The organism is Campylobacter sp. CFSAN093249 (assembly GCF_011067895.1).
GTDB classification, from domain to species: Bacteria; Campylobacterota; Campylobacteria; order Campylobacterales; family Campylobacteraceae; genus Campylobacter_D; species Campylobacter_D jejuni.
The window spans coordinates 57672-115342 of the sequence record NZ_JAAMWM010000007.1; the positions used below are offsets into that span (position 1 = coordinate 57672).

General features: G+C 29.5%; 58 protein-coding genes, 1 tRNA gene and 1 pseudogene (2 of these 60 cut by a window edge). 45 read left to right on the plus strand and 15 right to left on the minus strand.

The annotated features are described in order from the left end of the window. Positions 1–1018 carry the 5' portion of a selenium metabolism membrane protein YedE/FdhT gene (yedE, locus tag FBF10_RS07460; protein WP_002851361.1) on the minus strand. It extends 191 nt beyond the left edge of the window, so 1018 of the gene's 1209 nt are visible here — the first part of the coding sequence; the start codon lies at positions 1016–1018; the stop codon falls past the left edge of the window. A 139-nt stretch (positions 1019–1157) separates the two neighbouring features. Between yedE and FBF10_RS07465 the strand changes: the two genes are divergently transcribed. The 30 genes from FBF10_RS07465 to FBF10_RS07610 all read left to right on the plus strand — a co-directional run bounded on the left by FBF10_RS07465 (position 1158) and on the right by FBF10_RS07610 (position 29647). Beyond that, positions 1158–1255: transfer RNA gene (locus tag FBF10_RS07465), tRNA-Sec, on the plus strand. A gap of 27 nt (positions 1256–1282) precedes the next feature. Then, complete coding sequence (locus tag FBF10_RS07470; RefSeq protein ID WP_002855302.1) at positions 1283–2533, plus strand: adenylosuccinate synthase; 1251 nt, start codon at positions 1283–1285, stop codon at positions 2531–2533. Next, positions 2530–2958 carry a flagellar export protein FliJ gene (locus FBF10_RS07475; protein ID WP_002797496.1) on the plus strand — a complete coding sequence of 143 codons (429 nt, stop codon included), beginning with the start codon at positions 2530–2532 and terminating at the stop codon, positions 2956–2958. The genes FBF10_RS07470 and FBF10_RS07475 overlap by 4 nt, the downstream gene beginning before the upstream one ends. Further along, a complete protein-coding gene (locus FBF10_RS07480; protein WP_002851265.1) occupies positions 2951–3469 on the plus strand; it encodes a MotE family protein in 519 nt (172 codons plus the stop codon). Before FBF10_RS07475 ends, FBF10_RS07480 begins: the two co-directional genes overlap by 8 nt. Before the next feature lie 92 nt (positions 3470–3561). Continuing rightward, entirely contained in the window at positions 3562–4113 is a 552-nt protein-coding gene (locus tag FBF10_RS07485) for a DUF507 family protein (RefSeq protein ID WP_002851269.1), read from the plus strand. Next, positions 4113–5231 carry a glutamine-hydrolyzing carbamoyl-phosphate synthase small subunit gene (gene carA / locus FBF10_RS07490; protein ID WP_002851156.1) on the plus strand — a complete coding sequence of 373 codons (1119 nt, stop codon included), beginning with the start codon at positions 4113–4115 and terminating at the stop codon, positions 5229–5231. Before FBF10_RS07485 ends, carA begins: the two co-directional genes overlap by 1 nt. Then, the gene (locus FBF10_RS07495; protein ID WP_002867237.1) at positions 5228–5887 is read left to right on the plus strand and encodes a sulfite exporter TauE/SafE family protein; all 660 of its coding nucleotides are present in this window, start codon (positions 5228–5230) and stop codon (positions 5885–5887) included. Before carA ends, FBF10_RS07495 begins: the two co-directional genes overlap by 4 nt. Then, positions 5884–7095: a butyrate sensor histidiine kinase-like phosphatase BumS gene (gene bumS, locus FBF10_RS07500; RefSeq protein WP_002851243.1), complete on the plus strand. Its 1212-nt coding sequence runs from the start codon at positions 5884–5886 to the stop codon at positions 7093–7095. Before FBF10_RS07495 ends, bumS begins: the two co-directional genes overlap by 4 nt. 2 nt (positions 7096–7097) lie before the next feature. Then, a complete protein-coding gene (gene bumR / locus FBF10_RS07505; RefSeq protein WP_002858876.1) occupies positions 7098–7778 on the plus strand; it encodes a butyrate response regulator transcription factor BumR in 681 nt (226 codons plus the stop codon). A 124-nt stretch (positions 7779–7902) separates the two neighbouring features. Next, positions 7903–9369 (plus strand): cytochrome-c oxidase, cbb3-type subunit I, encoded by a 1467-nt coding sequence (gene ccoN / locus FBF10_RS07510; RefSeq protein WP_002860335.1) that lies wholly within the window; start codon positions 7903–7905, stop codon positions 9367–9369. Positions 9370–9381: 12 nt separating this feature from the next. Beyond that, positions 9382–10047 carry a cytochrome-c oxidase, cbb3-type subunit II gene (gene ccoO / locus FBF10_RS07515; RefSeq protein WP_002855439.1) on the plus strand — a complete coding sequence of 222 codons (666 nt, stop codon included), beginning with the start codon at positions 9382–9384 and terminating at the stop codon, positions 10045–10047. 4 nt (positions 10048–10051) lie between these two features. Further along, positions 10052–10315, plus strand: coding sequence for a cytochrome c oxidase, cbb3-type, CcoQ subunit (locus tag FBF10_RS07520; RefSeq protein ID WP_002851307.1), 264 nt, complete (start codon positions 10052–10054; stop codon positions 10313–10315). Beyond that, positions 10315–11178, plus strand: coding sequence for a cbb3-type cytochrome c oxidase N-terminal domain-containing protein (locus tag FBF10_RS07525; RefSeq protein WP_002851306.1), 864 nt, complete (start codon positions 10315–10317; stop codon positions 11176–11178). Before FBF10_RS07520 ends, FBF10_RS07525 begins: the two co-directional genes overlap by 1 nt. Then, on the plus strand, positions 11175–11396 hold the full coding sequence (locus tag FBF10_RS07530; protein ID WP_072224426.1) for a DUF4006 family protein: 222 nt from the start codon (positions 11175–11177) through the stop codon (positions 11394–11396). The genes FBF10_RS07525 and FBF10_RS07530 overlap by 4 nt, the downstream gene beginning before the upstream one ends. Continuing rightward, positions 11393–11494 (plus strand): hypothetical protein, encoded by a 102-nt coding sequence (locus FBF10_RS07535; RefSeq protein ID WP_002868225.1) that lies wholly within the window; start codon positions 11393–11395, stop codon positions 11492–11494. Before FBF10_RS07530 ends, FBF10_RS07535 begins: the two co-directional genes overlap by 4 nt. Further along, entirely contained in the window at positions 11491–12090 is a 600-nt protein-coding gene (locus FBF10_RS07540; protein WP_002887732.1) for a hypothetical protein, read from the plus strand. Before FBF10_RS07535 ends, FBF10_RS07540 begins: the two co-directional genes overlap by 4 nt. Then, a complete protein-coding gene (locus FBF10_RS07545) occupies positions 12077–12598 on the plus strand; it encodes a FixH family protein (protein ID WP_002877447.1) in 522 nt (173 codons plus the stop codon). Before FBF10_RS07540 ends, FBF10_RS07545 begins: the two co-directional genes overlap by 14 nt. Continuing rightward, a complete protein-coding gene (locus FBF10_RS07550) occupies positions 12595–14961 on the plus strand; it encodes a PD-(D/E)XK nuclease family protein (protein ID WP_002887736.1) in 2367 nt (788 codons plus the stop codon). The genes FBF10_RS07545 and FBF10_RS07550 overlap by 4 nt, the downstream gene beginning before the upstream one ends. Further along, positions 14958–17723: a RecB-like helicase gene (locus tag FBF10_RS07555; protein WP_002864468.1), complete on the plus strand. Its 2766-nt coding sequence runs from the start codon at positions 14958–14960 to the stop codon at positions 17721–17723. The genes FBF10_RS07550 and FBF10_RS07555 overlap by 4 nt, the downstream gene beginning before the upstream one ends. Before the next feature lie 84 nt (positions 17724–17807). Further along, on the plus strand, positions 17808–18233 hold the full coding sequence (gene rplM / locus FBF10_RS07560) for a 50S ribosomal protein L13 (RefSeq protein ID WP_002779321.1): 426 nt from the start codon (positions 17808–17810) through the stop codon (positions 18231–18233). 2 nt (positions 18234–18235) lie between these two features. Then, complete coding sequence (gene rpsI, locus FBF10_RS07565; RefSeq protein WP_002851459.1) at positions 18236–18625, plus strand: 30S ribosomal protein S9; 390 nt, start codon at positions 18236–18238, stop codon at positions 18623–18625. A gap of 124 nt (positions 18626–18749) precedes the next feature. Further along, positions 18750–19709, plus strand: a complete 960-nt coding sequence (gene cadF / locus FBF10_RS07570; RefSeq protein WP_002851185.1) for a fibronectin-binding outer membrane protein CadF — start codon at positions 18750–18752, stop codon at positions 19707–19709. Next, on the plus strand, positions 19709–20350 hold the full coding sequence (locus FBF10_RS07575; protein WP_002887739.1) for an HAD family hydrolase: 642 nt from the start codon (positions 19709–19711) through the stop codon (positions 20348–20350). Before cadF ends, FBF10_RS07575 begins: the two co-directional genes overlap by 1 nt. Positions 20351–20442: 92 nt before the next feature. Next, positions 20443–24003: a pyruvate:ferredoxin (flavodoxin) oxidoreductase gene (gene nifJ, locus FBF10_RS07580; protein WP_002887741.1), complete on the plus strand. Its 3561-nt coding sequence runs from the start codon at positions 20443–20445 to the stop codon at positions 24001–24003. A gap of 23 nt (positions 24004–24026) precedes the next feature. Further along, positions 24027–24338 (plus strand): hypothetical protein, encoded by a 312-nt coding sequence (locus tag FBF10_RS07585; RefSeq protein WP_002855438.1) that lies wholly within the window; start codon positions 24027–24029, stop codon positions 24336–24338. Then, positions 24316–25728: a pilus (MSHA type) biogenesis protein MshL gene (mshL, locus tag FBF10_RS07590; RefSeq protein WP_002855316.1), complete on the plus strand. Its 1413-nt coding sequence runs from the start codon at positions 24316–24318 to the stop codon at positions 25726–25728. Before FBF10_RS07585 ends, mshL begins: the two co-directional genes overlap by 23 nt. After that, positions 25721–26329 (plus strand): ATP-binding protein, encoded by a 609-nt coding sequence (locus FBF10_RS07595; RefSeq protein WP_002851464.1) that lies wholly within the window; start codon positions 25721–25723, stop codon positions 26327–26329. Before mshL ends, FBF10_RS07595 begins: the two co-directional genes overlap by 8 nt. Positions 26330–26332: 3 nt before the next feature. Next, the gene (locus FBF10_RS07600; RefSeq protein WP_002851370.1) at positions 26333–26920 is read left to right on the plus strand and encodes a membrane protein; all 588 of its coding nucleotides are present in this window, start codon (positions 26333–26335) and stop codon (positions 26918–26920) included. Beyond that, positions 26910–28469, plus strand: a complete 1560-nt coding sequence (locus FBF10_RS07605; protein WP_020247122.1) for a GspE/PulE family protein — start codon at positions 26910–26912, stop codon at positions 28467–28469. Before FBF10_RS07600 ends, FBF10_RS07605 begins: the two co-directional genes overlap by 11 nt. Next, on the plus strand, positions 28466–29647 hold the full coding sequence (locus tag FBF10_RS07610; protein WP_002868229.1) for a type II secretion system F family protein: 1182 nt from the start codon (positions 28466–28468) through the stop codon (positions 29645–29647). Before FBF10_RS07605 ends, FBF10_RS07610 begins: the two co-directional genes overlap by 4 nt. Here the strand turns inward: FBF10_RS07610 and FBF10_RS07615 are convergent. The 10 genes from FBF10_RS07615 to FBF10_RS07660 form a co-directional block, all read right to left on the minus strand. Then, positions 29640–30404, minus strand: a complete 765-nt coding sequence (locus tag FBF10_RS07615; RefSeq protein ID WP_002855821.1) for a TSUP family transporter — start codon at positions 30402–30404, stop codon at positions 29640–29642. The two genes, FBF10_RS07610 and FBF10_RS07615, sit on opposite strands and share 8 nt — an antisense overlap. Before the next feature lie 3 nt (positions 30405–30407). Further along, a complete protein-coding gene (locus tag FBF10_RS07620) occupies positions 30408–31172 on the minus strand; it encodes a TIGR02757 family protein (protein ID WP_002851318.1) in 765 nt (254 codons plus the stop codon). 16 nt (positions 31173–31188) lie between these two features. Then, positions 31189–33015, minus strand: coding sequence for a flagellar hook-associated protein FlgK (gene flgK, locus FBF10_RS07625; protein ID WP_002867248.1), 1827 nt, complete (start codon positions 33013–33015; stop codon positions 31189–31191). A 9-nt stretch (positions 33016–33024) separates the two neighbouring features. Then, positions 33025–33459 (minus strand): flagellar protein FlgN, encoded by a 435-nt coding sequence (locus tag FBF10_RS07630; protein ID WP_002779263.1) that lies wholly within the window; start codon positions 33457–33459, stop codon positions 33025–33027. A gap of 42 nt (positions 33460–33501) precedes the next feature. Beyond that, on the minus strand, positions 33502–33699 hold the full coding sequence (flgM, locus tag FBF10_RS07635; protein ID WP_002872343.1) for a flagellar biosynthesis anti-sigma factor FlgM: 198 nt from the start codon (positions 33697–33699) through the stop codon (positions 33502–33504). A gap of 62 nt (positions 33700–33761) precedes the next feature. After that, entirely contained in the window at positions 33762–34103 is a 342-nt protein-coding gene (locus FBF10_RS07640) for a hypothetical protein (protein ID WP_002784057.1), read from the minus strand. Beyond that, on the minus strand, positions 34103–35149 hold the full coding sequence (locus FBF10_RS07645; RefSeq protein WP_002826014.1) for a flagellar basal body P-ring protein FlgI: 1047 nt from the start codon (positions 35147–35149) through the stop codon (positions 34103–34105). Before FBF10_RS07645 ends, FBF10_RS07640 begins: the two co-directional genes overlap by 1 nt. A gap of 58 nt (positions 35150–35207) precedes the next feature. Further along, positions 35208–35891 carry a 16S rRNA (guanine(966)-N(2))-methyltransferase RsmD gene (gene rsmD, locus FBF10_RS07650; RefSeq protein WP_025998018.1) on the minus strand — a complete coding sequence of 228 codons (684 nt, stop codon included), beginning with the start codon at positions 35889–35891 and terminating at the stop codon, positions 35208–35210. Continuing rightward, on the minus strand, positions 35884–36267 hold the full coding sequence (locus tag FBF10_RS07655; RefSeq protein WP_002826012.1) for a hypothetical protein: 384 nt from the start codon (positions 36265–36267) through the stop codon (positions 35884–35886). The genes rsmD and FBF10_RS07655 overlap by 8 nt, the downstream gene beginning before the upstream one ends. Further along, positions 36264–37337 carry a DUF5644 domain-containing protein gene (locus tag FBF10_RS07660; protein ID WP_002872345.1) on the minus strand — a complete coding sequence of 358 codons (1074 nt, stop codon included), beginning with the start codon at positions 37335–37337 and terminating at the stop codon, positions 36264–36266. The genes FBF10_RS07655 and FBF10_RS07660 overlap by 4 nt, the downstream gene beginning before the upstream one ends. A gap of 86 nt (positions 37338–37423) precedes the next feature. Between FBF10_RS07660 and FBF10_RS07665 the strand changes: the two genes are divergently transcribed. The 3 genes and pseudogenes from FBF10_RS07665 (at position 37424) to FBF10_RS08635 (ending at position 39769) form a co-directional block, all read left to right on the plus strand. After that, the gene (locus FBF10_RS07665) at positions 37424–38245 is read left to right on the plus strand and encodes a thiamine-phosphate kinase (protein ID WP_002887751.1); all 822 of its coding nucleotides are present in this window, start codon (positions 37424–37426) and stop codon (positions 38243–38245) included. After that, complete coding sequence (gene truD, locus FBF10_RS07670) at positions 38214–39332, plus strand: tRNA pseudouridine(13) synthase TruD (RefSeq protein ID WP_002869777.1); 1119 nt, start codon at positions 38214–38216, stop codon at positions 39330–39332. The genes FBF10_RS07665 and truD overlap by 32 nt, the downstream gene beginning before the upstream one ends. Before the next feature lie 121 nt (positions 39333–39453). Further along, positions 39454–39769, plus strand: a pseudogene (locus FBF10_RS08635) (hypothetical protein). A 157-nt stretch (positions 39770–39926) separates the two neighbouring features. On the opposite strand, the gene prfB reads toward FBF10_RS08635, so the two are convergent. Further along, complete coding sequence (prfB, locus tag FBF10_RS07680) at positions 39927–41024, minus strand: peptide chain release factor 2 (RefSeq protein WP_002883032.1); 1098 nt, start codon at positions 41022–41024, stop codon at positions 39927–39929. Positions 41025–41097: 73 nt separating this feature from the next. Between prfB and rimO the strand changes: the two genes are divergently transcribed. Beyond that, entirely contained in the window at positions 41098–42417 is a 1320-nt protein-coding gene (gene rimO / locus FBF10_RS07685; RefSeq protein ID WP_002858853.1) for a 30S ribosomal protein S12 methylthiotransferase RimO, read from the plus strand. Continuing rightward, positions 42407–43372 (plus strand): tRNA lysidine(34) synthetase TilS, encoded by a 966-nt coding sequence (gene tilS, locus FBF10_RS07690; RefSeq protein WP_002858852.1) that lies wholly within the window; start codon positions 42407–42409, stop codon positions 43370–43372. The genes rimO and tilS overlap by 11 nt, the downstream gene beginning before the upstream one ends. On the opposite strand, the gene FBF10_RS07695 is transcribed toward tilS, so the two are convergent. From FBF10_RS07695 to ciaI, 3 genes are read right to left on the minus strand one after another with little or no spacing between them, the layout of a single operon-like run. Continuing rightward, the gene (locus FBF10_RS07695; protein ID WP_002819467.1) at positions 43355–44068 is read right to left on the minus strand and encodes an EI24 domain-containing protein; all 714 of its coding nucleotides are present in this window, start codon (positions 44066–44068) and stop codon (positions 43355–43357) included. The two genes, tilS and FBF10_RS07695, sit on opposite strands and share 18 nt — an antisense overlap. A 1-nt stretch (position 44069) precedes the next feature. Then, positions 44070–44759: a dUTPase gene (gene dut, locus FBF10_RS07700; RefSeq protein WP_002781134.1), complete on the minus strand. Its 690-nt coding sequence runs from the start codon at positions 44757–44759 to the stop codon at positions 44070–44072. Between the two features lie 36 nt (positions 44760–44795). Further along, on the minus strand, positions 44796–45359 hold the full coding sequence (gene ciaI / locus FBF10_RS07705; RefSeq protein WP_002826203.1) for an intracellular survival protein CiaI: 564 nt from the start codon (positions 45357–45359) through the stop codon (positions 44796–44798). Between the two features lie 74 nt (positions 45360–45433). On the opposite strand from ciaI, the gene FBF10_RS07710 reads away from it, so the two are divergent. The 10 genes from FBF10_RS07710 to FBF10_RS07755 form a co-directional block, all read left to right on the plus strand. After that, positions 45434–45841: a hypothetical protein gene (locus tag FBF10_RS07710; RefSeq protein ID WP_002781130.1), complete on the plus strand. Its 408-nt coding sequence runs from the start codon at positions 45434–45436 to the stop codon at positions 45839–45841. Between the two features lie 71 nt (positions 45842–45912). Further along, positions 45913–46695, plus strand: a complete 783-nt coding sequence (gene kpsM, locus FBF10_RS07715; protein ID WP_002887755.1) for a capsule polysaccharide transporter KpsM — start codon at positions 45913–45915, stop codon at positions 46693–46695. Continuing rightward, entirely contained in the window at positions 46692–47354 is a 663-nt protein-coding gene (locus tag FBF10_RS07720; RefSeq protein ID WP_002781126.1) for an ABC transporter ATP-binding protein, read from the plus strand. Before kpsM ends, FBF10_RS07720 begins: the two co-directional genes overlap by 4 nt. Then, positions 47354–48472, plus strand: coding sequence for a capsule polysaccharide transporter (locus tag FBF10_RS07725; protein ID WP_002858848.1), 1119 nt, complete (start codon positions 47354–47356; stop codon positions 48470–48472). The genes FBF10_RS07720 and FBF10_RS07725 overlap by 1 nt, the downstream gene beginning before the upstream one ends. 1 nt (position 48473) lies before the next feature. Then, positions 48474–50132 carry a polysaccharide biosynthesis/export family protein gene (locus FBF10_RS07730; RefSeq protein WP_002887756.1) on the plus strand — a complete coding sequence of 553 codons (1659 nt, stop codon included), beginning with the start codon at positions 48474–48476 and terminating at the stop codon, positions 50130–50132. A 9-nt stretch (positions 50133–50141) separates the two neighbouring features. After that, complete coding sequence (locus FBF10_RS07735) at positions 50142–51089, plus strand: KpsF/GutQ family sugar-phosphate isomerase (RefSeq protein ID WP_002867265.1); 948 nt, start codon at positions 50142–50144, stop codon at positions 51087–51089. A gap of 1 nt (position 51090) precedes the next feature. Then, positions 51091–52743 carry a glycosyltransferase gene (locus tag FBF10_RS07740; protein ID WP_002887757.1) on the plus strand — a complete coding sequence of 551 codons (1653 nt, stop codon included), beginning with the start codon at positions 51091–51093 and terminating at the stop codon, positions 52741–52743. Then, a complete protein-coding gene (locus FBF10_RS07745) occupies positions 52730–54124 on the plus strand; it encodes a glycosyltransferase family 2 protein (protein WP_002887758.1) in 1395 nt (464 codons plus the stop codon). Before FBF10_RS07740 ends, FBF10_RS07745 begins: the two co-directional genes overlap by 14 nt. Then, complete coding sequence (locus FBF10_RS07750) at positions 54112–56112, plus strand: glycosyltransferase family 2 protein (RefSeq protein ID WP_002887760.1); 2001 nt, start codon at positions 54112–54114, stop codon at positions 56110–56112. The genes FBF10_RS07745 and FBF10_RS07750 overlap by 13 nt, the downstream gene beginning before the upstream one ends. Further along, positions 56099–57671, plus strand: the 5' portion of a protein-coding gene (locus FBF10_RS07755; protein ID WP_002887761.1) for a glycosyltransferase. The gene runs 1304 nt beyond the window's last position; 1573 of the gene's 2877 nt are visible here — the first part of the coding sequence; its start codon is at positions 56099–56101; the stop codon falls past the right edge of the window. Before FBF10_RS07750 ends, FBF10_RS07755 begins: the two co-directional genes overlap by 14 nt.

The window sequence follows — 57671 nt, forward strand, 5'->3', positions numbered from 1 at the left end:
TTATATTTGCAATTCCTACTATTATAAAATGACTTTGTCCTTCAAAGGCACGATAAGTCCAACCACACTCGCAACCTCCGGCAAAAACTATACCAAAACCAAACAAAAATGCTCCCACAGCTACAGCAGGAGAAAGTTCTATGAGTTTGCTAGTATGACCTTGCAAGATAAAAGCAAAAGCGATTAAAGAGGCGATAATCATACCGATTAATGCGCCTTTTATAGCATTATCTCTACCAAATAAAAATAAATCTCTAAAGCAAGAAGTAAAACAAATTTGCCCTCTAGAAATAACAAAGCCAAAAACAAAACCAAAAATCAGTGCTAAAGCTAGAAGACTTTGTTTGTTTTGTGTGCTGATATTGCCATTTGTAAAAACAAGATAAAACACCCAAACTAAAAAGGCTATGAAAAGCAATATGCCTAAGTTAAAATATAATTTTGTACGCAAACTTTGCTTGTTTAACGGCAAGTTTTCTTTATTTACACGTTCTAATTTAGCTTTAGGTTTAAAAAAGGAAGTGTTGCAAATTTTCACTCCTAGATAAATTCCTAAAACCATAAAAACAGTAAAAAGCCAAGTGTGTAAAGAAAAATAAGGTAAACCTGTAAAAAAATTAGCTAAATTGCATCCAAATGCAAGTCTTGCTCCATATCCTGAAAGAATTCCACCTACTATTGCTTGAAAAATTCTTATATTGCTAGCAGGTAGACGAAATTTGACTTTGTTAGCTAAAAGTGCGGCTACTAAACAACCTATAAACATACCTATGAGCATAATACCATCAGTTCTTGTTAAAGGGGTTCCATTTAAATTTTGCTTTTGGTAATAAGAATATCCATCTAAATTCATACCTAAAAGCTCTAAAAACTCGCCACCCCAACGTGTCATTTCTCCAGTAACAGCCCAAACGCCACCAAAAATCCCAAAATACACTGCACTTAAAATTCCAAGTGCAATCATAGAACGGGAATTGTCCCAAAAATTGATTAAATATTTTTGTTTAAAAGAATTCAAAGAAAGATCCTAAAAATGTAATCATCAAAACTTGATGCTAAAAAAGAGTGAGATTATAGCTTAAATTTAATATGAAGTCAAAAAGAATATTGATAAATTTATTTTGTTTTTCATTAAAAATCGCTATAATTATCACTTTGGAAGATTAGCGTATCTGGTGATCGCCACTGACTTCAAATCAGATGAAAGGATAGTTGACTATTCTTTGGGGAGTTCGATTCTCTCATCTTCTCGCCAATATTAAGTAAAATCAAGGAAATTTTTATGAGCAAAGCAGATATTATTGTCGGCATTCAATGGGGCGATGAAGGAAAAGGTAAGGTAGTTGATAAATTATGTGAAAATTATGATTTTGTTTGCAGAAGTGCAGGTGGACACAATGCAGGACATACGATTTGGGTAAATGGTGTAAGATATGCGCTTCATCTTATGCCAAGTGGAGTTTTGCATCCAAGATGTATTAATATTATCGGAAATGGAGTTGTGGTTTCTCCTGAAGTATTGATTGCTGAAATGGCTCAATTTGAAAATTTAAAAGGTAGATTATATATCAGCGATAGAGCTCATTTAAATTTAAAACATCATTCTTTAATAGACATTGCAAAAGAAAAGCTCAAAGGCAAAAATGCCATAGGAACAACAGGTAAGGGTATAGGACCTTCTTATGCAGATAAGATTAATCGTACAGGACATAGAGTTGGAGAGCTTTTAGAACCACAAAGACTTTGCGAGGCTTTGATAAAAGATTTTGAAGCTAATAAAACTTTTTTTGAAATGCTTGAAATTGAAATTCCAAGTGCTGAAGAATTGCTTGCTGATTTAAAACGTTTTAATGAAATTTTAACTCCTTATATTACAGATACTACAAGAATGCTTTGGAAGGCTTTAGATGAAGATAAAAGAGTACTTTTAGAAGGAGCTCAGGGCTCTATGCTTGATATTGATCATGGAACTTATCCTTATGTTACAAGTTCAAGTACTATTTCAGCAGGCGCTTTAACAGGACTTGGGTTAAATCCTAAAGAAGCGGGAAATATTATAGGTATTGTAAAAGCTTATGCAACGCGTGTGGGAAATGGAGCTTTTCCTACTGAGGATAAGGGCGAAGATGGAGAAAAAATTGCGCAAATTGGAAAAGAGATTGGCGTAAGCACGGGACGCAAAAGACGCTGTGGATGGTTTGATGCGGTTGCTGTAAGATATACAGCAAGGCTTAATGGTCTTGATGCTTTATCTTTGATGAAGCTTGATGTTTTAGATGGTTTTGAAAAGATAAAAATTTGTCGTGCTTATGAATATAAGGGTATGGAAATCGACTATATACCAAGTGATTTAGAAAATGTTCAACCTATTTATGAAGAAATGGATGGTTGGGATAAAGTTTTTGGTATAAAAGATTATGATTTATTGCCAGAAAATGCTAAAAAATATATAGCAAGACTTGAAGAGCTTGCAGGGGTTAAGGTAAAGTATATTTCTACTAGCCCTGAAAGAGATGATACTATCATCTTATGAAAAGTAAATATAATTCTGTTGTAAAGGTAAGAAAACAACAACTTGATAAAGCAGAATCAAATCTTAATCAAGCCAAACAAAGACAGCTTGAACATGAAAAAGCTTATGAACTTTCACGCCAAGAGTGTGAAAGTTTAGGCGTATTGCCAAAATCAGGATCTATAGCAGAGTTAAGATCGAATTTAAGTATGGCACAAGTAGGACGCGAGGCTTTGGCAAGAGCTAAGGAGAAAGTAGAACTTTCTAAAAAAGAAATGAATCATTATCAGTTTTTATATCAAAAAGCACATTTAGATTATGAAAAAATGAAGGTTTTAGAAGCCGAGGAAATTAAACAAAAGCAAAAAGAACTTGCTAAGGCTGAAGAAAAATTTTTAGATGAAATTGCAATCAGTCGTTTTTTCAAAGGAGAAAAAGATGATTAAAAAATTTATATTGTTAGTTTTTATTTCAAGTGTAGTTTTTGGAGCTGAACAAGATTGTGAGCAGTATTTTGAAGCTAGAAAAGCTCAAATTGAATTGCAAACTAGAGAATTTGATGAAGCAAGACAATCTTTAGAAGCTTATAAAGCCTCTTTTGAAGCTTTGCAAAAAGAAAGGCTTGAAAATTTAGAAAAAAAAGAGGCTGAGGTTAATGCGACTTTGGCAAAAATTGAAGAATTAAAGCTTGAAAACGCAAGGCTTGTAGAAGAACAACAAAAGATTTTAAATTCAATCAATGATAAAACACAAGGTAGGGTTAAAGAAATTTATTCCCAAATGAAAGATGCAGCCATTGCAGATGTTTTAAGTCAAATGGATGCAGAGGATGCAAGCAAAATAATGCTTTCTTTGGAATCGCGTAAAATTTCAGGTGTTTTATCTAAAATGGATCCAAAAAAAGCTAGCGAGCTTACTTTGCTTTTGAAAAATTTAGATAATAATGCTAGTAATTAGGTGATTAAAATAATGAAAATTTTTCATTTTTAACATTCTTTTACCAAAAATAAGCTATTATTTCAAACATTATCAAATAAAAGGTTTTTAAGATGCGTATAAAATTACCACATATTCCTTATATCGCAAATAAAATGATGTTAGATATAGCTAATTCTTCTTTTGTAGAAATTAAAGATCAATTAGAAAAGCTTAAGGTATGTATAATAGAAGTTTTAGAGAAAGATATTCTAAATGAAAGAAAATTAGATGAAAGAGTAAAAGAGCTTTTAGAGCAACAAGAAGATGAAATGGAGCTTATGCAAGTAGATCGTAAAAATATGTTTTGGCTTGTGAAGAAAAAGTTAGCTCCTGAATTTAATGTGATTTTAGATTCTGAAGATAGACATAATCATCTAGCGCATCAAATTTTAGAAGAACTTGTAGAGAATGATTATATTAATTTTATAGTGAGTGAAAATAGAGTTAAAAATTTAATCTTTTCAAGCATAGAGTCTTATCTTAAAATTTATGAAAAACTTGAAGATGAGGTTTATGAGAAAATTAGCAATTATAAAACAAAACCTATTCCAGGTAGCGAAGAATACGATCTTATCTTTGAAAAACTCTATCAAGAAGAGCTCAGAAAAAAAGGTATGTTTTAATGAAGGCTTATATTTATTTAGAAAATGATATTTTTTTAAGTGCTAAGGCTTTTGGAAAGAGCGGTACTTTTTTTGGAGAGCTTGTATTTAATACTTCTTTAACAGGGTATCAAGAAATTATTTCAGATCCTTCTTATGCAGGGCAATTTATCGTATTTTCCATGCCAGAAATTGGTATAGTGGGAACCAATGAAAATGATAATGAAAGCAAGGAAATTTTTGCAAGTGGTGTTTTAATGCGTGAATTAAGTTCCAGTTTTTCAAATTTTCGCGCTAAAGAAAGTCTGCAAGATTATCTTGAAAAACATGGAAAAATAGGAATTTATGAACTTGATACGAGATATCTAGTAAAAATGATAAGAAATAATGGCAATTTAAGAGCTGTAATTTCAACTGAAATTTCAAATAAAGAAGATTTAAAAATCGCCTTAGAAAAATCAGCAAAAATTGATGAAGTAAATTTTGTAAAAGAAGTTAGCACTAAGAAAAATTATTCTCATAAACAAGGCGTTTGGAACGCTAGTTTTCAAAAATTTAATGATGCTAAAAGAAGTGAGAAAAAAGTTGCTGTTATAGATTATGGTGTTAAAACAAATATCTTAAATGAACTTGTAGAAGTAGGTTTTGAAGTAGAAGTTTATCCATATAATGTTAAAGCAGATGAGTTGATTACTCTGTATAAAAAAGGTGAAATTCAAGGCGTGTTTCTTTCTAATGGTCCAGGTGAGCCAAGGATTTTAAAACAAGAGATTGCAGAGATTAAAAAACTTGCAGAAGCTAAAATTCCTATGCTTGGAATTTGCTTAGGTCACCAGCTTTTAAGTAATGCTTTTGGATATGAAACTTATAAAATGAAATTTGGACAACATGGAGCAAATCATCCTGTGATCAATCTTGATACAAAAACGGTAGAAATTACCGCACAAAATCATAATTATAATGTTCCAGAAGAATTAGCTCAAGTGGCTCATATCACTCATAGAAATTTATTTGGCGATAATGTTGAAGGAGTAAGATATAAAGACTATCCTATTATTTCAGTACAACATCATCCAGAAAGTTCTTCAGGTCCTCATGAAAGTAAGTATATTTTTAAAGAATTTATGAATTTGATGTGAGTATAGATTTTTTAGCTATTATCAGCGTTGCTTTTTTATCTAGTTTTGGACATTGCTATTCTATGTGTGGTGGTTTTAATTTACTTTTTATAAATTTGAATTCAAAAAGCAATAATTTATTTTTATTAACTTTTATTTATCATTTGTTTAGAATTTTTGCTTATATTGTTTTAGGGATAATTTTTGGGACTTTTGGGAATATCTTGGCAATCAATGCTAAGGTTCAAAGTTTGTCATTTTTTATTCTTGGTATATTTATGATGATTTTGGGTTTTGCTCTTATTTTTAGAGGCAATATGTTATCTTTTATTGAAAATAATGTTTTTTTTGATAGTTTTGTAAAGAAAATTATTAAAAAATCTAAAAATTTTAAAGGATTAAAATCAGCCATATTTTTAGGATTTTCAAATGGTTTTGTTCCTTGTGGATTGGTGTATTTTTTTATAGCCAATGCAATGAGTAAGCAAAATATTTTTGAAGGTATTTTGGTAATGATGATTTTTGGAATATCAACTTTACCTGCGATGTTATTTTTTTCTAAAATTTCACAGTTTTTTAGTGATTTTTTGAAAAATTTATTTAATTATTTATCGTATGGCGTTATTGTTTGTTACGGTATAAATCTTGCCTATATAGGTTTTAAGGCTTTTCAATGAAAGATTTTTTTAAAGATCAGTTTTTTAAAGCTCTTGAAAAAAATACAATTTTTTCAAGAGCTGATGTTCAAGGAAATTTAATTTTTGTCAGTGATAAACTTTGTCAAATAAGTGGATATAGTAAAAAAGAGCTTATAGGAAAAAAACATTCAATATTTAAACATCCAGATGTTGAGGAATGTTATATTGAAGAACTTTTAAAAAAACTTTCATATAAAAAACCTTATCAAGTTATTTTTAAAAATATTGATAAATTAGGCAAAACTTTCTATCTTGAAACTTTATTAATCCCCATATTGGATAAAAATAATGAATTAATAGAAATAGTAGCATTCTCTCATGATGTTAGTAATTCTTTTAAGCTTAATGAAGAGCTTGCTCTAAATCACGCTAAATTAAGAGAATTAAGTATTAATCTTGAAAATACAGTTAAAAATCACCAACAAGAATTTATACAGTTAGGTAAAAAATTTGAGAAAAAAATGCAAATTGCCTTGGAAAAAAATGAAAAAGATATTAAAATAGCATATGAAGAGATTTTGAAATCTTCATTAGAACAAATGATTAGCGATATAGCACATCAATGGAGACAACCGTTAAATGAGCTCGGTATTGCCATGTTTCAAATGAAGCAAAATCTTAAAGATGAAAAAGGATTTGCTGAAATTTACTCACAATCAAAAGATATGATTAAAAATATGTCAGAAACAATTGATGTGTTTAGAACTTTGTTTAACAAAGGAGTAGAGCAGTGTGTATTTATAAAAGAGACTTTAAATAAAGCCTTGGAAATTGCTTTTGAAACTATAGAAAAAAATCATGTAAATATTAATATTGTTTCGAAAAGTGATTATGAAGTTTTGGCATATGAGAATGGTTTAATAAGAGTTTTTCTTAATTTGATTTTAAATTCAATAGAAGCATTTAAAAACAAAAAAAGGAAAATCATAACAATAAATTTTTCAAAATTTGGAAAAAATTATCTGAAAATTACAATAAAAGATAATGCTGGTGGGATTGATAAAGAAAATTTAGATAAAATTTTTCAACCTTATTTTACAACAAAACATCCTAGTCAAGGTATAGGAGTAGGACTTTATATAAGTAGACAAATTATCGAAAGTTTCCAAGGAAAAATAAAAGTTAAAAATGGAAAAGACGGGGCTTGTTTTGAGATATTTTTAAAACTAAAAGAGAGGGTAGAGTAGAAATGTCACAAGAATGTAAAGAATTGATAATATTAGTAGTTGAAGATGAGGTTAAGGCTAGAGAATCAATGATTAATATATTAAGCGAACGCTTTAGTAAAGTAATCGGAGCTCAAAATGGAGATGAGGGGCTTAAAAAATTTAAAAAATTTAAGCCAGATTTAGTTATCACAGATATTGCTATGCCTATTATGGATGGACTGGATATGGCAAGAGAGATTAAAGAAATTTCAGATGATGTTCCAATTGTTGTTCTTAGTGCGTATTCAGAGAAAGAGAGACTTTTGCGTTCTATTGATATTGGTATAGATAAATATTTGATTAAACCTGTTGATATAGAAGAGTTGTTTAAAGTTTTAGATTATCTGATAGGTGAAAAAATTGAAGCAAATATGCTTGTAAAAATTTCTGAAGAATATCAATTTAACAAAACTAAACGAACTTTAATTTACAGTGGTGAAGAAATTGTTTTAACTAAAAAAGAATTGGCTTTTATTTCTTTGCTTTTAAAGCAACCTGGGGCTTTGGTTTTGCATGAAGATATTAAGAAAAATGTTTGGATAGGTGAACATGTGAGCGATACTGCTGTTAGAACTTTTATAAAAAGAGTAAGAGATAAAGTGGGTGAAGATTTTATAAAAAATGTGCCAAGTTTAGGTTATAAGATAAATATCAATAAATAAGACTGATTTAACCTTAAAATATAAAGCATAACAAATGATTAACAAAATTGTTGTTTTTAAGAAAAAATGTATAATTAATATTCTATAATATTCTCTTGTTATCAAAATTTTAAGGAGAAAGTCGATGCATCCAGGTAATGTATTAAATTACGACTATACGGTTACAAGATATTTTATGTTTGCGACCATATTGTTCGGCATTGTTGGTATGGCTATAGGAACTCTTATAGCTTTTCAAATGGCATATCCTAATTTAAATTATTTAGCAGGAGAATATGCCACTTTTTCAAGACTTAGACCACTTCATACTTCAGGTGTGATTTTTGGTTTTATGCTTTCAGGGATTTGGGCAACTTGGTATTATATAGGTCAGCGTGTTCTTAAAGTGAGTATGGCTGAGTCAAGATTTTTAATGGCTGTTGGTAAGCTTCATTTTTGGCTTTATATGCTTACTATGGTTTTAGCTGTTATATCTTTGTTTATGGGTGTGACTACATCTAAAGAATATGCAGAGCTTGAGTGGCCTTTAGATATTCTTGTTGTTCTTGTTTGGGTTTTATGGGGTGTAAGTATTTTTGGACTTATTGGAATTCGCCGTGAAAAAACCCTTTATATTTCTCTATGGTATTATATAGCTACATTTTTAGGTATAGCTATGCTTTATCTTTTTAACAACATGGAAGTACCAACTTATTTTGTTACTGGAATGGGTAAATGGTGGCATAGTGTATCAATGTATGCAGGAACAAATGATGCTTTAGTACAATGGTGGTATGGACATAATGCTGTGGCATTTGTATTTACTGTGGGTATTATTGCTCAAATTTATTACTTCTTGCCAAAAGAAAGTGGTCAGCCGATTTTCTCTTATAAACTCTCTTTATTTGCATTTTGGGGCTTAATGTTTGTTTATCTTTGGGCAGGTGGTCACCATTTGATTTATTCAACTGTACCTGATTGGATGCAAACTATGGGTTCGGTTTTCTCTGTAGTATTGATTTTACCTTCTTGGGGTTCAGCGATTAATATCTTGCTTACTATGAAAGGTGAGTGGAGTCAGCTTCGCGAGAGTCCGTTGATTAAATTTATGATTTTGGCATCAACTTTCTATATGTTCTCAACACTTGAAGGGCCAATTCTTTCAATTAAATCTGTTAATGCTTTAGCACACTTTACAGATTGGATTCCAGGACATGTTCATGATGGAACATTAGGTTGGGTAGGATTTATGACTATGGCTGCGCTTTATCATATGACTCCTAGAGTTTTCAAAAGAGAGCTTTATAGCAAATCTTTAATGGAAGCTCAATTTTGGATCCAAACCACAGGTATAGTTCTTTATTTTGCTTCAATGTGGATTGCGGGTATTACTCAAGGTATGATGTGGAGAGCGACAGATGAGTATGGTAACTTGCTTTATAGCTTTATTGATACTGTTGTGGCTATTGTTCCTTATTATTGGATTAGAGCGATTGGTGGATTGTTGTATCTTATCGGTTTCTTTATGTTTACTTATAATATTTACAAAACAATTGCTTGTGGAAGAGTGCTTGATAAAGAACCAAAAAGCGCTTCGCCTATGGCAGCATAAAAAGGAGAAAATATGTTTAGTTGGTTAGAAAAAAATCCATTCTTTTTTGCTGTAGCTGTTTTTGTAGTGATTGCTTATGCAGGCATAGTTGAAGTTTTACCAAATTTTGCAGAAAATGCAAGACCAATTGAAGGTAAAAAACCTTATACGGTTTTACAACTTGCAGGGCGTGCAGTATATATTAAAGATAGTTGTAATGCTTGTCATTCACAGCTTATTCGTCCATTTAAATCAGAAACAGATCGTTATGGTATGTATTCTGTAAGTGGTGAATTTGCTTATGATAGACCTTTTCTTTGGGGCTCAAAAAGAACAGGACCTGATCTTGCTCGTGTAGGAAATTATAGAACAGCTGATTGGCATGAAAATCATATGTGGGATCCTACTTCTGTTGTTCCAGATTCTATTATGCCTTCATATAAGCATATGTTTAAAAATAATGCAGATATTGAAACTGCTTATGCTGAGGCTTTAACTGTGAAAAAAGTTTTCAATGTTCCTTATGATACAGAAAATGGAACAAAACTTGGTTCTTGGGAGGATGCGCAAGCTGAAGTAAAAGCTGAAGCTCAGGCTATAGTTGATCAAATGAAAAATCAAGAAGTAAAAGATGCTTTTGCTAAAGGTGAAATCAAAGAAATAGTTGCTTTGATCGCTTATTTAAATAGCTTAAAGTAAGATGATGGAACATTTATCAATAGTTTTTGATGTGATTAAAAATTTAATCACATTTGATTTAGCAACAGTTCAAAAACATGAGTGGGAGATTTTCCAAGGTTATGGTTTTTTTGCACTCGTGATGTTTTTGTCAATAGTATTATATGCGTATTGGTATCATTTATATAGAACAGAAAAAAAAGGTGAGAGAAATTATGAAAATTATGCAAACCTTGCCTTAAAAGATGATATTGATGATAGTGTATTAGAAAGTAAAAGGAGTGCTTAATGCAATGGTTAAATTTAGAAGATAATGTTAATCTCTTATCTTTAATTGGAGCTATTCTTATCATTTTAATCACACTAGTTATTGTGGGTAGAATGTTTAAGCAAATGAAAGAAAAAAAAGGCGAGTCAGAGCTTAGTGAACATAGTTGGGATGGAATAGGAGAGTATAAAAATGCTGTTCCTACTGGTTGGGCTGTGGTATTTTTCCTGACTATTGTTTGGGCTATTTGGTATTTTCTATGGGGATATCCTTTAAATTCTTTTTCAAGTATAGGTCAATACAATGAAGAAGTAGCAACTCATAATACAAAATTTGAAGAAAAATTTAAAAATTTATCTCCTGAAGATAAAATAGCAATGGGTCAAAATATCTTTTTAGTTCAGTGTTCAGCTTGTCATGGAATTACAGGCGATGGTATCAATGGTAAAGCTCAAAATTTAAATATTTGGGGTAGCGAAGAAGGTATAATCAATGTAATTAAACATGGTTCAAAAGGTATGAATTTTCCAGGTGGAGAAATGCTTGGTGCTGCTGATTTAGGTGTGGCAGAAGAAGATATCCCTGCTATTGCTGCTTATGTAGCAAAAGATCTTTCAGCTATTAAGAAAACTGCAAATGAAAATTTAGTAGCAAAAGGTAAAGAAGCTTATGCAACTTGTGCAGCATGCCATGGAGAAGATGGAAAAGGTCAAGATGGAATGTTCCCAGATCTTACAAAATACGGTTCTGCAGCTTTTGTAGTAGATGTTTTACATAGTGGTAAGGCTGGTTTTATAGGAACAATGCCGAGTTTTCCAACACTTAATGATATTCAAAAAGAAGCTGTTGGCGAGTATGTAATTTCTCTTTCAAGGGGTGAATGATGGAAAATAATAATAGATGCGTGTTTTCTCTTTCAGGTGTTACAGGTATGTTAATTGCTACGGTTTTGTTACTTGCTATCTTAGTAGTTTTAACTATTTGGGGTCTTAAAGCTCAGCAAGAAGTGATGCAAAAGCCATATAGTCTTAAAGATGTACAAAGTGTAAAGATGTTTGGTTCAAAAGAACAAGATCATAGAAGTATAAAGGAAGCACAATGAGTAAGGCTTTGGAATATTTAATTGTTATTGGTTTAGTTGCTGCTGCTGCAATCACCGCTTGGTCGGTTTTGACCGTAAATCATCTTCATATAGGATGAAAAAAATATTACAAGATGGCTTTTTAGCCATCTTCTTCTTTGTTTTATTGCCTTCTAGGGTTTTTGCTCTTGATGCTGTACTTTTTAATGAAAATATTTTAAGTCAAAAAGTAAGCAATGAGATTAATCTTATAGGAAAAGAGCTTTACCAAAAAAGTAATATTTTTATCGGTGTTATGGTTGGTGATAAAACTGAAATTGAAACTTTATTAAATAAACAAAAAGAACTTCCTCAATCTTATATATTGCTTCTTTTGTCAAAAAATTCTCACAAAGTTGATATAGTGGGCTCAAAAGGTGCTTTAGCTTTGATTGATAAAGAAGCTGTACTTAGTCCTTATCCTGGAACAGGATCTATTTTGCCGATATTAGCTACAAATAAAGGTGATATTTATAATGCTGCTATACTTAATGGTTATGCAGATATTGTAGATCGTGTGGCAAAATCCTTGGGATTACAATTAGAACATTCTATAGGCAATGCAAATCGTGATACTATCAATATCTTAAGAATACTTATCTATGGATTTATTTGCTTTGCATTGTTATACTATGCACAAAGAAGAATAAAGAGGAAAAAAAATGTTAGAAACTAAAAAAAGTTTTTGGCCTTATGGTATTTTGCTTTCACTTTTGGCTATAATTATTGCTTGTATTGTAACGATTTTTATAGCAAGTCACCATCCTGTGTATGAGGATGATTTTTATTTTGACTCTTATCAAAATGTTGAAAATAATTACAATCAAATACAAAAACAACAAGTAAATTTTGATAAATTTTTTAAAGTAAATTTTCAAAATGATAAAATCACTTTTATTGGTAAAAGAAAAATTCCTAGTTATGAAGTGGATCAAAATTCCTATGTTGCAAATTTTAAAATTTCTGCATTACAAAATATAAATTCTGATGATTTAAAAGTTCAAGCTCTTCTTACAAGACCATTCACTAAAAATTTTGATCAAAAGTTAGAAGGACAAGTTAAAAATGGAATTTTAAGTATCGCTTTACCTAAACTAGATAAAGGTAGATGGGAGCTTAAGCTAAAGTTTTATGCAAATCAAGAAACAGTGGGTTTTTTTAGCTACGAATTAAATGCTCAATGAAATTAAGAATTTTTAGTTCTTCAAGACAAATTAGAGAGTATTATAACCAAAAAAAACAGCAAAATGCTTTATTAGATAGTGCTATTCATATAGGTGAATTTTTAGATAAAGTTTGTTTGAGCAATTTTCATAAGGCAAGTTCTTATGAAAGTTTGCTTTTAATGCAAGAAGCTTGTCTAAAAAGTAAGGATTTAGAAAAAAAACTAGGAATTTCGGTAGAATTTTTTGCTTTTTTGAAAAATAACGAATATCTTTTTTCTTTTTTTAAAGAACTTAGTTTAGAAAAAAAAAGCATAGAAGATCTTAAAAACAATGATTATTATGCTACCTATAATGAACATTTGGAAATTTTAGATGAGGTATATAAGAATTATCTTGCTTTGCTTGAAAAGAATTCTTTTTATGATGATCTTTCTTTGCCTAAAAATTACACTCTTAATAAAGATTTTTTAGATGAGTATGAAGCTATAGTTTATGATTTGCAAGGTTTTTTGAGTAAATTTGAAGAAAATTTATTAAGTGAAATTTCTCAGATTAAAGAAGTGGTTTTAAGTTTTAAAACAAGTAAATTTAATCTTGAATATCTTTTAAAACTTGATTTTTTAAAAACATTTGATTTAAAAATAAACACTCATTATGAAATCAATCTTTCAAAACAAGAGATTTTAAAAGAAGAAATTTTTAAAACAAAAAATTCAAAAATTAAACTCAAATCTTTTGAATTAAGGGCTTTACAATGCGCCTTTGTTATGGATGAAATTTCACATTTTGTACGCAAAGGTTTAAAGCCTGAAAATATTGTAGTTATAACTCCAGATGAAAGTTTTTGTGAGTTTTTAAGACTTTTTGATAAAGACAATATGCTTAACTTTGCAAGTGGAATTAGTATTAAAGAGAGTTTGTTTTATCAAAAATTTCAAGCACTTTATGAAAGTGCTAGTAGTGCTTCTTTTATTTATAAAAATCAAGAGGATTATTTTGAAGACACGCAGATGATTTTTGATTATCACAATACGCTTTTACATTCTTTAAAACTTGATTTTATAGAGTTTAAAAAGTATTTTGATGAGAAATGTGATTTTGAATATTTTGAAAAATTACTTGCTTTGTTTTTAGAAAATGAAAAGCAAGAGCTTATTTATTTGATACGAAAAGAACTTTATTTTATTAAAGATTTATTGAAAAATCAGTCTTTAACTCTTAAAGAGTTGATCCATCTTTTTTTCATGCAAATTTCACAACTTTCCCTTAGTGATGTAGGTGGAGGTAAGGTTACGGTAATGGGACTTTTAGAAAGTCGTGGGCTTTGTTTTGATGGAGTGATTTTGGTTGATTTTAATGAAGAATTTATTCCTAAAAGAAGTGTTAATGAGCTTTTTTTAAACAATGAAGTGCGTAAAAAAGCAGGATTGATTAGCTATGATAGAAGAGAAAATTTACAAAGATTTTATTATGAAAGCTTGATGAAGAATGCTTTAGAAGTAAGTATTTGCTTTGTGGAAAATGAAGAAAAAAGCAAATCACGTTTTTTAGATGAACTTGATTTTGACTTTTTTTATGAAACTTATATCCACCAAAAAGCTTATCTTAATGCTTTAAAATTAGACTATGAAGGCATAAAACCTAATCTAACTCCTATAAAAGCTCCTATTTTAAAGCATAATCCTTTCGAGTTTCCGCTTTCTTTTAGTCGTTTTAATTTATTGGAAAATCAAAAAAGAACTTATTATTATCGTTATATTTTAAATTTAGCAGAACCTAGGGTTTTAAGCGAGGAAAGCAAAGCGAAAAATCAAGGAAATTTTATCCATAAAATGCTTGAAATTTATTATAAAAATTATGCAAATAATGATTTTGATATAAAAGTTTTTGCAAATTTGTTGGATAAAGAATATCAAAAATACAATATCAGTGAACTTGATCTTGAAGTATTTAAATTAAAATTTATACAATTTGCTAAAAATGAAAAAGAGCATTTTTCAAAAGGCTTTTATGTCGCACATACAGAGCTTGAGTTAAACAATATTTTAAAGCTCGGAACAGATAGTATAAAACTTAAGGGTACTATAGATCGTATCGATAGTTCAAAAGAAGGTAATTTGATTATTGATTATAAAAGTGGAAAAGTGCCAAGTAATTCTTATCAACTTGCTTTTTACCAAGCTTTATATGATGAAAATGCAAGCGCGGGTTTTTATGATTTAAATAGTATGCAAATATTGCATCAAAAAGCCAAAAGTTTAGATGAGCTAAGAGAAAGACTTAAAGATTTAGTTCTTATGAGTAAGGAAGAAATAGAGTTTGAAAATGAACAAGATGAGTATTGTCCTTATAAACTCATTTATAAAAAGGAATTAAAATGAGTCAATTTGAGCCTTTTTTGGCATTAGAAGCGAGTGCAGGAAGCGGAAAAACCTTTGCCCTGAGTGTGCGTTTTGTAGCACTTATTTTAAAAGGAGCTAGGATTAATGAAATTTTAGCTTTAACTTTTACCAAAAAAGCTGCTAATGAAATGCAAAAAAGAATTATTGAGACTTTTTTAAACTTAGAAAAAGAAAATAAAACCAGTGAATGCAATGAACTTTGCAAGCTTTTAGGTAAAGATAAAGAAGAGCTTATTTCTTTAAGAGATGCTAAAAAAGAAGAATTTTTAAGAACAGAGTTAAAAATCAGTACTTTTGATGCTTTTTTCGGAAAAATTTTGCGTGTTTTTGCTTTAAATTTGGGCTTAAGTAGTGATTTTACAATGAGTGAAGAGAGGCTTGATGTAAGAGAGATTTTTTTAAAACTTCTTAAAAAAGATGAATTAAAAGATTTGGCTTATTATATTAATTTAGTTGATGAGAAAGAAAATTTTTTTAACGAGCTTGAAAAATTTTATGAGAATGCTTATTTTCAAAATCGTCCTAAAATTCTAAATCCAACTAAAGCTTATATCAATAAAGCTTATAGTGAGTTAAGAAGTTATTGTTTGGGTCTTACTCATGTAAAAAATTATAAAAATTTGTGTGACAATTTCAAAAGTGAAGTTTTAGATTTATCCGTGTTTATGCAATCAAGTTTTATGACAAAATTTGAAAGTACAAAATATTTACAAGATTTAGAAAGTACTAACTTGCATTTTAGTGCAAAAAGAATGGAGTTTATAAATGCTTTAAATACCTATGCCATAGAGCTTGAAAATTATAAAATTGCTAATTTAATGAATCTTTTAAATCATTATAGTGAAGCTAAAAATATATTTCATAAAGATAAAAATACCTTAAATTTCCAAGATGTGAGTAAAAAAGTTTATGAGTTAATAACCAGTGAATTTAAGGATATGATTTATTTTCGTTTAGATGGTTTTATTTCGCATTTGCTTATTGATGAATTTCAAGATACAAGCGTGATCCAATATCAAATTTTACGCCCTTTGATCGCTGAGCTTGTTTCAGGAGAAGGGGTTAAGAAAAATCGCACTTTTTTTTATGTAGGAGATAAAAAACAAAGTATTTATCGCTTTCGTAAAGGAAAAAAAGAATTATTTGATTTGTTAAAACAAGAATTTAGTCAAATTAAAAGTGATAATTTAAATACTAATTATCGTTCTAAAGAGCTTTTGGTTGATTTTGTTAATGAAACTTTTAAAGAAAAAATCAAAGATTATAAAGAACAATTTGCCTTAGAAAGTAAAAAAGGCGGTTTTGTGCGTATTGTGGAGTCTAAGGAACAAAAGGTTAAAAACCAAGCCCAAGAAATTAAGGAAAAGACTTTAGAAACTTTATTTGAGCAAATTAATTTTTTAAGATCTAAAAATATTTCTTATGATGATATTTGTATTTTGTGTTGGAAAAATAGCGATGCAGATATGGTTTTGGATTTTTTAAGAGAGCAAAATATTCCTGCATTTACTCAAAGTAATGTTTTGCTTGAAAATAAAGCAAGTGTAAGACTTGTTTTAGAATATGCTAAATATTGTATTTTTGGTGATGAGTTTTACTTGGTATTTTTAAAGGAACTTTTAGGTTTTGAGCCCAGAAAAATTACCCTTGATTTTTCAAAAAATGCTATGGAAAATGTACTTTTTTTAATAAAAGAATTAAAACTTGATTTAAATGATATCGCTTTAATACAATTTATCGAATATGCTAAAACTAAGGAGAATTTTTTAAAGCTTTTATTTGAGCCTTGTGCTTTGAAAATAGTAAGCGAACAAAATATGGGAATTAGTATTATGAGTGTGCATAAATCTAAGGGTTTGGAATTTGATCATGTGATTTTACTTGATAGTTTATCTAAAAACAATTCAAACAATGAAGATATCATGCTTGAATATGATATCAATCAAGGTTGGCAACTCCATATTAAAGATAAAATTCGAGAGCTTACTAAAGAGCCTATTTATACTCTTTTTAAAGAAAATATTACAAGAGCAAATTATGAAGATGATATTAATAAACTTTATGTGGCTTTTACAAGAGCTAAGGAAAGTTTGATCATCATAAAAAGAAATGAAGAAAGTGTAAATGGAAATTATCCAAGTTATTTTAAGGGGGGATTTTTAAATATACATTCTCAAGAGAGAGGTTTTTTAGAAAGCAAAGAACAAATTTTAAGTGTTAAAAAAGAAAGCATTCAAACTTTGCAAAAATTTGAAAAAATTACCTTGCAAGAAATTCAAAGCGAAGAAAGGCTTGATAGTAAAGAACTATATTTTGGAAATGCTTTTCACTTTTTTATGCAAAATTTAAAACTTCCTAAGGGTGAAAATTTTCAAATACTTACTCAAAGATGCAAGAGTAAATTTAGACATTTTTTAGATGAGAGTGATTTTGAAAAGCTTTTTAAAAGAATTGAAATTTTACTTAAAAATATTCAATTTCAAAATTTGATTGGTGATGGAAAGCTTTTAAAAGAACAAGCTTTGAGTTTTAATGGAGAAATTAAACAATTAGACTTGCTTGCTTTAAAAGATGAAGAAGCTTTTATAATTGATTATAAAACAGGTCTTGCTATGCAAGATAAACATAAAGAGCAGGTAGGAACTTATAAGATCGCCATTAGTGAAATTTTGCAAAAAGATAAAGTGCGTGCTTTTATAGTTTATTGTTTGGAAAATGAAATTCAAATTTTGGAAATATAAACTTTATTTTTACTTAAATTAAGTAAAAATTAATATTATTTTTTATACAATCACATTTTAAATTTTTGGCAAAGGTAAAAAATTATGACAAAGATAACAAAGCCAAACGAAGTAAAACGAGAATGGATTGTTTTAGACGCAGAAGGCAAACGCTTTGGTCGTCTTTTAACTGAAGTAGCAACAATTTTGAGAGGTAAAAACAAACCTTGCTTTACTCCAAATGTTGATTGTGGTGATTATGTAATTATCATCAATGCTTCAAAAGCTGTATTTACAGGTGCTAATAAAGCAGAAGATAAGCTTTATCATAGACATTCAGGATATTTTGGAAGTGTAAAAAGCGAAAAATTTGGTGATTTACTTGAAAAAAATCCTGCAAAATTATATAAATTAGCAGTTAGAGGTATGCTTCCTAAAACAAATTTGGGCAGAGCTATGCTTAAAAAATTAAAAATCTATGCGGGTAGTGAGCACCCACACACTGCACAAATTGCTAAAGAAGGAAAATAATCATGGCAACAACATACGCAACAGGTAAGAGAAAAACTGCTATCGCAAAGGTATGGGTAAAACCAGGTAGTGGTAAAATTAGTGTTAATGGTGTTGATTTAAACACTTGGCTTGGTGGACACGAGGCGATTAAGCTTAAAGTGGTTCAACCTTTACTTGTGACTAAACAAGAAACTTCAATGGATATTAAAGCAACTACTTTAGGCGGGGGCTATAGTGCTCAAGCTGAAGCTTTAAGACATGGAATTTCAAGAGCTTTAGCAGCTATGGATGCTGATTTTAGAGCCTTATTAAAACCTAAAGGACTTCTTACTAGAGATAGTAGAACTGTTGAGCGTAAAAAATATGGACGCCGCAAAGCAAGAAGAAGCCCACAATTCTCTAAACGTTAATATTTTTGGTGGGATTTTCCCACCTTTCTACAATTTTTTATAAAACTCATCCTTTTTTCTATCATTTATGTTATAATTGCAAAATTTAAATTTTTATTTTATAACACAATGAAAGGTTTTTTCTATGAAAAAAATATTCTTATGTTTAGGTTTGGCAAGTGTTTTATTTGGTGCTGATAACAATGTAAAATTTGAAATCACTCCAACTTTAAACTATAATTACTTTGAAGGTAATTTAGATATGGATAATCGTTATGCACCAGGGATTAGACTTGGTTATCATTTTGACGATTTTTGGCTTGATCAATTAGAATTTGGGTTAGAGCATTATTCTGATGTTAAATATACAAATACAAATAAAACTACAGATATTACAAGAACTTATTTGAGTGCTATTAAAGGTATTGATGTAGGTGAGAAATTTTATTTCTATGGTTTAGCAGGTGGAGGATATGAGGATTTTTCAAATGCTGCTTATGATAATAAAAGCGGTGGATTTGGACATTATGGCGCGGGTGTAAAATTCCGTCTTAGTGATTCTTTGGCTTTAAGACTTGAAACTAGAGATCAAATTAATTTCAATCATGCAAACCATAATTGGGTTTCAACTTTAGGTATTAGTTTTGGTTTTGGTGGCAAAAAGGAAAAAGCTGTAGAAGAAGTTGCTGATACTCGTGCAACTCCACAAGCAAAATGTCCTGTTGAACCAAGAGAAGGTGCTTTGTTAGATGAAAATGGTTGCGAAAAAACTATTTCTTTGGAAGGTCATTTTGGTTTTGATAAAACTACTATAAATCCAACTTTTCAAGAAAAAATCAAAGAAATTGCAAAAGTTTTAGATGAAAATGAAAGATATGATACTATTCTTGAAGGACATACAGATAATATCGGTTCAAGAGCTTATAATCAAAAGCTTTCTGAAAGACGTGCTAAAAGTGTTGCTAATGAACTTGAAAAATATGGTGTAGAAAAAAGTCGCATCAAAACAGTAGGTTATGGTCAAGATAATCCTCGCTCAAGCAATGACACTAAAGAAGGTAGAGCGGATAATAGAAGAGTGGATGCTAAATTTATTTTAAGATAATGAATAAAACTATTTTATTTGATTTAGATGGCACTTTAATTGATTCTACTGATGCTATTTTAAATTCTTTCCAAGGAGCTTTTAAAGCCCTTGGATTAACTTCTAAAAATAATGAAGAAATCAAAAATCTCATAGGTTATCCTTTAGAGCAAATGTTTAGAATGCTTTATCCAGATAAAGTAAATTTAAGTAAAGAATTTGTATTAGCTTATCGTGAAATTTATGCGCAAATTTATTTAGAACAAACCACTCTTTTGCCTAAAGCAAAAGAAGCATTAGAACTTGGAAGCGAAATTGCAGATCTTGGTATAGTTACAACAAAAGGAGGTAAATTCACTCCGATTCTGCTTGATTATTTGGGAGTTAAAAAATTCTTTAAAACTTTAATTACTCTTGAAGATGTCATAAATCCAAAGCCAAGTTCCGAACCTATAATTTTAGCCTTAAAAAGACTCAATAAAACTCAAGAAAATGCCTATATGATAGGCGATACAATATTAGATATTCAAGCTGCAATTTCTGCTAATATCACTCCTTTGGCCTTAACTTGTGGCTATGGCAATGAAAATGAATTAAAAGCTCATTCTATGGTATTTTTAAATGCATATGAGGCTGTTAATTATATAGCTAGATTAAACTAATTTCAAGTTTTCGTTAAACGCCTTTTAAGAGAATTTATAGTAAATTGATAGCTAAAAAATTATAAAAATTATCAATATAAAGGAAGGTCTCAATGGGTAAAATTATGAAAACTATGGACGGAAATGAGGCTGCTGCATACGCTGCGTATGCTTTTACTGAAGTTGCTGGAATTTATCCTATTACACCTAGTTCTCCTATGGCTGATTATACCGATATGTGGGCAGCTGCAGGAAAAAAAAATCTTTTTGGAGTTCCTGTAAAAATCGTAGAAATGCAAAGTGAAGCAGGAGCTGCAGGTAGTGTGCATGGATCTTTACAAGCTGGAGCTTTGACTACAACTTATACGGCTTCTCAAGGATTACTCCTTAAAATTCCAAATATGTATAAAATAGCAGGTCAATTACTCCCCTGTGTAATCCATGTAGCAGCGCGTTCTTTGGCTGCTCAAGCTTTGTCTATCTTTGGTGATCATCAAGATATTTATGCAGCAAGACAAATTGGTTTTGCTATGCTTTGTTCGCATTCTGTGCAAGAAACCATGGACTTAGCTGGTGTAGCACATTTAGCTGCAATTAAGGGAAGAGTGCCATTTTTACATTTTTTTGATGGTTTTAGAACAAGCCATGAAATTCAAAAAGTTGAAGTAATGGATTATGCGCATTTTGATAGATTATTAGATAGAGAAGCTTTGCTTGAATTTAGAAATAATGCTTTAAATCCAGAAAATCCAAAAACACGCGGAACAGCACAAAATGATGATATTTATTTTCAAACTAGAGAAGTAAGCAATCGTTTTTACGATGCTTTACCTGATGTTGTTAATGAATATATGCAAGAAATTTCAAAAATTACAGGTAGAGAATACAAACCATTTACTTATTATGGTCACAAAGAGCCAGAGTGTGTGATTGTTGCTATGGGTTCTGTAACTCAAGCACTTGAAGAAGTGGTGGACTATCTTAATGCCAAGGGTGAAAAGGTAGGGATTTTAAAAGTTTATCTTTATCGCCCATTTAGTTTAAAATATTTCTTTGATGTTATGCCAAAATCAGTGAAAAAAATCGCGGTTTTAGATAGAACCAAAGAACCAGGAAGTCTCGGAGAACCACTTTATCTTGATGTAAAATCAGCTTTCTATGGAAGAGAAAATGCTCCTGTTATAGTGGGTGGAAGATACGGACTTTCTTCAAAGGATGTTGATCCTGCTCAAATGATAGCAGTATTTGAAAATCTTAAACTTGATAATCCAAAAGATAGCTTTACTGTAGGTATAATTGATGATGTAACTCATACTTCACTGAGTACTGGAGAGAAAATTTCACTTGGAGATGAAAGTACGATCGAATGTTTATTTTACGGACTTGGTGCTGATGGAACTGTGGGCGCAAATAAAAACTCGATTAAAATCATCGGAGATAAAACGGATTTTTACGCTCAAGCTTATTTTGCTTATGATTCTAAAAAATCAGGGGGTTATACAAGAAGCCATTTAAGATTTTCTAAAAAACCTATCCGTTCAACTTATCTTGTTTCAACTCCGCATTTTATCGCTTGTTCGGTAGCGGCTTATTTGGAAATTTATGATGTTTTAGCAGGAATTCGCAAAGGAGGAACTTTCCTTTTAAATAGTATTTGGAATGCTGAAGAAACCATAAGACAACTTCCAGATGCAGTAAAGAAAACTTTAGCTGAAAAAGAAGTAAATTTTTATATCATCAATGCAACCAAACTAGCTCGTGATATAGGTTTGGGAAATCGTACAAATACCATTATGCAATCAGCCTTTTTCAAACTTGCAAAAATCATTCCTTATGAAGACGCACAAAAATACATGAAAGAGCTTGCGTATAAATCTTATAGTAAAAAAGGCGATGCTATTGTAGAAATGAATTACAAGGCTATTGATGTGGGTGCTGATGGACTTGTAAAAGTTGAAGTGGATCCAAATTGGAAAAATTTAGAGCTTAAAGAAAAAGAACAAACCAATGCCTATAAAGGTACTGAATTTGTTGAAAAAATCGTAAAACCTATGAATGCGGCTAAGGGTGATGATTTACCTGTTTCAGCCTTTTTAGGTTATGAAGATGGAAGTTTTGAACACGGCACAACCGAATACGAAAAACGCGGTGTTGGGGTTATGGTACCAAGATGGATAGAGGCAAATTGTATCCAATGTAATCAATGTGCTTCAGTTTGTCCGCATGCTGTTATCAGGCCATTTTTGATTAATGATGAAGAAATGGCAAATGCACCTCGCGGTGTAAAAGATCATGCTTTAGAAGCTAAAGGAACCAAAGGAGAAAAATTAAGCTTTAAAATTCAAGTTTCTCCACTTGATTGTACAGGCTGTGAGCTTTGTGTTCATGAGTGTCCTACTAAAGAAAAATCTTTGGTTATGGTACCACTTCAAGAAGAGATGGATTTTGGTGAGCAAGAAAATGCGGATTATTTATTTAAAGAAATCACATACAAAGATGATATTTTAAATAAAGAAACTACAAAAGGAGCACAATTTGCCCAACCTTTATTTGAATTCCATGGAGCTTGTCCTGGATGTGGAGAAACTCCTTATATTACTTTAATTACAAGATTGTTCGGTGAAAGAATGATTGTGGCTAATGCGACAGGTTGTAGTTCTATTTATGGGGGTTCAGCTCCATCAACTCCTTATAGAAAAAGTGTGAAAAATGGACACGGTCCTGCTTGGGGAAATTCACTTTTTGAAGACAATGCTGAGTTTGGTTTGGGTATGAAAATTGCAACTGAAAATACAAGACACCGCATTGAGCATATCATGAATGAAAGTATGCAAGAAGTTCCAAATGCTTTATCAGCTCTTTTTAAAGATTGGATTGCAAATAAAGACAATGGTGCTATGTCTGTGGAAATTAAAGATAAAATGATCCCTATTTTAGAGCAAAATAAAAATATTAAAGCCGTACAAGATATATTAGAGCTTAAACAGTATTTAAGTAAAAAATCTCACTGGATTTTTGGTGGTGATGGTTGGGCTTATGATATAGGCTATGGCGGACTTGATCATGTTTTGGCAAGTGGAGAAAATGTAAATATTTTAGTGCTTGATACAGAAGTTTATTCTAATACAGGCGGTCAAAGTTCAAAATCTTCTAGAACAGGAGCTGTAGCACAGTTTGCAGCAGCAGGCAAACCTATACAGAAAAAAGATCTAGGTCAAATTGCTATGACTTATGGTTATATTTTTGTAGCACAAGTAAATTCAACGGCAAATTATACTCATCTTATCAAAGCTATCACTGCAGCTGAGGCCTATGATGGACCATCTTTGGTGATTTGTTATTCTCCTTGTATAGCTCATGGTATTAAAGGTGGGCTGGGTTACTCAGGAGAGCAAGGTGAGCTTGCTACAAAATGTGGTTATTGGCCACTTTATACCTTTGATCCTCGTTTAGAAGAGCAAGGAAAAAATCCTTTAACTCTAACAGGAAAAGAACCTGATTGGGATTTATATGAGCAATTTTTGATGAATGAAGTGCGTTATAATTCACTTAAAAAAGCAAATCCTGAACACGCTGCTGAGCTTTTTGAACGCAATAAAAAAGACGCTCAACGTCGCTATAGACAGCTTAAGCGTATCGCTATGGCTGATTATAGCAATGAGGTCGAAAGCTGATAAAATATATTTTTAGTGCTACATTGTGTTTTAGCACTTTGTTTGCACAAGATAATTTTGAAGAGTATTTTAAACTTATAGATAAAGAAAATCGTATAAATTTTAATACTCTTCAAAACCCATTTGTGAATCCTACTTTTGAAAAATTAAGACATATTAAAATTACTGCAATTATGCTTGATAAAGTAAAAATTTATGATCGATGGTATAAAAAAGGTGATATGATTGATGATGCTATAATATATGAAATAAATACTAAAGAGATTAAATTCCAATATGATAATTTAGAAATTGCAATCCAAATAAATAAAAATGATAAGATTAATATTAATTAACATTCTTTTTTGCCATTATCTTTATGCTTTAGATTGTCAAAAGCGTCTTTTTGATATCAGTATTAATGAAAAATTAAGCATACAAGAAAGTCTTGATGAGCTTGCAAAATATTGTTCTTTTAGTATTATTGTTAAAGATAAAATTGCCAAAGAAAAATTAGAAATATTGCAAAACTCTGTCAATATTCATCAAATGAGTTTAGACGAAATTTTTAATTTTTTTATCAAAGAGCATGATCTTAGCTATGATTTTGATGGTAAAATTTTAAGAATTTCAGGCATTAATACGAAGATTTTTAAGATAAGTTATATCACTTCTATCAGAGAAGGACAAAGCATAACTAAAGCGTCTGTAGACGCTAAACCAAGGCAAAGTGAATATAGCGGTAGTTTTGATGACGCAGAAGACAATATGATTAAAAGTATGGAAAAATTTGATTTTTGGCAAAATATAGAAAAAGAGATTATTGTATTATTAAAAAATTCTCATGAAGATTATGAGGCTAAAATTCCCATTATAAATCCCAATGCAGGTCTTATTATAGTAACTGGAACAAATTCTCAGTTAAAAAGTGTGAAAAATTATTTGCAAAAACTAGAAAATCGTCTTAAAAAACAAGTTATTATCGATGTTAGCATACTTGCTGTGAGTTTAAATGAAAACCATTCTAGTGGGATTAATTGGCAAAATTTTAATATAGGTTTAAATTCGCAAGTAAATAATGAAAATTCTTTTATTCAGTTTCAAAATGGGCAAGGTTTTGTTAAGAATTTGGGTTTAAGGGCGAATTTAAATTTTGATTCTATTATTAACTTTCTTTCTCAAAATGGAAAAACTAGCGTGCTTTCTAATCCAAAGCTTATGGCTTTAAATAACCAACAAGCCATTATTTCTGTAGGTGATACTATAAATTATCAAGTTAAAGAAAGTTCTAAAGGCACTGAAAATGGGACTACTGTTAGTGAAAGTTATAACAATTATTCTATTTTTGTAGGCATTTTACTCAATATCTTGCCTGAAATTTCTGATGATGGAAAAATAATGCTCAGGATTAATCCAAGCTTAAGTGATTTTAAGTATCCAGAAGATAATAAACGACAAAAAGAACCAAGAACTATTGCTCCTGATACCATACAAAAAAAGCTTTCTAGTGTTGTGCAAGTAGAGAATAATCAAACTTTAATTTTAGGTGGATTGATTTCTCACGATAAATCTAATGAGAAAAATTCTATCAATTTTCTATCAAAAATTCCAATCCTAGGTTCTTTGTTTAAAGGAGAAGTTTTAAATTCTAAAGCAACCGAAATTGTTTTTATTATCACTCCAAGTATAGTAGATAGTGTAAATGCTCCAAGTCTTAAAGATCTAGGATTTAAGCATTATGAGTAAAATTATTCCATTTAGAGAAGAAATTTTTCATCAAATCAATCAAATTTTAGAAAGCCAAAAAGCTTTTATTTTTTTATGGGGAAAAAGTGGTAGTGGTAAAAGTGTATTGTTGCAAAGATTGGCAAAAAAATATAATGTTGATTTTATTAATGAAAATTTTAAAGATCAGAGTTTCTTAAAAGAAAAAATTGAGTTTTTGATTTCACAAGGTCAGAGTTTAATCATTCTTGATGAAGTGGGAATGTATGATTATGCAATGCTAGAAAGCATCAGGATTTATAGTGATTCTATAAGTTTTGTTTTAAGTTCTCATAAAAAGTTAAATATACTTAAAAAAGAGCATTTTAAAAGTCGTTTAAGTGCTTGTTTTAAATTGAAAAATATTAGTCTTTTAGAACTTGATGATTATATTAAATTGAAATTTGGAATGAATTTTTCAAATAAATGTCTTAAGTTTTTACAAAAAATTTCTCAAGGAAATTTAAGATATATTGATAAAACTTTAAAAAGTTTTTATGAGATAAATAGTTTTTTTGATAAAAACAAAAGTCAAGAGTATATTTTAAAGCTTAGTGCTTTAGAGAATGGCTTATTAAGGTAAGATATGCAAGAAAGAATTAAAGAGCTTGAGCTTAGGTATAAATACTTTTTACTTAAAAAATATTTAAAATATTTATTATTAATTATTCTAATATCAGTAATAGCATTTTGTTTTTTTGTGCTAATGCAAAAATATAATAAGCAAAAAAATATTTATTTGCAGGCTATTGAACATAAAAAGCATTTGGAGCAAAAGATTCTTCAAGCGCAAATTTTACAAGAAAAAAATAAGATTTCTAGGGAAAAGTTATATAAAGAACTAGAAGAAGTTAAAGCGGTGCAGGAAAATACACATATTAGCAAGATAGAAATTGATTCTAAAATTTTAAATATTTCTGATTTAAAAAAATCTTTTTATCAAAATCCAAGCTATGAAAAGGCATTAAATTTAGCTAAGAAGTATTTTGATATTAAAGCTTATCAAAAGACAATATTTTGGGCTTTAAAAGCCAATGAACTTGACAAGCAAAAACAAGATTCTTGGCTGATTTTTGCTCAGGCTAAAAGAGCTTTAGGCGAAGAAAAAGAAGCTCAAAGTGCTTTAGATGCTTATATAAATTATTATGGTTTAATGGAATTAGATGGAAAGTAGAATGGATAAAATTTTTCAAGCTTATATTGATAATGAAATAAGTCTTGATGAAATTTGCACTAAATTTAATATCACTTCTTGGGATTTTTTTAACAAATTAGCAAATTTTTGTAATTTGCATTTTGTTGATTTAGATGAAGATAATGATTTTATTTATGAAGGTATACCTTTTTCTTTACTTTTAAAATTTAAATTTCTGCTTATTAAAAACAATGACGGCTTTATGATTATTAGATCCAAACCTTGTTCTTTAGAGCTTTTAGAGCAAGTTAAGACTTTTATGATTTGTGAAAAAATCGACACTGCAATTGCCGATGAATTAAAGATAGCTAAAATTTTAAATCAAATTCGCATTCAAGAGGAGATTAAAAGATTAAGCATTAAGCTTAGACTTGAATGGCAAGAAAATCACAAAAGAGATGATCAAAGTTGCATCAGTCAAATTTTTGATTTTTTATTACATGAAATTTTATCTTTTCATGCGAGTGATATTCATATAGAAGCAAGGAATGATGACGCTTTGATTAGATTTAGGGTTGATGGAATTTTGCGTGAATTTGCTATTTTTGAGAAGGATATTTATGAAGCTTTGGTTTTTCATGTCAAATTTTTAGCTTGTTTGAATTTAGCTGAATCAAGAAAAACGCAAGATGGAAGTTTTGAATTAGATTTTGAAAATGAAAGATATGATTTTCGTGTTTCATGTTTGCCTTTGATTTATGGTGAAAGTGTTGTTATAAGAATTTTAAAACATGATAAAGAAATTTTGGATTTGTATAAACTAAATTTTGGAGATAAAAATTTAGAAATTTTAAAAAAGATTTTACATCGTCCCAATGGAATGATTTTATTAACCGGTCCTACAGGTAGTGGTAAAAGCACAACTTTATACGCGTGTTTAAATGAGTTGAAAAGTATTGAAAAAAAGATTATTTCCGCAGAAGATCCTATAGAATATAAAATTCCTTTAGTGCAGCAAATTTTGCTCAATTCAAAAGTTGGAGTCGAGTTTAATAGTGTTTTAAGAGCAATTTTAAGGCAAGATCCTGATATTATCATGATAGGAGAAATTCGCGATGAAGAAAGTTTAGATATTGCACTTAAAGCTTCTTTAACAGGTCATTTGCTTTTAAGCACCTTGCATACTAATGATGCTCTTAGTACCATTGATAGGCTTTTGGATATGCAAGCAAAAAGTTACTTGATAGCATCGGCTTTGAGTCTTGTTATAGCACAGCGTTTGGTTAGAAAACTTTGTCCTTGGTGTAAGCAAAAAAGCAAAAAACATTATATTGAATTTGAAGGTGAATTTTTTGAACCAAAAGGATGTGAGCGTTGTCATCATAGTGGATTTTTTGGCAGAGAATTAATCGCTGAGTGCTTAGAGATCAATGAAGATTTATCTTGTGCAATTAGGGAAAATCAAGATAAAACGATTTTAATGGAGCTTGCAAAAAAATATGGCTTTCAAACTATGTTTGAACAAGGTTTAAAAAAAGCCAAAGAAGGTCTTACAAGTATAGATGAGCTTTTAAGGGTTGTAAGATGAAATTTTATGAAGTAGAATTTCTTAAAAACAATCAAAATTATACAAAAACTATAAAAGCTGAAAATTTAAATACAGCACAAGCAAAAGCCTTATCAAAGAATTGGAAAATCATTGATATAAAAGAAATTCAAAAATCTAATTTTCAGAGATTAAAAGATGAAAATTTTATACTCTTTTTTAAAGAGCTAGCTTTGTTGTGTGAAGTTGGATTAAGTGTTCAAGAGGCGATTAGAGAATTATATCTTATGCACTCTTGCAAGATTATGAAAAAAATATTAGACAATTTAATTTTAGCCCAAAATCTAAATCAAGCTTTTGAAAATGCTAATTTTGGATTAAATCGTGCGGAGTTAGCTTTGATTAAAACGGCTGAAAAGACAGGAAAAATCAGTGAAGTGTTTAGTCAAATTTCTAAACTTCGAGAAAAAAGCTTAGAGAGTCAAAAACAATTAAAAAAGGCTTTTAGATATCCTACTTTGGTTTTTTTAAGTATTATCGGAGCATTTTTGTTTTTAATGCTTTTTGTAGTGCCTAATTTTAAAGATTTATTTGAAAATTTAGGCGCGAGTTTGCCTTTTATCACGCATGTAATGTTAGAAATTTATAATTTTTTAGATGACTATGGAATTTTTTGCATATTTTTGTTTGTTATTTTTATTGTTATGCTTATTTTAGCTTATAAAAATTTTCATTCTTTTGCTTTTTCTTGCGATTTTTTATTTTTAAAAGTACCTTTGATTTCTCGTTTGATTATTTATAATCAAAATTATTATTTTTTTATGGTTTTTTCTTTGCTTTTAAAAAATGGAATTTCAATATCTAAAGCTTTTGATTTAGCTATTATAGGGCTTGAAAATAAATTTTTAATTTTTCAGTATAAAAAACTTTTTAGTTTTATAGATTCTGGTCTTGAGTTAAGTCAGGCTTTTAAAAAGATTGATATTTTTGATTCTTTGGTGTTTTCTATGCTTAGCGTTGCGATGAAAAGTGGAAGACTTGAAGTATTAAGTGAAGAAATTGCCAAATATTATCAACAAAAAAGCGAAAATTTGATGGATAGATTTTTGATTTTTTTAGAGCCTATGATGACTTTATTTGTAGCGCTTTTAGTTTTGTTTTTGGCTTTAGGTATATTTTTACCTATGTGGGAGCTTAGCTCAGGGGTCAATTTTAACTAAAATAATCCCAAGCTACTTTAATAATAGTAGCTCCTACAACGATTAAAAATAAAGTTTTTATAAACTTTCCATTAGTTTTTAACACAAGTTTTGAACCCAAATAAGCTCCTAAAACTTGTCCTACACCCATAAGCAAACCTACAGCCCATAAAAGTTCATATTGCCATAAAAATATAGCAAGAGCAATGATGTTGCTTGTGAAATTTAAAATTTTAGTATTAATGCTCGCTTTTCTCATATTAAAACCTAGTAGCATCACACAAGCAAAAATCCAAAATGAACCCGTTCCAGGCCCTAAAAATCCATCATAAAATCCTAAAGTTAAGCCACAAATTAAATGAAAAATTTTGATATTTTTTATTTTAGGTTCGCTTTCGTGTTTGCCTAAGTTGGGACGTAAGGCTGTATATAAGAAGGTAAGAGTTAAAAAGATTAAGATAATAAGCTTTAATTGCTCATCTTTTACAAAAAGAACACTATAACTTCCTATAGCTGCTCCTAAGGCTGTGAAAAAAACACCCCAAGCAAGATGAGGTAGAGTGGTGGATTTAAAATAAGTTAAAGTAGCCGTAAAAGAACCAAAGACGCTTTGGAGTTTGTTTGTTGCTAAGGATAAATGCGCAGGAATTCCACAGGCTATGAGTGCTGGTAGAGTAATAAGTCCTCCTCCACCTACAATAGAATCTATAAAACCAGCAAAAAGAGCTACAAAAAAAAGTATGAAATAATAAATCGTATTTAAGTGCTCAAAACCCATTCTTCACTCCTTAAATTTGTCAATTTCCTTACTTTGCCCTAAACGATAGAGTGCAAAGTCATATTTTATGGGATCATTTGCATCTAATTTTTTTAAATTTTGTGTGAGTTCTAAAACACTTTTATAATCATATATTTTACGCTTTAGAAGTCCTAAAGTCAAGGAAATTTTATGTGCATGTGTATCAAGTGGAATTAAAAGATCTTTGGTGTGAATTTTGGTAAAAAGTCCAAGATCAAGTTCATCTTTTCTAACCATCCATCTTAGATACATATTATAGCGTTTAAGAGGTGAAGTAGGAGTGTTTTGCCAAATTTTTCCAAAGAAAAAATCATATCCATAACTTGAATATGAATTTAAGGTTTTGATTTTTTGCATAAAAGCTAAGATGGCATCTGTGGTATTTTCTCTTTCTTGATAGGCTTGATAAAAAAGTTCGTAGAGTGAAATTTCATTTTTCAGCCTTGAAAGAGTGATAAAAATTTCTTGTATATCTTTTTCATTTTGGAAGCGGTATTTTAAATTTTTAAGTTCTTTTTTTATTTGTTTTTCTTGAAGGTTTAATAAAGAAAAATCAAGTTTCTTTAGAAAATTTACTATATTTTTAGCATTTCCATAGGCAAATAAAGCACAAATTAAGGCAATAAATTCATCATTGTGAATTTTAGCAATTTGCAAAGGATCTGGAGTTTCAAAAAGGGAATGATTGGTATTTTTTTGATTGGCTAAAAAATCGAGCTTAGCTTTAAGATGGATAAAATTTTTCATTTGATATTACTAGAGCTTAAGATTTAAGCCCTAGTAAGGTATCAAGCATTTGATCTACGGTTGAGACGATTTTTGCTGCTGCACCGTAACTTGATTGATATTGTATAAGGGCGGCTAATTCTTCATTTGTATTTACGCCACTTTTAGATTGGTACTCGCTATAAACAGAATTATAAAGAGTTTCATTGCTTGAATTGACGACATTGTTATTTTCACCATCTGAGGCTATTTTACCTGTAAGTTTGCGGTAATATTCTTCCATGGTAAGATTATCGATAGTGCCATCTTCATTATAAAAATTAACTTTTTCATATTGAAGTTGGATGATTTTATTTGCCATGTCATTGCCACTATCAACCCCACTTAAACTTGCTCTTACTGTGCTTGGATCATTTAAGATGGAATCTTTTACTTTCATATTACTTGCATCAGTTCCGCTGAAAAAACCACCTATACTAAACGCACCTGCGAAATTTGTGCCCTTATCTTCAATGGCTACCTTAAAACCTGATTTTGCATTGATTTGAAATAAACCATCTCCAGTTTTTGCATCGTAGCTAAAACTTGCATTGATATGATCATCAACATCATCGTTTGAATTTTTATTGTTATTATCATCTGTATTAGCATTGATTTGACGCATGATATCATTCATGGTTGTATTTACATCTATGGTGATGGTTTTGGTGAGTTTTTTATCGCCTTTATCATCATAAATGACTATATCAAAACTTCCTGGTTGTATGGTTCTGTCGTAATTAACTAAAGGAATATCTCCCTTAAGCCCAGATAGATAATCAGAAGTAACAGAACTTTTCGCAGAACTTGCATAAAGATTGTTAGTTTCATTGATCATGGTCTTAGCAAAAGTATCTAAAGAATCCATATAACCTTGGATAATTCCATCTTCATATTTTCCTTCGCTTTTGCTATAGTTTCTACCGCGTAAGTCAAGTTGAGCACCAAGCTGTCCACCGCTAATTTTTGCAGTAAGATCGCGAACTTTTTCATCAGGAGTTTCATAATAAATGCTATAAGATTTATTTTTATCATCATAATCAAGCTTTAAAGGATGAAAATTTATTCCATCTACTATACTAAAACCTTCTATACTTAGATTGTATTGATGTCCTGGATCAGTGATGGTTGTATCAAGGCGATTGTCTTGATTGATTTCATTTTTGCTTGCAACTGCACTAACTAGCTTTGAAAGAGTAAGCTCAAGTTCATCTCTTCTATCCCTAAGTTCATTTGCGTGTTCTGTTGGTAAGGCTTCTTGTCCATAAATTTGTTTATTTATAGTAGCAATTTCTTCGCCAATTCTATTAATCTCATCAACTGTATTTTTAATATCATCATTTACTTTTTTTTGGATTTTATCTAAGGTTGCAAAAGTGTTATTAACGCTTTCTGTTAAGGTCTGAGAAGCTTTTACAAGGGCTATTTTTGTGGCATTTTCGTTGGGGTTAGATGCAAAATCATTCCAAGCTTTGTTATAATTTTCTAAATCTTGCAAAATTCCAGTATTTTGTAAGTCGGGAAAACGCTGCGCAATTTCTTGTAAAGTGGAAGCTATATATTTAGTATATTCTAGTTGAGTAGATGCACCTTTTAATTTATAGTAAGAATACTCATCATGCAAACGCACTATACTTTCTACAGCAGTTCCTGTGCCTACTTGAACTCCACCTGTTGTAATATATCCATTTGTAGTTTGCACCACTCTTTGGCGTGTATAAAAAGTTGCATTAGCATTTGAGATATTATTTCCAGTTGTTGCGATTTGAACTTCGCTTGCCTTTAAGCCTGTAACACCTGTGTATAATGTTCCAAAAATACCCATTATAAATCCTTATACATTGATCTTGAAAATTGACTCTGGATTTGTCTTTTTATCTCCATAAGCATTATTTGTTCCATCATTGATATCAAACATTTTATTTACTAAGCCATCAAGAAAATCTTTGACAATAAGAACAAATTTAGCATACTCTTTGTTTTTACTATGAAGGTTTTGAAGATTTTTTTTAAGTAGATCTAGTTTTTGTTTATCTTCATCATCTAAGAGTTCACTAAGCCCTTTTGTAGAGCTATTATTTAGCTCAACCAAGGCAACATCAAGTTGTTTTTTAGCTGTAATAAATTCCGCGATAAGTTTGTTTTTTTCTTCTACACTTGGCGTTACACTCTCATGTTTAGCCACTTTGATATTTTCTATATCTTCTTCGGTTAAAGCAATAAGTTTTGCTAAGATAGCATTTACTTCATCAAGTCTTTGTTTAAGCATATTTTCTCCTTTTCTCTCTCAAAAAAAGGAGAATGAAAGTTTTTAGATTAAAGAGTCAGCAATCGCAGCAGTCGTAGCTTTTGTATCGATTTTATAAGTACCATTTTTAATCTGCTCTGCGATTTTACTCGCTTTATCATTTTCCGTTTTTTGAGTATCGTTTGTTTTAGTTTCTTTATCTATTCTATTTGTATTTAATGCGGTATTTGCCACATAACTTTGTTGTATAGGATTGATCATTTCTGCCTCCTTGATCTTAGTTATAATCCTCTACAAACCATATCGACCTAAATTTAAAAAACTTAACCCCTTTCTTTTAAAAAATCGTATAATAATTTTGAAAAACCCATACCTCCACTTAAAGCTTTACTCATGGTATCATTATACATGGAAGAGTATATTTCATCGCTGGCATCTTTTCCAAAGAGTGAATTTTGACTTTTTAAAGATACATCTAAAACTTGCTTTAAAAAAAATGCCTCAAAAGCATCCGTTTGTTCTTTTAAGGCTTCATCTTCTTTGCTCTTTGTAACTATATCATTGTCATTTATTTTGATGCTTGATTCTAAACTTCTTGCTTTGGCTGCACGATCAAGTAAAGCGCTATTCATACTATAAGTATTTAAAAAATTATCCACTTTCATTAGATGATCTCCAAATCCGCGTTAATTGCACCTGCGCGCTTTAAATTTTCCATAATAGCGATAATGTCATTTGGGGTTGCTCCAAGTTTGTTAAGCATTCTAGCTATATTTGCAACTGTGCTTTTTGCATTGTTGATTCTTAAGGTATTTGAACTTGGATCTACAAAACCACCATCTTTCATATCGATTTCATTTTGATTAGCTACTGCGTTATTGTTTGGATCTATTTTTATAGTGATATCTTTATGAGTGATTAAAACAGGTTCTACCTCTACATCAACTCCAGCAATCACTGTTCCTGTTCTTTCATCGATGATAACTTTGCTTTGTGGTTTATAAGCTATATCTTGTTCTAAAACTCTTGCCATAAAATCAACATTTGAAAGATCTTCAGGTTTTTTGAGTTTTACTGTGCGAGAGTCGATGGCTTTAGCTACTTCTTCGCCAAAGACAGTATTTAAAACTCTTTCTATATCGTTTGCGGTTTTAAAATCCGCTACTTTTAAACTTAAGGTTAGATCATTGTTTTGGCTAAAATTTTGTGGAATTTCTCTTTCTACATTAGCTCCGCCCATTACAGTTGCAGCAGTTGAGTGAGAACCTGCTCCTCCTGGTCTAGGTGTTAAACCTCCTGTTGAGATAGAGCCTTGTGCTATGGCATAAATTTCACCATCAATCCCACGAAGTGCAGTCAGTAAAAGTGTTCCGCCTTGTAAAGATTTTGCATCACCCATAGATGAAACGGTAATATCAAGTTTATCTCCGCTTTTTGCAAAGGCTGGAAGTTTGGCTGTAACCATAACAGCTGCGGTATTTTTTGATTTGATATCGTTAGGATCTACTTTGATATTCATACCTTGTAAAAGGTTTGAGATGGATTGTAGTGTAAATTTAGAGCTTGTTCCATCGCCGCTTCCATTAAGCCCTACAACAAGTCCATAACCTATAAGTTGGTTATCTCTTACACCTACAGTGTTTGCTACATCCTTGATTTGCACTGCAAAAATGCTTGTCATAAAGAGTAAAAATATCGTTAAAACTCTCATGGATTCTTCCTTTAATCTATTGTTGATGATAGATCAAGCAAGAAGTGTTCCAAGTAAGTTAAGAAGCGTAAAAGCTTAAGCTAGTTGATCCAAATTTCTTTTCTTTGACTTTTTGAAAATTTTGGATTTTTTCGGGAGTTTTTATGGTTGAGTGGTGTTCAAAAATGATTAAATTTAAAGTCTTTAAATCTAAATTTTCTAAAAAATGATAAATTTTTTCATAAATATCGCTAAAACCTTCTCTGGTATCAAAAGGTGGGTCAAGATATAATATGATTTCATTTTTTGAATTTTCTATGAGTTTAGGTAAAATTTCAAAAGTATTTGCATGGATCACTTCTAAATTTGGATCTATATTTTTAGCATTTTCTAAAGCAATTTTATAAGCTTTTGCATCAAGTTCTATAGCATAAGCTTTTAAAGCATGATTACTTAGTGCTTCAGCCGCCATTAAAGCACTTCCTCCAAAGGCTTCAATGAAAATTTTACTTCTTAAATCTTCTCTTATTACATTAAAAACACAACTTTTGACTATGCTTTTAGTACTTCTTGTTGTTGTAAGACTAGGTAAAAGTAGTTTTTTCCCTTTGTATTTACCACTTTCTATATTTGTATAAAGCTTTATTTCTTTAGTTTTTTTTGTTTTTTCTTTAGGAGGTTTAATTTCTTGTTTTTGAAGAAATTTTTTTCTTTTTTCATTGTGATTAAAAAAGTCTTTAACGCTTATAAATTCATCATTCATCATTAAGTGCTTTTACGAGTTTGTTTTTAAGATCTTTTATGGCAAGATCGATTTTATTTTCATAATCTTTTTTAAATTCCAAAGCAATAGCGTCAATTTTTTCTTCAAGCAGTCTTTTTTGTTCAAGTGCAAGTTGCAAAGCTGCTGCTTTTAAGGCATTATCAAATTCATTTAAAGACTCAAACAAGGCTTCTTTGCTAAATGGTATGCTTAAAAATGGAGAGTTTTTAGAGATGATAAATAAGGGTTTTGCGGTATGAATTTTTTCATCGCTAATGATGAAATCACAATTTTTTTTCATTACCAAATGATCTTTTAAAAAAAGTTCTAAAGTTTTTTCTATGATGAGATCTTTGCATTCTAAAGAGATTTTCATATCAAACTAACCTTTAAAGTGTGATTTTTTAATGATGGAGCTTGTATGCCTTCGATAAGGGCTAAAAACTCAAAACGGCTCAAAATATAAAAGTCTTCAAATTCCCTTCCACTTGTTTGCATAAGTTTTTTAGCACAAGTATCAAAAAGATAAAAATCTTTTTCTTCTTTTACTACCATAAAATCAGCCCCGCTATCATAAGCGTCCAAAACAATATCTGCGGCTATTTTATAGCTTAGCGTAGGATTTAGATTAAGCAAGCTAAAGCCATTATTTTTTATACTGTTTTCATAGGAAATAAATTTAGCCTTAAGTTTCGATTTTAAAGTATCGCAAGCATTAAAACCATAAAAAGCTATATTGAAATCTTTAAAATTATGTTTAATTTCTTTAAGTTCTTTGATCTCATTATCAAAAGCATTGGTTTTAGGTAAATCAAAGTGTAAAATATTTTTATCAAAAAGCCCTAAATTTAAAATTTCATTTTGTAGGTTTTTGATCGTTGTTTCTAAAATTTCATTTTTGCTTTCAAGATGATAAAAAATACCCTTTTCTTTATCTGCTAGAGTTTTTAAAATTTCTATCTTTTTTTCAGGATATTTTTCTATCATTTTTGAAGCCAAATAAAACACTCCATCGCCCATATATTCAGGAAGATAGTCTAAAATTTCACTTGCATAATATAAATAATCATATTTTGCATAAAGTTTTTTATCCTCTTCATCACCAAATTTTTCAAGATATTTGTATTTGTCTAAAAAATCATTTTTATCGATGATAAGATCTTTAATGGCTCTTTTTGTGCTTAAAGGCTCGATACAAAGACTAAAATCAAATTCTTTTGCTATTTTTTCTAAAGGTGTAAAAAGTGGTATGATTTGCTTATTTACAACTATGTAAGTATCTTCATCTTTATCAAAATCAAAATAAATATCATCATCTTGAACTTGCAAAAGCAGATCATAAAAACTTGCAAAATTTTCATAATTATCATAAATATAAGGTTTATAATAAGCCTCATAATCCTTGGTTTTATCAAATCTAAAAATTCTTAATTCTAATTTTTTCATGGTTTTTCCTTAAATATTTTTATATTATATAAAATTATTCTAAAATTCACTAGAATTTAAAAGGAAATTTTATAAAATCACGCATTATGAACAAAGAAGATTTTATTATCAAAGCTTTTTTAAATGAAAAAAATGGCGATGATGGAGCTGTTATTGATGATTGGTGTTTTAGTAAGGATTTGTTTTTTGAAAATGTGCATTTTAAAAGAGCGTGGCTTAGTTTAGAGCAAATCGCTACAAAAGCAATGCTTGTCAATATCTCAGATGCTATTTCAATGAATGCTGTGCCAAAATACGCACTTTTAGGACTTGCTTTACCAAAAAATTTAAGCGAAAATGAGATCAAAGCCTTACAAAAAGGTTTTTTAAAAACAGCTAGGAAATTTAATATAAAAATCATAGGCGGCGATACTATAAGCAATGATAAAATAGACATTAGTCTTACTATCATTTCAAAGATTAACGATAAAGCTGTTTTTAGAAAAGGTTTAAAAAAAGGACATTTACTTGCTTATACAGGAAAATTAGGGCGAAGTTTAAAAGGGCTTGAAATTTTACAAAATGGGGGCACTTTAAAACCAAACCATGTATTTATAAAGCCAAAATTAAGAGCTAGTTTTTTTTATGAAGTCGCACCTTTAATTTCTTGTGCTATGGATATTTCAGATGGTTTAAGCAAAGATTTATCAAGACTTTTAGCCTTAAATAAATGCGGTATTTCTTGGTTTAAAAAACTTGATGATTATACGCTTTATAGCGGAGAAGAATATGAAATTTTGTTTGCTTTTGATGAAAAAGAACGGCAAAATATAGAAACAATAGCCAAAAAACACGGCGTGAAATTAAATATCTTTGGGAAAGCAGTGAAAGGAAAATATGAATTTAGCGGAAGAGAACACCATTTTTAAGCCTTTGTATAGCTTAAAACATAGTCCTATTAATGCGTATTTTAGTAAAAATAGCGATGATTTTGTAGTGCGTGAAAAGCCTTTGTATGAATTTAGCGGCAAGGGTGAACATCTTATTTTGCATATCAATAAAAAAGATTTAACCACAAATGAAGCTTTAAAAATTTTAAGTGAAGCAAGCGGGGTTAAAATAAGAGATTTTGGTTATGCAGGGCTTAAAGACAAGCAAGGATCAACCTTTCAATACCTTTCTATGCCTAAAAAATTTGAGAGTTTTTTGTCAAATTTTTCTCATTCTAAACTTAAAATTTTAGAAATTTTTACCCATGAAAACAAGCTAAGAATAGGGCATTTAAAAGGAAATTCTTTTTTCATACGCTTAAAAAAAGTTTTGCCAAGCGATGCTTTAAAGCTAGAACAAGCTTTGATGAATTTGGATAAACAAGGTTTTGCGAATTATTTTGGTTATCAGCGTTTTGGAAAATTTGGGGATAATTATAAAGAAGGGCTTGAAATTTTGCGTGGCAAAAAAATGAAAAATGTAAAAATGAAAGAGTTTTTAATTTCAGCTTTTCAAAGTGAGCTTTTTAATCGCTATTTGAGTAAAAGAGTGGAGTTATCACATTTTGCAAATGATTTTAGCGAAAAAGAATTGATCCAAATTTATAAAATTTCTAAAGAAGAAGCTAAGGAACTTAAAAAACAAGAACAATTTTTTAAGCTTTTAAAAGGTGAGGTTTTAGGGCATTATCCTTTTGGAAAGTGTTTTTTATGCGAGGATTTAAGTGCTGAGCTTGGGCGTTTTAAGGCAAGAGATATAAGCGCCATGGGGCTTTTAATCGGTGCTAAGGCTTATGAAACAGGAGAAGGTTTGGCCTTAAATTTAGAAAATGAAATTTTTAAAGATACTTTGGAGTTTAAGGCTAAAATGCAAGGTTCAAGACGCTTTATGTGGGGATATTTAGAAGAGTTAAAATGGCGTTATGATGAAGAAAAAGCTCATTTTTGTATAGAGTTTTTCTTGCAAAAAGGCTCTTATGCTACTGTGGTTTTAGAAGAAATTTTGCATAAAAATTTGTTTGAGTGAAATAATTATGAGTTAAATTTTTACGTGATTTTTACTTTAGAATTTATTGCAAAAATGATATTTAAATTTTAAATTTAGGTATAGTTATATTAATTTAATTTTAAAACTAGGAGCAAAAATAATGAAAAAGATTTTAACAAGTGCTTTGGCTTTAGGAGCTATGACTTTGATTGTAGATTGTGGCGATGGCGATTTAGTCGAGTTAAAAAACAATGGCAACGATCAAGCTATGTTTGATTTAGGTAATCAAGAGATTATGAAAAAATATCCAAAATTATAAACTTTATGATTATACTTCAGTCAGAACAATTAGTGATATTAACAATCCAGAAGGCAAAATTAAAGAAATGAAGCGTGATTTAGAAATAGATAAAACTCCATACTCAAACTATGTTTTCTTATTAAATCCAAACGATAAAAAGACTATAAAGTTGTGAGTGTTTATTGCGATAAAGATTTTAAGAAAAGAGTTTATTATTCTGTGAATGATGCTCTTAGGTTTTATGCAAGATAATAAAACAAGCGGGAAAATCCCGCTATCTTTCTAATTTTTTTATACCGACATTTTGCAGAAATTACTTATTTTTAAGCCTGTTACTCCGCTTTTAAGGCAATTAAAACGCCTTCTATCATTTTCTTAATATCCCCATCAAGGATATTATCCACTTGAGAAAAAGCTTCTCCACTGCGATTGTCTTTGACTTGCTGATAAGGGAAAAGCACATAAGATCGGATTTGATGCCCCCAGCCTATCTCGCTTTTTTCTCCAGCATTAGCACTATCTTGTTGTTTCATGAGTTCAAGTTCATAAAGGCGAGATTTTAGCATTTTAAAAGCGGTGGCTTTGTTTTTGTGCTGACTTCTGTCATTTTGGCATTGTACGACTATGCCGGTTGGAAAATGCGTGATTCTCACAGCCGATTCTGTTTTATTGACATGTTGTCCGCCTGCACCGCTTGCTCTGTAATAATCTATTCTTATGTCTTTTTCTTCGATTTCAATTTCTATATCATCATCAAGTTCAGGGCTTACCATAACACTTGAAAAGCTTGTATGGCGGCGTCCTGCACTATCAAAAGGAGAAGTTCTTACCAAACGATGGATACCATTTTCAGCCTTTAAATAACCATAAGCATTTTCGCCTTTAACTAAAAAGCTCACATCTTTAAGCCCTGCTTCTTCGCCTTCTTGAAAGTCTAGAGTTTCGACTTTAAAACCTTCTCTTTCACAAAATCTTAAATACATTCTATAAAGTATGCTTGCCCAGTCATTACTTTCTGTTCCGCCCGCACCTGGATGAATGGAAACAATGGCATTTTTACCATCATTTTCCCCACTTAAAAGCATGGAAATTTCAAGACTTGTGATGGTATCTTCAAGTTTTGGTGCGTCATTAAATAAAGCTTCAAGCGTTTCTGTATCGTTTTCGCTATTGGCTAGATCGAAAAGTTCGTTTGCGTCATTTAGCGCATTAAAAGCATTTTCATAGTTTTTAAGTAGATTGGTGATTTTAGTTTTTTCTTTACCTATGATTCCTGCTTGTTTAACATCACTCCAAAAAGAAGGAGAATTTTCAAGCTCTTCGATTTCTTTAAGCCTTGTTTGGATATTTTCAGGCTTGATGATGGAGGCTATGTTGCCGACTTTGTTTTTTAAAGTTTTTAAAAGTTCGCTAAATTCGTAATTATCCATAAAATTTCTTTGCTATAATTATATTTTTAAAGTCAAAAATTATATCAAAAGAAAACTTTAATATAGGAAAAAAATGTCAAAACTTTATCTTATGTCTTTAGGTTGTAATAAAAATTTAGTCGATAGTGAGATCATGCTAGGGCGCCTTAGTGCTTATGAACTTTGCGATGAACCAAGCAAAGCTGATGTTATAATCGTAAATACTTGTGGTTTTATCGATAGTGCAAAAAAAGAAAGTATTAATGCGATTTTGGATTTGCACGAACAAAGAAAAAAAGATTCTCTTTTGGTGGTTACGGGTTGTTTGATGCAGCGTTACCGCGAAGAACTTATGAAAGAACTCCCTGAGGTTGATCTTTTCACAGGTGTGGGTGATTATGAAAGAATCGATGAAATGATACTTAAAAAAACAAATTTATTTTCAAATTCGACTTATTTGCAAAGTGAAAATTCTAAACGTATTATCACAGGTTCAAATTCCCATGCTTTTATAAAAATCGCCGAAGGTTGTAATCAAAAATGCTCTTTTTGTGCTATCCCAAGTTTTAAAGGCAAGTTAAAATCTCGCGAGATAAGTAGCATTATAGCTGAGCTTAAAGATTTGGTAGCTAGAGGTTATAAGGACTTTTCTTTTATTGCACAAGATACGAGTTCTTATTTGTTTGATAAGGGTGAAAAAGATGGGCTTATACGCTTAATCGATGAGGTGGAAAAAATCAAAGGCATAAGAGCGGCTAGAATTTTATATCTTTATCCTACGAGCGCGAGTGAAGCTTTGATCAAACGCATTATAGCTTCTGAAATTTTTGTAAATTATTTTGATATGCCTTTGCAGCACATAAGTGATAATATGCTTAAAATCATGAAGCGTGGGGCAAATAGCACAAGACTTAAAGAAATGCTAAATTTAATGAAAAGTGCGCCAAATAGCTTTTTACGCACGGGCTTTATCGTAGGGCATCCAGGTGAAAGTGAGGCAGATTTTGAAGAGCTTTGTGAGTTTGTTAAAGACTTTGGTTTTGATAGGGTGAGTGTTTTTGCGTATTCTAAGGAAGAAGATACAGCCGCTTTTGATATGGAGCAAGTGCCTTTTAAAGTGATCAATAAAAGGCTTAAAATCATAGAAAAAATTGTTGATGAAGTGATAGAAAAAAGTTTTGAAAAAGAAGTAGGGCAAAAGCGTTTAGTAGTTTGCACAGGAGAAAGTAGCGAGGGAGAGTTTTTTATCGCAGCTAAAGATTTAAGATGGGATAGAGAGATTGATGGGGAAATTCTTATTAATGAAAGCGAATGTGGAAATTTGGAAATGGGGCAAATTTATGAATGTGAAATTTTACAAAACCTTGATAAAAAACTCCTTGCTAAGGCTTTAAGAAAAGTAGATGCAAATTAAAGATGAAATTTTAGCCCTTTTAAAAAGGGGTAAAAATTTACTCGCTTTTTCTTATGGAAGTGATTCTAGTGTGCTTTTTTATCTTTTAATGCAAGAAAAGATCGACTTTGATCTTGTGATGATAAATTACAAAACTAGAAAAAATAGTGATTTAGAAGAGTTAAAAGCCAAAGAACTTGCTTTAAAATTTCATAAAAAAATTTTCATAAAACACGCTCCTAAATTTCAAAGTAACTTTGAAAAAAAAGCCAGAGATTTTCGCTATGATTTTTTTGAAAAAATTTGTCTTGAGCAAGGTTATGACCATCTTATCTTAGCCCATCATTTAAACGATCAATTTGAATGGTTTTTGATGCAACTTTCACGAGGCGCAGGTTTGGCTGAAATTTTAGGTATGCAAGAGTGTGAAAAACGCTCAAATTATACACTTTTACGCCCTTTACTCTTTATAAGTAAAGATGAAATTTCATCTTTTTTAAAAGAAAAAGATATTTTTTATTTCCATGATGAAAGTAATGAAAATGAAAAATATTTTAGAAATTATATAAGAAAAAATTTCTCTAATGCCTTTGTGAGTGAATTTCATCAGGGTTTAAAAAGAAGTTTTTCTTATCTTGATGAAGACAGGAAAAAACTTTATGATTTTGAAAATATCAAAGAAATTCAAGGACTTCTTATTTGCCCTAAAAATGAAAGCTTGATTGCTAGAGCGGTGAAAATGAAAGGTTTGCTTTTAAGCACGGCACAAAGAAAAGAGCTTTTAAAGGGTGATTGTGTTTTAGGTGGTAAAATAGCACTTGCATATAAAAACGAACAAGCTATTGTTTTTGAGTATGAAACTTGTCAAAAATTACCTAAAAATTTCAAAGAAGAGTGTAGAATAGCTAAAATTCCAAGACTTTTAAGAGCTTATTTATACAATCACAAAATCGATATTTCAAGCCTTAGCTTTTAGTTTTAAAATTCTTTGATAGCTTAAATGTGTGAGAAAAATCACAAAAAATACTTGCAAAAAAAGTCCTAAAAGTGGTACTGATGAGAGTAGATAAAAACAAAGAGTGCTAAATTTAAACTCTAAAGGCGAAAAATCAGAATGAAAATTTTTAAAACTTTCTTTGTCTAAAATCGTGCTTGTAACATCAATCATTAAAAGTTTGTGAAAGAGATAATAAAAAGCAAGATAATATACAAAAATATTTATAAAAGGTAAAAATAAAGCCAAGGTGCAAAGCAATAAAATCCCTATAAATTTTATAAATATTTTAAAAATTTCAAAGATAGTTTTTAAGGTTGAAACTTCGTTTGTATTATCATAATGGTAATATTTTTGGTTGATTTCTTTAGCGATAAAAGGAGTAAGAAAAGAAGTGATAAAAAGGGCTAAAAAAACCGAAGCAAAAACAACAATAAAACCTGAAAATAAAAAACTTATGATGGTGATTAAAATTTGTACAAAATGAAGAGCATAAAACCACGCCCAAAACGAATCTTCTCCAACGCTAAATAAAGAATTAAAATAATCAAGCAAGGCCGAAAAGCCAAGTACTCCTAAAAAAAGCATCAGTATAAGGCTAAAAATCAAAGGAATTAAGGCAAATTTTAAAAATTTAAGACTTAAAAAATCTTTGATTGCAAGTTTTAAAATATCCAAATTATGCCTTTTTGTAGCATTCTTCTAGTTTTTTATAAATAGTATCAAAATCAAGCTCTTGTTCTAAAATTTGAGCTAAAACTTCATTGTCTTCTTTGCCATTCCAAGTTTTTTTATAGCTGCCATCTTTGTAACCATTGTTTTGTCTAAAAATATTTAAAACATTTTTACCTATGTAGGTCTTATAAAGAATTTCAAGATTTAGCCCACATTTAATAGCTAGGGTAAAATAGGTTGAAAGTAATTCTTCAAGATTAAATCCAAAACCACTGCATTTATGGATAATAAGCTCTATATCATTTAAAATGCCATAAATATCACCCTCATTAGGGTATTCTTCTTCTTTGCAAAAATCTTGAAACACGCTTACAGCATTAACTTCTGTGGCTATAGCTTTGAAATCTTTATTGTTTTTATCGCGATACTCTTCAAGTAAAAGACTTAAAATAAAATGCCAAATATCGACAATCTCTATACGCACATTTTCCCAATTTGTTGGACTTGAAATATTTTTCCAATGTTTCCATGTAAAAGAGTCTATAAGTTCTGCACATTCCATATAAATACAGCGTCTCCAACTGATCAGTTTTCCTTCTTTGGTGTAGCCATTTTCCCAATTTAAGCCGTTTGTTTCATCGTTGAGTTTTTGTTGGAGTTTGAGCATATTTTCTAAAATTTCGATATTTGTCATTTAAAAACTCCTTGATAATTTTTAATATTATATGATTTAAGCGTAAAGATTTAAACTATCATCTGTCTTATCTTGATTTTCCTTGGCTTTTTCTTGCTGTTTTTCAAGTTGTTTTTTCATTTGTTCTAAAACTTCATCAAGAAGTTTTTTGCTATCTTCAAGCATGGAAGCATTGATATCTTTATCATCTGTTTGATTTTGTTTTAGTAAATCACTGAGTTTATTTGTAAAATTATTCATAATAGCATTTTGATGGTTTTCATCATTTGGTGTTGGTAGAACATTTGCCATTTGCATAGCTGATTCTATAATTTCTTTTGGCTTTAACTCTCCGACTTTAGAATTTGCTAAAAAGTCTTTGATCATAGGTTCAACTTCTTTCATAGCATTTTTAATCTCATCAAGATCATTTTGTGTGAGCTTAGAGCCTTCAAAAGTAAAGCTAAAGCCATACTGACGCTTAAGATTAAGAGTTTTACCTTCTTCATTATTTGCATAACTCACGCTTTGATTGTCATACATAGATAAGGCTAAATGTTTGCCACTTTTTGTTGTATAATCCATCGAAAAACTTTGGTTTTTGCTAGCATCAATTTGCATTTCTTCCCCTTATATTTATAGTTTAAATTAAAAATCGGTTATTTTTAAAAATATTTTAGTATAATTTTTACAATATGGATGAAAGAATTTTAGAATTTATAAAAAATGAGCAGCTTTTATCTTGGGCTATGATTGATGAAAAAGGTGTTTATACAGCTAGTGCTTTTTATGCTTTTGATGAGAAGAATTTAGCTTTTATTATCGCTTCTCATGAAGATACTAAGCATATAAGATTAGCCAGTGAAAATTCAAGTATAGCACTTAATATAGCCAAAGAAAGTAAAATAGCCTTTTTAAAAGGTGTGCAAGCTAAGGCCGAGTTTAAAATGGCAAGCAAGGAGCAAATGAAAATTTATTTTTCTAAATTTCCCTTTGCTAAACTTGATAAAAGTGCAAAAATTTATGCCTTAGAGCTTTTTTGGCTTAAATTTACTAACAATGCTTTAGGACTTAGTAAAAAGCTTGAGTTTTGTAAAAAATAAATTTTTATGATTTTGTTTAAAAAAATGAGTTATGATTATGGTTTATGTAAATTGTTAGGTATAGAAAATAAATGTTAAATGTAATTCACGCTTTATTTTTTAGAGAGTTAAAAACTAGATTTGGAAAAAATAGGTATCTTGGATATATATGGGTAGTTGGAGAGCCTATGAGTGTTGTGCTTTTGGTGACTATTATAGGAACTGTTATTAGGGAATATCATCATCAAGTTATGCCTGAAGGAATTTCTATTTTTATGTTTTTGATTTCAGGCATTATGCCTTTTTTTATGTTTAGAAGTATAGTAACTCAGCTTATGAATGGAATAGGGGCAAATTTATCTTTGTTTGCCTATAAACCTGTAAAACCTATACATGTATTTATTGCTAGAACTTTGCTTGAATTTTGTATTTATTTTGTGATTTTTATCACTGTGCTTTTTTTTGCAGGGTGGTTCTTTAGACTCGATGTATTTCCTGTTCATTTACTTGGAGTTTTATTTTGTATTTTTTTACTCATATGCTCAGCTTTTGCTTTAGGGATTTGTTTTGCTATTGTTTGGCACTTTGTAGAACCTTTAAGAACTTTATTAGCTTATTTTAGTATAGTATTTTATTGGAGTTCTGGGATTATATTTCCCACCTGGTTAACTCCTCGTCCTTTACTTGATATATTTTATTACAATCCTTTGCTTCACATAATGGAGCTTTTAAGATTTAATTTTTTTGAAAATTATCCTTTGCAAGATGAATATAGTTATTTTTATGTTATATTTTGGATTTTACTTGTTTTATTTATAGGGCTTTTTATTTACTACTATAATAGACAAGCTCTAACGGCGGCAAAAAAAGAATGATAAAGCTAATTAATCTAACTAAATCTTATCCTTTATTTAGTGGTGGAAGGCATTATGTTTTTAAAAATTTTACTTTTGAATTTCCTGAAAATTGTAGCATAGGTTTAATGGGATATAATGGCGCAGGCAAGTCCACTCTCATGAGACTTTTAAGCGGAGCAGAGCTTCCTGATAGTGGCAAGATAATTACTAATAAAAAATTATCTTGGCCTTTGGGTTTAAATGGAGCTTTTCAAGGTTCTTTAACTGCCAGAGATAATGCTAAATTTGTAGCTAGGGTGTATGGATACAAGGGTAAAGAACTTCAAGAAAAAGTAAAATTTGTGGAAGATTTTGCTGAAATAGGAAAATTTTTTGATGAGCCTATGAAGACTTATTCTTCGGGAATGAGTGCTAGGATAGCTTTTGGACTTAGTATGGCTTTTGATTTTGATTATTATTTGATCGATGAGGCTGGAGCTGTTGGAGATCCTGCTTTTAGGGAAAAAAGCGTGAAATTATATAGAGAAAGATTAAGCAAATCAAAGGTGATTATGGTATCTCATAATGTAGCTGAAATTAAAGAATGGTGTGATAAAATAATTTATATGAAAAATGGTCAAATTACGGTTTATGATGATGTAGATGAAGGAATAGCTGTATATCAAGGAAAAGCTTAATGGAAGAAAATAAAACTTTATTAGAAAAAATCAAAGATTTAAGTGTATTTGATTCTTTTAAAATTGTTTGGTTTATAATGATTTTTGTTGTGATTTATTATACATTGATTGCAGCACCAAGATATGTAAGCACGATGATTTTAGATGTTAGATCAACAAGTGGAGAAAGTGCTCAAACAAGTGGAATTTTGTCTTTGCTTAGTAGCACTTCTACAGCAAGCGAAGATTTAAATTATCTAAAAGGTTATATAGAATCAAGTGATATGTTAAAAATTTTGGATGAGAAAATTAAACTTAAAAGTCTTTATCAAGAACAACATATAGATTTGCCTTTTAAAATTTGGGATTCAAGTTCGATAGAATCTTATCTTAAATATTACCAAGCAAGAGTTAAGGTGCATACGGATGAAACTACTAAGCTTTTGCAGGTAGAAGTAGAAGGTTTTACACCTAAATCAGCTCATTTGATTGCTCAAACTATTATGCAGGAAAGCGAAAAGTTTATCAACGAAATCTCTCATAAAGCAGCTAGGGAACAAATGGCTTTTGCTGAAAATGAAGTACAAAAATACAAAGAACGATATCAAAAAGCACAAAATGATTTGATTGCTTTTCAAAATAAATATGGGGTTTTTGATCCCTTGAAACAAGCTGAAGCTAAAGCAAGTTTGGTTGCGCAAATTGAGACTAATTTAGCTCAAAAAGAAGCTAAACTTTTAACTTTACAAAGCTATATGAATGATGCAGCACCTGAAGTAGTAGCACTTAAAGCAGAAATTGAAGCGATTAAAAAACAGCTTTTAAGGGAAAAATCTAAAATTTCAGCTAACAATTCTTCTCAAAAGCTTAATGATTTGGCTGCTAAATTTCAAGATCTAACTATAGAAGCTACTTTTGCGCAAAAAGCTTATGAAGCAGCTTTAAAAGCTTATGAAAGTGCTAGAATAGAAGCATTAAGAAAAATAAAACAACTTGTCATCATTCAAAGTCCAGATATTCCAGAAAGCGCAAAATATCCTGAAAGAATTTATGATATTTTAACAGCATTTATTGTATTATCTTTGATTTTTGGGATTGTTAAATTTATTAAAATGATAATAGAGGAGCATAAGTATTAAAATGAAAAAAATATTAATTTTACTTTTTAGTTGTATTTTATGTTTTGGAGCTGTGGATGTTTCACAAATCATTTCAGCAGAGGATCAAGGTTCTACTACAACTAGCATAGATCAAAATTTAAGCTCAAATTATGATATAGTAAATAAAGAAAATAATCTTACAAAAATTCATCAAATTTTAGTATTTGGCGCTCATCTTTTTAATGGAAATTTTAAAAATTACAATCAAAGAGTTTATAACCCAGATTATAAGATCGCAGTTGGTGATCAAATCAGTCTTAAAATTTGGGGAGCTGTTGAGTTTTCGCAAGTTTTAGTGGTGGATTCTCAAGGAAATATTTTTATCCCTAAAGTAGGAGCTGTAAATTTACTAGGTGTGAAAAATAGTACCCTTGTAAGTGTTATAAAAGCACATGTTAATAAAATCTATAAAAGCAATGTTTTTGTTTATGCAGATATGAATGCTTATCAAAATGTCAGTGTTTTTGTAACAGGAAGTGTTAATGCTCCAGGACTTTATCAAGGACTTAGTTCGGATTCAGTGATCCAGTATCTTGATAAAGCAGGGGGTATAAATTTAGAATATGGAAGTTTTAGAGATATTCAAATTTTGCGTAATAACAGCGTGATAAAAAATATTGATTTATATGATTTTTTACTAAAGGGGCAAATGGATCTTTTTCCTTTTAGAAGCGGAGATGTTATTTTAGTAGGAAATGTTCAAAATTACGCTTTTGTTAACGGTGATGTGCAAAGACCTTTTCGTTTTGAACTTTCAAATGATATTAAAACTTTAGCTGACTTAGCTAGAGTATCAGGTGCTAAACCTATCGTGACTAATGCTATCGTAAAAAGTTATGGTGAAGATCATAAACTTGATGTCAGTGCTTATAATAAAATGCAATTTTCAAAAGTTTTACTTAGAACGGGAGATGAGGTAGAATTTCACCCTGAGTATGTTTCTGAAAATATAACTATAAGTGTAAATGGCGAGCATAATGGTTTAAAAACTTTAGTTGTGGGTAAAGGAACGACTTTAGAAGATATTTCTAAATTAATTAAAGCCAATCCACAATCAAACATGCAAGCTTTACAAGTGTTTAGAAAAAGTGTAGCTAGAACTCAAAAAGAACTTATCAATGCTCAGCTTAAAGAGCTTGAAACTCTAGCTTTAACTAGTGGTTCTGTTACAGCTCAAGGTGCAGCTATAAGAGCTCAACAAGCAAAAACGATTTTAGAATTTATCCAAAGAGCTAAGCAAGTAGAGCCTAAGGGTCAAATTGTCATTGATAATCCAAAGTCTTATAATTCGGTTATTTTAGAAGATGGTGATACTATTAATGTACCAAGTAAGAATAATCTCATCATAGTTCAAGGTGAGGTTTCTTTACCTGGAGCTTTTGTGTATGATAAGGGCAAAGATTTAAGATATTATATCAATCTTGCAGGAGGTTATGGAGAAAGAGCGGATACTTCAAAAGTTTTGGTTATACGAAGCAATGGAAAAGCTGAAAAATATCATAGTGGTATAGATATGAAACCAGGCGATTCTGTGTTGGTATTGCCAAAAGTAGATAGTGAGAATTTGCAAATTTTTTCAATGTTAACTCAAATTCTTTATCAAATTGCTATTGCAACCAATGTCGTGCTTAATCTTTAAGGTTTAAAAATGAATACTCTTGAAATAGCCAAAGAAGTCTTTGAAAAAGAAGCACAAGCTATTTTGGATTTGGCTAAAAATTTAGATGAAAATTTTAATCAAGCTGTGAATTTGATGCTAAATACCAAAGGGCGTTGCATAGTCAGTGGAATGGGTAAATCGGGTCATATAGGTGCTAAGATAGCAGCTACTTTAGCAAGTACAGGAACGCCAAGCTTTTTCATCCATCCAGGAGAGGCTTTGCATGGAGATCTTGGAATGCTAACTCCTGAAGATGTTTTAATTGCTATTTCAAATTCAGGAGAAACTGAAGAAATTTTAAAAATCATTCCAGCTATAAAAAAGCGTAAAATTCCACTTATAGTAATGTGTGGTAAAAAAAATTCCACCCTTGTAAAGCAAAGCGATATATTTTTAAATATAGCTGTGGAAAAGGAAGCTTGTCCTTTGCAGCTTGCTCCTATGTCTTCGACAACCGCAACTTTGGTTATGGGGGATGCTTTAGCTGCTGCTTTGATGAAGGTAAGAAATTTCAAGCCTGATGATTTTGCCCTTTTTCATCCAGGGGGGAGTTTGGGGCGTAAGCTTTTAACCAAGGTAAAAGATCTTATGGTTTCAAGCAACCTTCCTATAGTGCATCCTGATACTGAATTTAATGATCTTGTTGATGTGATGACTAGTGGAAAGTTAGGGCTTTGTGTGGTACTTGAGAATGAAAAATTAGTGGGTATCATCACTGATGGAGATTTGCGTCGTGCTTTAAAGACAAGCGATAAACCAAGATTTGATTTTAGAGCCAAAGAAATCATGAGTACAAATCCTAAAGTAGTCGATGCTGATGCTATGGCAAGTGAAGCAGAAGAGATCATGCTAAAACATAAAATCAAAGAAATTGTTGTATCTAAGGAAAATAAGATTATAGGTATTATTCAACTTTATGCGATAGGGAATGTTTAAAATGGCCCTTTTATCTGTTATTATCCCTTTTGGTTTAAGCAAGGAGCGTCCTTATATAAAAAAAAGGGTTATTGAAAAAGCAAAATATTTTAAAAGCGATGAAAATATAGAATTTATTTTTGTGGAAGGATTTTCTTCGCAAAATCATAATCTTAAACATTATATTTTAAAACAAAATCATATTTATTTAAAAGATCAAGACCAAAAAGTTTTTTCACAAGGAAAATGTAGAAATTTAGGTGCTAGTTATGCTAATGCCAAAGTAATTTTATTTTTAGATCTTGATTGCTTTATTTCTTTTGAGAATTTTGAAAAAATTCTCAAACTTATACAAATTAAAAATATTACAAATAATCCAAATGCTCTTGTAGTTTTGCCAGTTGTATATTTAACGCAAAAAGCTAATGAAATTCTAAAAAATTATGAGATAGATTTTTGGGATGCTTTAATTCAAGAGGATTTAATTAGTGGAAAAAAAACTTTTGTTAAATTTTTTGCTCCCAGTTCGACTTCGAGTTTGATTATCAATAAGCATAAATTTTTAGAGCTTGGTGGAAACAATGAAAGTTTTATTGGTCACGGTTATGAAGATTTTGATTTTTTTGTTAGAGTTTTAAAGTCTTGTATTAAGTTTGAGAAAATGCCTTTTAATTTAAATTATGATTCTAGAAATTGGAACTTCTATAATTTTAAGGGTTTTCGTTCTTGGTTTTCATTGCTCGGCTACGAGGCTTGTTTTTATGGGATTTATATGTACCATTTTTGGCATATTGAACCTAATCAAAATGGCTATATGGATAGAAAACACAAAAATCACAAGTTATTTTATAAGCATTTGAAAAATTTAAAAGACTACCATTTAAAACCTTTAAAAATTGCAAATGTAAAAAATGTGAAAAATTTAGCTCTTATAAGAGAAAAGTATGATTTTGATTCTTTGAGTATTTATTTAGGGGATTTTATCTATAAAAATATAGATGAGATTATTACCATTAAAGAGGAAGATTTTAAAAACTACTTAAATAAGGAGAAAATTTCTCAAATTTTAGTTGATGTGAATGAATATGATAGTTTAAAACATTTTTTAAAAGATTATTCGTGTGTTTATTTTAAAAAAGGAATTCTGCCAGACTCATGGTTATTTTTTGATGAAAATAGCGATGAAATTTATAAAAGAAAATATTGGAATTTTGATCTAAGTGCAACCCAAATTGATGAAACTCGAGTTTATTTTAATTCCTTAAGTCTTGAGAAAAAAAATGAAATTATAGATTTTTTGAAAAAAAATGAAATTATAAATGATAATGATCGATATAAGTTCATTTTTTTTCTAAAAAATGAACTTTATAGTTTTGCAAAGTTTGGTAAATTTTATCAAATTATTTTCAATAAGCAAAAATTATTAACATTGAATAATTGTGATAAAACATTTTATTCTTTACAATCATTTGTCTATAAACCTTATTTATATGAAGTAAAAAGTATGAATATTTTTTCTAAAATCTTAGAATTTTTGGGTATATATTTTATACAAAGTATAATTTCACAAACCAAATTTTATCGTTTAGTACGAAAATTATGTTTCAATCCAAAGGGTTTTTTTAAAGATTCTAGGAAAATAAATTTTAAAAAGTTAAACAATGAATCAAATTAAAACTGTAGGTGTAGTAATTCCTATTTATAATGTAGAAAAATATTTAAGAGAATGTTTGGATAGTGTAGTTAATCAAACTTATAAAAATTTACAAATTGTACTAGTAAATGATGGAAGCACAGATGAAAATTCTTTAAGTATAGCCAAAGAATATACTTTAAAAGATGAAAGATTTATTTTAATTGATAAGGAAAACGGCGGTCTTTCTTCCGCTCGCAATGTAGGCATAGAATTTTTTGAAAATAAGTATATCTTTGAAATCAAAACACAAAAATATAAGTCAGACTCTTTGGTTGAATTTGAATTAAAAAATAAAGAGAATTTTTATAAAATAAATAAAATATACAAAAGTTCTAAAAATTTTTATGATATAGAGCAAATACAAAATTTCTCTTTTCCAAGAATAGATTATATTATTTTTTTAGATTCTGATGATTATTGGGAATTAAATTCCATAGAAGAATGTGTTCTTAGAATGGATGGAGTAGAGGTAGTTTGGTTTGATTATAAAACTGTTTTTCAAGGGGTTAAAAAGAAAAATTGTAAGACTCAAATGGAATATTTTGGTTTTAAGGATGAAAGAATTATAGAATCTAAAGATTGGGTAAATAGGGCCAAAGAGAGAAGTATTTTTTATTTTTGGTTTTCTTGGCAAGGTATGATTGATTTTAATTTTTTACAAAAAATTAATTTAAAATTTATTAATGGTATTTTTGCTGAAGATTGCCATTTTGGAGTCATATTATTTGCTTTTAGTAAAAAGATTTCTGTTTATTCAAAAAAAATGTATATCTATCGAATACGCGAGTCAAGTTTGATGAATTTTACTAATGCAAAATTTTCAATTTCTCCCAATTCATATCTAAAAAAAATTGATATTTTTGGAAATTCAGATATAACTAAAGTCTATTATGAAGCTATAAGTTGGCTACAAATAGCTTTGAAATTTATAGAATTTAGCAAAACTAATCATTGCTTGAGTTATGATATCCAAAAACATTTTTTGCCAGTTATATGTAATAAAGGATTGAGTTTAAAAACAATTAATAAAGATCCGTTGCATTTGAAAAAGTATTTAGAATATTTGAAATTGTATATAGAAAATCAACCTTTAGGTGCAGTTTACAGGGTAAAACAATATCTTTCTTATAAGGTAATCAAAAAAATATTATCTGTCAAAGGTATGAAAAAAATTTTTTTACCTTTTGATATTATTTTTATAGTTTTAAAACATCAAATAAATAAAAAATATAAAAAAAGTATTAAGAATCAAAAATTACCATTAGAGTTCTATAAAGATTATCAAAAAGCAATACGTCTTAAAATGAAAATTTTTAAAATTATTAATATAATTTCTAAAGGCAAGATATGGAAAATTTAGAATATCCTCTAATTAGCGTTATTATGCCTACTTTTAATAGAGAAAAGTATATAAAATTTGCTATAGAATCTATTCTCAATCAAACTTTTACAAGCTTTGAATTTATTATTATAGATGATTGTTCGAATGATGCAACTTATGATATTATTAGGGAATATGCTAAAATTGATCAAAGAATTATTGTTTTAAGAAATAAAGCAAATAAAGGAATAGTTTTTTCTTTAAATAAAGGTTTGCAATTATCTAGGGGTAAGTATATTGCAAGAATGGATGATGATGATATATCTATGCCCACAAGATTAGAAAAACAATTTCAAATTATGGAGAAAGATGATAGTATTATTGTCGCTGGAACATATTTTAAGTATATAGGTAGAAATCCTGATTCTTTTGCTAGCTGGGTGAATGTTTATGAACATGATATGGTTAAAATTAAAATGATGTTTGAATGCCCAATTTGTCACCCTAGTGTCATTATGAGGAAGAATTTTTTTAAAAAATATAATTTAAAATATTCTCAAGAGTATCAATATGCAGAAGATTATAAATTATGGTTAGATGTGCTTCAAAATGGTGGAAAAATTATTAATATTCCTGAAATTTTATTATTATATAGAGCAACTAATTTAAGTATTAGTAGAAATAAGAAAACTTCTAATTTACAACAAATTCGCTCAAGATCGATATTATTTAAATGTAGAGAATTATTTTTAGATACAAAGTCGAAAAATTTATTGAGAGATTTTTGTAATATTCCAATGGAGCTTAGTAAAAAACAAGAAATATATAAAAAAATACAAAGAATACAAATAGCATATCAAGGTAATCGGGATAGTGTTCAAAAGATATTACAGTATTTTTGTGGCGTATTTTCTGATATTCACATTTGTTTTATATTTGACAATATTCAACTGCAAGGTTTAATTAATGGTATTTTTTCTATTTTAAAAAATTCTTCAGAGTTAGACCGTTTTCATTTTTATATTTTACATAATGGGAGTTTTCAAAGTGAGTTTAGCATTTTAAAGCTTAGAAGAATTAAAGATTTTGAACTTAGTATTATTGATATTTGTAAAATTAACAATGAGAATATTAGTCAGTATAAAACATTATATTTTAAATTCCTTTTTGCTTTAACGCAATTGAAAATTGAAAAATGTCTTTTGATTAGTTCTAGATTTGTAGTTATGGATAGTTTAAATTTTTTTTGGAATGCTGATTTTGAAAAAAAAATAATTGTAGCTACAAGTAGTTGTAATTTGGAAAAAATGGAATTATTCCGTGATGAATTTTTGATTCAGGAAAATTTTGAAAGTAATGTAATAATGATTAATTTGGAGTATCTTTTGAAAAATAATTTTTTAAAAGAAATATTATTTTATGATAAAACCTTTTATTTTCATAATGAGATTCTTTCTAAGGAAGAAATAATTATGAATTTAATTTTTAAAAATAATTGGAAAAAAATTTCATTACGTTACAATGTCCAGAGTAATTTAAAATTTCTAGATAATTTGCATCCTATTTTGTTTAGTTATCAAAAGCTAAAAGATGTGAGAAATAAAATTTATATTGATTATATAAAAGAAAATCATTACATGCGTATTGAAGATTTTTTTGAAGATAATTTAATCAATGATTTAAACTATCTTAGTGCGGTTGATATTATCAAAAATAGTCTATCTTATAAAATAGGAATGAGAATAATACAATCAAAAACATTAAGTAAGATATTAATTCTTCCTTTTGCATTATGTAATATTATCCATCAAGATTATATTGAAAAAAAAATTAGAAAAAATCTTGAATATGTAAATCCTATTTTTTCCACGCCTAATATTGAAGAATGTTATGATTATCTTGAAGGTGAAAAGATGAAAAAGCATTTAGCATATCAGCTAGGAGAGTGTTTTTTAGAACATCCGTTTTTTTTTATATTGTATTTTATAAAGATTTATATAAATTGGAAGAAAAATGGAAAAAGATAATAGCATGATTTTTCCCTATCATATCCCAATTGTTTTTGCCGTAGATGATAATTATTTACCTTATATGTCTATCGCCTTAAATTCATTGGTAGATAGAGTTAGTAATTGTTATAAATATAATATATTTGTTATGCATTTAAATATAGATTTAGAAAGGCTAAATAGGCTTAAAGAAAATATTAGAAACAATAATGTAACTATTGAGTTTATAAATTTAAATCAATATTTAAAGAAAATATTTAAAGAATATGGTAATATATTTTATGAAAGGTCTTATTTTACTACAGCTATGTATTATAGGATTTTCATTCCTGAAATTTTTAGTAATTTTAAAAAAGTAATTTATTGCGATAGTGATGTTATTTTTAAAGCAGATATTTCTCATCTATTTTTTATTGATTTAAATAATAAAGAAATTGGTGCATGTAGAGATATTGCAGCATTATATGCATATAGAAAAAGAGAAACGGTATGGCAACAAAATATTCGCAATAATTTTGATAAAATAAATTTTAGATCTATATCTGATTATTTTAATTCAGGGGTTATTGTATTTGATATTGTTAAGTGTATTCAAATGAAAACCGTCTCAAAATGTCTCACAGTTATTAAAAATATCGACAATCTATATTTTCCAGATCAAGATGTGTTAAATATTGTATTTTGTGGCCATGTTCATTTTTTACCATTAGAATGGAACTTTTTATGGACAACATACATAGAATATAAGGATAATTTTATGTATTTGCCTAAGAAAATTATAAACGAGATTTATAAAGCTAAAACAAAACCTAAGATAATTCACTATATTTCAGAAACAAAGCCTTGGAAAGATAAAAATAGTTTTTTTGTAGAATGGTGGAAATTTCCTCGTAAAAATTTGTTTTATGGGGAGATATTATGTAAAAAATTAATGATTCAAAATAGTTATGTAAATTTAAATCAGAATAATTGTATATATGTTGATATTTTAGATTACTTGTTATTGCTTCCTTATTTTAATTTTGATGATTTGTATAAGCATATTGAGCAATTATATAATCTTGAAAATTTTGCTTTATATAGAAAAAATGCAATTATTCAAGCGGAATCATATTATAAAAAAAAATCTTTTCTCTTAAATATTGATGAGATTTATTTTTTTATGCCAAAAAAAAATGCATATATTAAGAATATAGAAGAACAATTAATTAAGCAGAGTGCCTATGTAAACCAAGAATTATATCAAATTTTAAGATTCTTAAAAAAATTAGGAAAAAAGATAATTTTGATTCATAATAATGTTTATTCTATGAAATATATTATTGATATTTTACAGAAAAATAACATTGATTTTTATGAAAATATTTATTCCTATAAAGATTTTTATAGAAAAGATTATAGTAATTTTTTATATTTTGGAAAATTTTTATTTGAGACGCAAAATATAAATCAGAAAGAGTATCGATTTAGATATGTTAACCCTAAAGATGTATTTGTGAGGTATAATCCTAAATTATGTGGTATTTACCGTAATGAAAGTTTGGAATCAAGTATTATTTTGGGATTGTATATTAAAA

Excerpts from the sequence above, each read along its gene's own strand:
- FBF10_RS07470 (WP_002855302.1), top strand. The coding sequence starts at position 1,283 with ATGAGCAAAGCAGATATTATTGTCGGCATTCAATGGGGCGATGAAGGA.
- FBF10_RS07475 (WP_002797496.1), top strand. The coding sequence starts at position 2,530 with ATGAAAAGTAAATATAATTCTGTTGTAAAGGTAAGAAAACAACAACTT.
- FBF10_RS07480 (WP_002851265.1), top strand. The coding sequence starts at position 2,951 with ATGATTAAAAAATTTATATTGTTAGTTTTTATTTCAAGTGTAGTTTTT.
- FBF10_RS07485 (WP_002851269.1), top strand. The coding sequence starts at position 3,562 with ATGCGTATAAAATTACCACATATTCCTTATATCGCAAATAAAATGATG.
- carA (WP_002851156.1), top strand. The coding sequence starts at position 4,113 with ATGAAGGCTTATATTTATTTAGAAAATGATATTTTTTTAAGTGCTAAG.
- bumS (WP_002851243.1), top strand. The coding sequence starts at position 5,884 with ATGAAAGATTTTTTTAAAGATCAGTTTTTTAAAGCTCTTGAAAAAAAT.
- bumR (WP_002858876.1), top strand. The coding sequence starts at position 7,098 with ATGTCACAAGAATGTAAAGAATTGATAATATTAGTAGTTGAAGATGAG.
- ccoN (WP_002860335.1), top strand. The coding sequence starts at position 7,903 with ATGCATCCAGGTAATGTATTAAATTACGACTATACGGTTACAAGATAT.
- ccoO (WP_002855439.1), top strand. The coding sequence starts at position 9,382 with ATGTTTAGTTGGTTAGAAAAAAATCCATTCTTTTTTGCTGTAGCTGTT.
- FBF10_RS07520 (WP_002851307.1), top strand. The coding sequence starts at position 10,052 with ATGGAACATTTATCAATAGTTTTTGATGTGATTAAAAATTTAATCACA.
- FBF10_RS07525 (WP_002851306.1), top strand. The coding sequence starts at position 10,315 with ATGCAATGGTTAAATTTAGAAGATAATGTTAATCTCTTATCTTTAATT.
- FBF10_RS07530 (WP_072224426.1), top strand. The coding sequence starts at position 11,175 with ATGATGGAAAATAATAATAGATGCGTGTTTTCTCTTTCAGGTGTTACA.
- FBF10_RS07535 (WP_002868225.1), top strand. The coding sequence starts at position 11,393 with ATGAGTAAGGCTTTGGAATATTTAATTGTTATTGGTTTAGTTGCTGCT.
- FBF10_RS07540 (WP_002887732.1), top strand. The coding sequence starts at position 11,491 with ATGAAAAAAATATTACAAGATGGCTTTTTAGCCATCTTCTTCTTTGTT.
- FBF10_RS07545 (WP_002877447.1), top strand. The coding sequence starts at position 12,077 with ATGTTAGAAACTAAAAAAAGTTTTTGGCCTTATGGTATTTTGCTTTCA.
- FBF10_RS07550 (WP_002887736.1), top strand. The coding sequence starts at position 12,595 with ATGAAATTAAGAATTTTTAGTTCTTCAAGACAAATTAGAGAGTATTAT.
- FBF10_RS07555 (WP_002864468.1), top strand. The coding sequence starts at position 14,958 with ATGAGTCAATTTGAGCCTTTTTTGGCATTAGAAGCGAGTGCAGGAAGC.
- rplM (WP_002779321.1), top strand. The coding sequence starts at position 17,808 with ATGACAAAGATAACAAAGCCAAACGAAGTAAAACGAGAATGGATTGTT.
- rpsI (WP_002851459.1), top strand. The coding sequence starts at position 18,236 with ATGGCAACAACATACGCAACAGGTAAGAGAAAAACTGCTATCGCAAAG.
- cadF (WP_002851185.1), top strand. The coding sequence starts at position 18,750 with ATGAAAAAAATATTCTTATGTTTAGGTTTGGCAAGTGTTTTATTTGGT.
- FBF10_RS07575 (WP_002887739.1), top strand. The coding sequence starts at position 19,709 with ATGAATAAAACTATTTTATTTGATTTAGATGGCACTTTAATTGATTCT.
- nifJ (WP_002887741.1), top strand. The coding sequence starts at position 20,443 with ATGGGTAAAATTATGAAAACTATGGACGGAAATGAGGCTGCTGCATAC.
- mshL (WP_002855316.1), top strand. The coding sequence starts at position 24,316 with ATGATAAGATTAATATTAATTAACATTCTTTTTTGCCATTATCTTTAT.
- FBF10_RS07595 (WP_002851464.1), top strand. The coding sequence starts at position 25,721 with ATGAGTAAAATTATTCCATTTAGAGAAGAAATTTTTCATCAAATCAAT.
- FBF10_RS07600 (WP_002851370.1), top strand. The coding sequence starts at position 26,333 with ATGCAAGAAAGAATTAAAGAGCTTGAGCTTAGGTATAAATACTTTTTA.
- FBF10_RS07605 (WP_020247122.1), top strand. The coding sequence starts at position 26,910 with ATGGAAAGTAGAATGGATAAAATTTTTCAAGCTTATATTGATAATGAA.
- FBF10_RS07610 (WP_002868229.1), top strand. The coding sequence starts at position 28,466 with ATGAAATTTTATGAAGTAGAATTTCTTAAAAACAATCAAAATTATACA.
- FBF10_RS07615 (WP_002855821.1), bottom strand. The coding sequence starts at position 30,404 with ATGGGTTTTGAGCACTTAAATACGATTTATTATTTCATACTTTTTTTT.
- FBF10_RS07620 (WP_002851318.1), bottom strand. The coding sequence starts at position 31,172 with ATGAAAAATTTTATCCATCTTAAAGCTAAGCTCGATTTTTTAGCCAAT.
- flgK (WP_002867248.1), bottom strand. The coding sequence starts at position 33,015 with ATGGGTATTTTTGGAACATTATACACAGGTGTTACAGGCTTAAAGGCA.
- FBF10_RS07630 (WP_002779263.1), bottom strand. The coding sequence starts at position 33,459 with ATGCTTAAACAAAGACTTGATGAAGTAAATGCTATCTTAGCAAAACTT.
- flgM (WP_002872343.1), bottom strand. The coding sequence starts at position 33,699 with ATGATCAATCCTATACAACAAAGTTATGTGGCAAATACCGCATTAAAT.
- FBF10_RS07640 (WP_002784057.1), bottom strand. The coding sequence starts at position 34,103 with ATGAAAGTGGATAATTTTTTAAATACTTATAGTATGAATAGCGCTTTA.
- FBF10_RS07645 (WP_002826014.1), bottom strand. The coding sequence starts at position 35,149 with ATGAGAGTTTTAACGATATTTTTACTCTTTATGACAAGCATTTTTGCA.
- rsmD (WP_025998018.1), bottom strand. The coding sequence starts at position 35,891 with ATGAATGATGAATTTATAAGCGTTAAAGACTTTTTTAATCACAATGAA.
- FBF10_RS07655 (WP_002826012.1), bottom strand. The coding sequence starts at position 36,267 with ATGAAAATCTCTTTAGAATGCAAAGATCTCATCATAGAAAAAACTTTA.
- FBF10_RS07660 (WP_002872345.1), bottom strand. The coding sequence starts at position 37,337 with ATGAAAAAATTAGAATTAAGAATTTTTAGATTTGATAAAACCAAGGAT.
- FBF10_RS07665 (WP_002887751.1), top strand. The coding sequence starts at position 37,424 with ATGAACAAAGAAGATTTTATTATCAAAGCTTTTTTAAATGAAAAAAAT.
- truD (WP_002869777.1), top strand. The coding sequence starts at position 38,214 with ATGAATTTAGCGGAAGAGAACACCATTTTTAAGCCTTTGTATAGCTTA.
- prfB (WP_002883032.1), bottom strand. The coding sequence starts at position 41,024 with ATGGATAATTACGAATTTAGCGAACTTTTAAAAACTTTAAAAAACAAA.
- rimO (WP_002858853.1), top strand. The coding sequence starts at position 41,098 with ATGTCAAAACTTTATCTTATGTCTTTAGGTTGTAATAAAAATTTAGTC.
- tilS (WP_002858852.1), top strand. The coding sequence starts at position 42,407 with ATGCAAATTAAAGATGAAATTTTAGCCCTTTTAAAAAGGGGTAAAAAT.
- dut (WP_002781134.1), bottom strand. The coding sequence starts at position 44,759 with ATGACAAATATCGAAATTTTAGAAAATATGCTCAAACTCCAACAAAAA.
- ciaI (WP_002826203.1), bottom strand. The coding sequence starts at position 45,359 with ATGCAAATTGATGCTAGCAAAAACCAAAGTTTTTCGATGGATTATACA.
- FBF10_RS07710 (WP_002781130.1), top strand. The coding sequence starts at position 45,434 with ATGGATGAAAGAATTTTAGAATTTATAAAAAATGAGCAGCTTTTATCT.
- kpsM (WP_002887755.1), top strand. The coding sequence starts at position 45,913 with ATGTTAAATGTAATTCACGCTTTATTTTTTAGAGAGTTAAAAACTAGA.
- FBF10_RS07720 (WP_002781126.1), top strand. The coding sequence starts at position 46,692 with ATGATAAAGCTAATTAATCTAACTAAATCTTATCCTTTATTTAGTGGT.
- FBF10_RS07725 (WP_002858848.1), top strand. The coding sequence starts at position 47,354 with ATGGAAGAAAATAAAACTTTATTAGAAAAAATCAAAGATTTAAGTGTA.
- FBF10_RS07730 (WP_002887756.1), top strand. The coding sequence starts at position 48,474 with ATGAAAAAAATATTAATTTTACTTTTTAGTTGTATTTTATGTTTTGGA.
- FBF10_RS07735 (WP_002867265.1), top strand. The coding sequence starts at position 50,142 with ATGAATACTCTTGAAATAGCCAAAGAAGTCTTTGAAAAAGAAGCACAA.
- FBF10_RS07740 (WP_002887757.1), top strand. The coding sequence starts at position 51,091 with ATGGCCCTTTTATCTGTTATTATCCCTTTTGGTTTAAGCAAGGAGCGT.
- FBF10_RS07745 (WP_002887758.1), top strand. The coding sequence starts at position 52,730 with ATGAATCAAATTAAAACTGTAGGTGTAGTAATTCCTATTTATAATGTA.
- FBF10_RS07750 (WP_002887760.1), top strand. The coding sequence starts at position 54,112 with ATGGAAAATTTAGAATATCCTCTAATTAGCGTTATTATGCCTACTTTT.